A 57,671-nucleotide genomic window follows, 5' to 3' on the forward strand; every position below is an offset into this window, starting at 1 on the left:
AATTAGGGTTATTGCATAGCAAATACGAAAAAAACCGCCTTTGTGGCGGTTTTTTTATAACAACTAAATGTTATTGAAAATTAACGTCTGGTAAGCACTCAAACCCAGGTTTTGCAAACAAGTAGCCTTGCATTAAATCAATACCGGCATTTTTTAACCATTGATATTCTTCAACTGTTTCAATACCCTCAGCTAACGCCATTATGTTTAGCTCTTTAAACATATTTAAACAGTTACGCACAATAGTTTGGCGTTTTGTATCTTTGTCGATATCGCGTATAAGTGCCATATCGAGTTTAATAATATCTGTTTGAAAGTCAGCTAGTAAGTTTAATCCAGAATAGCCTGAGCCAAAGTCATCGGTAGCTGTTTTAAAGCCTAATTCTTGGTAGTAGCTTACAACCCGCTCAACGTGGCTGCTGTCTTCTATTTTTTCGACTTCTGTAAATTCAAACATAATATTTGTTGTAGGGAAGTTATACTTTTTAGCGGCTTCTAGGGTGGTACGAATACAACGCTCTGGCTTGTAGATAGCGTTTGGTAAAAAGTTAATACTAAGCATCGAATCTACACCTAGCTTTGATGCAAGTGCAATCGCTTTAATTCTGCATAACTGATCAAACGTATAGCGGTTAGTATCGTTAACGCGAGAAATGATAGAGTAGGCAGATTCATTATTTAAACCACGGACAAGTGCTTCATATCCAAAAATAGTATTATTTTGACAATTTACAATAGGCTGAAATGCCATGGTAAAGTCAAAATCTAGTTCATTCGAATCAGCGCAATTGCTACAAGATACTTTTTCGCAATTTAGTGATTTATCATTCATTCATCGTACCCTTTGTTTTAACCTACAAAATAAGGTGTGGTTAAGCCTGCCCTTAATCCTAACAAAGTATTGATATTTTACATAATCTATTTAACTGTTTTTGTTTAACCTTTTTGTAACTCACTGCGATTAAATAGTGCCTTTATTTCTATGATTAATGAAAAAGTAGCAATAAGGTTATGGCTTTTTTACATGCGCATAACCTTACTTTTCATGAGCTTTAAGCGCTTTGCGCCTAGCTTAATACACTCGGTATTTACTTAAGTGTGGCGTTAAGCGAAATCTCAGTATTTAATAATTTTGAGATAGGGCAGCCTTTTTTGGTTTGTTCGCACAATGCTTGAAATTGCTCATTTGAAATATCTGCAATGGTTGCATTTACTTCAAGGGCAATGTGCGTCACGGCAAAGCCATCATCCACTTCATTTAAACTAACCACTGCTTCGGTGTTCATGTTCTCAGCGGTAAAGCCCGCTTCACCAAGTGCCAGCGATAAAGCCATACCAAAACAGGCACTATGTGCTGCACCCACTAACTCCTCTGGGTTTGAGCCTGGCTTATCTTCAAAGCGAGTATTAAACCCATACGGCTGGTTATCGAGAGCACCACTTTGAGTTGATATAGTGCCTTTACCACTTTTAATATCGCCAGACCAATTTGAGCTTGCCGTTTTTTTAATTGTCATCATGTTCTCCTTGTTGCGATTAATGTAAATTTTTCAGCATTGATATCAGTTGTATGTAAAATAATCCGATAATTGCTTAAAAATGCACGTAGTAACATGGAGGCTGCAAGATAAACGCCAATCTCTATTTGCTACGTTTACATCGCTCAGAACAATAAATAACGTTATCCCAGTCTCGTTGCCATTTTTTACGCCACGCAAACGGTTTATTACACACAGGGCATATTTTTTCAGGTAGGGTTAGTTTTTTATGTGCCATAGTTATTTGCCTGACTGCTTTTTGGATTTACGTACCGAGGGAGTGATGGCTACATGTTTTTTTAGTATGGCATGAATAGCACGTTTTACATCGGGCCGCTCTCGGTATTGCCATAGCCGTTCGCGGGCTTCTTTTGAGGCGGTGGTTAAATCAAGCATCGGCTCAGGGTAGTCTTCACCTAGTTTAAAGTCGTTAAATAGCGCTTCCATGGGCGTTTGCTCCCAAGGTTGATGTAAATATTCAATGGGGAGCTTTTCAAGTTCAGGGCACCATTTTTTTATAAACGCACCGGTTGGGTCTTTATCCTCCGATTGCTTAATTGGGTTGTAATGACGAATAGTATTAATACCGGTGACAGAGGCTTGCATTTGAATTTGTGGGTAATGAATCCCCGGTTCAAAGTCTAAAAAGTAATTAGCCAGCGGAAAACTTGCCTGTTGCCAGCTGATGTTTAAATGATGCGTTACAAAACTAACCAGCATAGCGCGCATTCTAAAATTAATATAACCGGTGGCTTTTAAACAGCGCATGCAGGCATCAATAATAGGAATACCAGTTTGCCCCTGTGCCCAGCGTTTAATATCGCTAGTAACCTGGGCGTCATCACGATACGGAAATGCATGGTAACCCGGATTTAGCGCTTTAAATTCCATGGTGCATTCGCTTTCAAACTTTTGCATAAAATGACAATGCCAATGCAAGCGTGATACAAACGCGGCAAGTGGGCGCTTCCACCCTTTTTTATCAGCAGAAGTGCTATGGTATGCGTCAATCGCCATTTGATACACTTGCCTCAGGCTGATATTCCCCCACGCTAAATAGGGCGATAACCTAGAGCAATGTGTACGGCTTAAGCTTGGGCTGGATATTCCTTTTTGATAACTCTTACCGCGTTCAGCAAAAAAGCTTTGCATTACTTCACGGGCAAGTCGAGGGCCCCCGTGCTGAAAATGTTCATTATCTTGCGTGTAGGCGCTCGGCAGTATAGGTGTTTGATAATCAGTAAGAGCAAGTGGTTTTATTTGTTTCCAATTAGGTATAGCAATAGGTGCTTGCATGGTTTGTTGCCAGCGCTCGTTCCAATTACTGCGATTTCTTTTGCCACGTATCACAGCCCCCGTTGGCGACTCTAACCAGTTAATATGATGGTGTTGGCACCAGGCTTTAATTGCTATGTCACGCTCAAAGGTATTGTTTAGCCCTATTTCTTGGTGGCTAAAGAGGTTTGTGATTTCAAACTGCGAGTGAAGCGATTCAAGCAGGGTTTGCATATCTTCATTAAAGATATACACGCGGCTGTTAAAGCGAGCCAACTGGGTGTTTAAGTCGCAAATAGATTGATATACAAAGCGCCAATGCCGCTCGTTGTAATGCGCATCGTCAAGCAGTAAAGGTTCGAAATTATAAATTAAGAGGGTAGGCAGGCCATTACTAAACGCATTTTTTAAAGGCTGATGATCGCTTAGGCGTAAGTCACGTTTAAACCAGACTATGTTTATTTTTTCTTTCATACTAGCAATATTAAAACCGTGGCATTATAAATAATAGGACAAAACCAATACGTATTAAATGTAAAAGAAGACTAGTGTAAAAACGATTTTGATATAGGCAACTCATGTTAAGGTGATACTAAAATGAGTCGCCAATAAAAGAAGTATTATAAATAGGGAGAATTACCGTGATACTTAAGCAATTTTGGCACTTGCAGTCATGTGAGAGTACACCTATTAAAGCTTCACCAATTGCAACTACTACCATTATCTTTTCCTAAAACTTGCGGGGGTATCGCTTTGTATGACGATACCCTCAGTTAGGGTAAAATTAAAAACGCTTACCAATAGTAAAGCTAAAGACACGAGATATGACAACGCGCGCATTAAATATAATTGATTGATCTGCTACCGTTTCACCTGAGTGAAACTTCCCTCTGATAAGTTTCCTGAGTTATTTAGGTTTTTAACATCGACACGAAGATTTAAGGGTACTCGCCGAGATATCATGGTATGTAGGTAGGGCATCAAAGGCTCCAAACGTTGCTACTGTTTTGGCTCCGCATTTAGTAGCAAAGTCGATAGCCTTTGAAACGTTAGTAAAGTTATTTGCCCAGTCAGTAAATTCTGTTTTATTACTCACTAGCGAAGATATTTGATATAAAAAACCACCTACAAACGCATCGCCTGCAGCTGTGGTATCCACAACATATGCCTTAGGGCAAGGATAAGTACCACTAAATGAGCTAGATGAAAAAGTAATAGGCTCGCCACCATCGGTCATTAAAACTAAAGCTACGCCACTATCTACCCAACTTCTAATAGTGGTATCAATATGCTCTATTCCATAAAGCGAGATCAGCTCATCTTTACTCGCTTTAATAATATCAACTGTTTTAGCAACATCCTCAATAACAGATTTAGCTGTGAGTGGTTCATCCCAGAAGGCTGAACGAAAGTTAATGTCAAAGCATGTAACCGAGCCTGATTCTTTAAAGTGTTTTAGCGCATGTAAGGTTGTATTTAATACTAAAGGTTTTGCAAAAGAGCCTGAACAAAAACTCACAATTTTAGGTGTTGAAAATAAAGAGGGCTCTAAATCGGTTATTTGTAAATCGTAATGTGCAGCATCTTTATCGTAAAATTCAAATGTACGTTCACCGTTTTCATCCAACGATACGAACGCGAGTGCCGTCTTCCCTTTTTTTGAAAAGCCAACATAAGATGTGTTTACATTATACATTTTGAGTGCATTTATTAAAAAGCGACCAAATTTATCATTGCCTACTTTACCAAGCAAATAACTTGAACCACCAAGCTTTGCTACGGCTACAGCAACATTAGCGGGTGCGCCTCCGGCAAACTGTGTGAAGTCTAGTTCGCTATTTGATGCCTTATTGTGCATGCAGTCATGTGAGAGTATATCTATTAAAGCTTCACCAATTGCAACTACTTCCATTATATTTTCCTAAAAATTGCGAGGGTATCGCTTTGCATGACGATACCCTAGATTAGAGTAAAATTAAAAACGCTTACCAATAGTAAGGCTAAAGGTACGAGGTAAGACAACGCGCGCATTAAATGTAGTTGCTTGACCTGCTACCGTTTCACCTGCGCGAGGATCCCCCTCTGATAAGCCTTCTGAGTTATTTAGGTTTTTAACATCGGCACGAAGGTAATAACCGTCTTCGTTTTCAAGGGATAAACCAAGGTTTAACATGCCATACATAGGCAGTTCTGCTGTGTTGGCGTCGTCGGCATAACGTTTACCGCTCCAAGAGTAGCTACCATGAATAGCTGCCATACCCCACGAAAAATCTTCAAACTGATAGCTACTAGTTAATTGGCCAAAGTGCTTAGGCACACGTACAGGTAAGTTGCCGTTTATATCAATAGAGGCAGAGCTTCCATTAGCATCCAAGTATTGCGCCGCTGGTGTGTTTACAAACTCGGGTGATTGGTACGTTGCAGATACACCAATGCGCCAGTCTTGGGTGATTTGCAGGTTAAATTCGGCTTCTACACCTAAGGTTTCTGTGTTTCTAAAGGCTTGACGTTGCACTACTTGACCATTTTCAACAGTAGGTACATTAAAGAATAAATCATCCGCAGCGGCGAAGTAACCGGTTACAAATGCTGCGACATCACCTTCGTTATATTTAATGCCCACCTCGGCCATTACCGTTGAAGCTGGTTGTGTTTCGCGTCTCTCAGAGTTATTAAATTGATTAATTTCCTCTTGACTAGTTAGGTTGGTAATCGCCATGTATTTATCTACATCAGGCATACGAAAACCATCTGCATATCGAGTGAATACCGCTAAGTCGTCGTTAAATTTGTAGTTAGCTGCAATTGTCCATGCCATTTCGTTGTATTCAACATCAAAGTTTCGGTAAGTCCCATCACCAAAGGGCAGGGTAATATTCCCATTGACGGTATCAGTATCGCTGGCAAAACTGTCAATTGTGTAATTAGCTTGGTTTTGCGCTTCCCCATCTGCTTTGAGGGTTTCGTACCTTAGGCCCAGATTAAACGACACATCTTCAAGCTCGTATTCAAAGTCAGCAAAGGGCGCAAGGGTATTTTCACTATAAACAATATCGGCAAAACCATGTGATCCAGCCTGAATACCTTTGTAAGTACCGCTGGCAATGTCAAGACCTTGTGCATCTGTAAATACAACATCTAAGCGCTGCGGCAGGGGCTCTACTGATTGCAGTGTATTAATTCGATAGTCGGTAACATGGCCATTAATATTAGAGAAGAATAAGCCAAAATTAGCATAAAGAGTCCCTTCGCCTACATCATCAAAGGTGTAGTTGAATCTGGTTTCGTTTTGAAAGTTATCGCCTTCAAAACGTCTATGCCAAAAGCCTGCGTTTATTCCGTATCCATTGGTGTTGTAGGTATTTACGTTGCTTGAATCAGCCAATACAAAGCCGTTTCCTGCATCGCGTATATCGTAACTTAGGTTACCATCAACCATGGCACCTGCAAGGACATCAGTATTTGCAGCATATATAGCTTGTGCTTTACTAGCTAACGATTCGGCGTTACCTACGTTAATGATGCCGGTAAAGGTTGTTAGCATATCGGTATAACGCATTTGATTTGAAAAGACTAAGTTTTCGTTGATTTCAATTTCGGTTGTATTGCCAAAGTAGGTCACATTAGCGTAGTTACCATCTGCAATATCCAAATCAATGTCGCCGCTTGGGGTGTTATTAAGAGTTAATAAACGCGCACCTGCTGAGTTACCGGTGGTGCCATCTCTGATATCCATTCCGCCTGGGATTGTTTTAGCATTGGTGGTTGAGCCTATTAATGGCTGAGGAATAAAAAAGAATGATCTATCGTTTTGTTTATTAAACTCAAAGCGGGTAAAGCCGCTGCCATCTTTAAAAAAGTGCTTAATATTGCCATTAAGCTCACCACCTTGGTTAGCTGTATACCCCGGATCGCGTGCGGAGTCATCCTTGCGATACCAAGCGCCAACAGCATAGGTTGTCTGATCGTCTATTGATCCGCTAACCCAACCTTGTCCACCTAGGCGGTTGTTGCTGTTGGTTTCAAAAAACACATCACCTTGGGTATCATCGGAGCCTTCACGAGAAATAAAATTAATAAACCCAGCTGGCGCGCTACCAACAAAAATTGACGAGGCACCACCACGAATAGCTTCAACGCTGCCAACAAAATTAGACAAACGGGTAAAGCGATCATTTTGAGTAAATAAAATATCTTGATTATAAAACACGGTCATACCATCACGAAGTAGTGCTGTAAACTCTGTTTGCGTTGATAACGGAAAGCCTCGTGGGGCTACGTTGTTACCGGTTTCTCCACCGGTGTCTTCGGCATGAAAACCAGGAATACTTCGCACTAATTCAGCAACACTGTGCGGAGCCAATTGCTCTAACTTTGCTTCGTTAAAGGTAGTTATTGCATTAGTTGATTCGATTTTCTCTTTTGGCCGAGATGTTCCCGTTACAATAATGCGCTCAAACCCTAAATCACTTTTTGCTTCTTGTTGCTCTTGTGACAAGACGCTAGGGGATATGGATAGACCTACAGCGACTGCAATTAGAGTCATTTTTGCTGATACTTTCATTTTTCTGTTCTCTCTTTGTTGTGTGTGTATACAAATTTGCGGTTTTATTAATCAAACATGTCAGTGTTATCAAATTTGTAAATAGAATGTAGAGAACTTAAAATAATAAATCAACTATTATTGCTTATTATTTTTTGTACAGCTTTTTGATTGTTTAAGTGAATTTTTTACCTCTGATAAAAAATAAATAAGCAGCCAACGTTACCGATGGCTGCTTTTTAACTTTAAAGTATATTAGTGGTGTGAAAGGCTTGCGTGATCTTGAGAAAAGTTGATAAGTAACGGAAGGTTAGCGCAGCCTACTGATTGAGCCTTGGCGCCAATAGAGCCACTTTGTACTTCACAGCGATTAATACCGCGATGATCAGCCTGGCTCAATTTTAACTTTGTTGCCAAAACTATTTTTTCTCTGACATTGATAGGAATGGCGCCATCAATGACAATTGCCTCAAAATCAAAAATAGCTAAAGAACACAATGCCGCGTAGGCGAGGCCATCTGCAACTTGGTCTATCCACTTATCGAGTACGGGGCCTAAGTCTCCCCAATACTCTTTTGAACTCCATAGTATGTCAGTATTGTAGCCATCACCTTTGAGCATTTTTTCGAGAATATACAGTGATGATTGCATAATAAGTTGTTGGGAGGTTAGTTGTCCTTCACTATTAAGCATAGGCCTAGGTAATGAACCTATAGCGCCGGCATTACCTTTTTTACCAGTAAATAAGGTTTCGTTTATAACAACTCCACCACCAATAAAAGTACCAATAAAAATATATAAAAAATCGCTAAAACGAGCAGGATTACCAAAGCTTAATTCAGCTGAACAAGCCGCAGTATCATCATTACATACATACACGGGAAGGTGTACAATTTGATTTATTTTTTCTTTAAAATCAAAAGACTTCCATTCATTCAATACTGTTTTTGGAGCGCCGGCTTCTTCTGTCCAGTTCCAAATTTCGTAAGGGGTTGCAACACCCACACCTAAGATACGCTTGGCTAATTCGTCACTTAAGCTCATTTTAAGTACGCTGATCCCTTTCTCTAAAAAGGTTAGCAAGCTCTGTACTGTGGGGTAAGCGCAGTTTTCGTGCAAAGTTGCGCGTATATTTCCTACTAAGTCAATCAAGGTTAAATCAAAACTGCGACGACCTACTTTTAAGCCAATTCCAAATGCACCATCTGGATTTAACGCAAATGGGATGGTTGGTTGGCCAACCTTACCACGCTGAGGGTCTTTCCGTATTAATAACGATTCGGCTTCTAAACTATTGATAATTACTGTGACGGCCTGTGCTGAAAGCCCTGTTTTTTGTGCAATTTCAGCTTTTGGAGCACTACCGTGTTGGCGAATTAATGACATAATTCGGCGTTCATTATGAGCACGCAGGCCAGATTGGCTTCGGCCTTCTTGTAAAGAGAGTCGAGGGTTTTTAGATTTGATAATTATTCCTACCTAGTTGTTATTATCTTGAATAACCTGATTAATTGTACACCGAGTGTGTGTAATTGGCGACTATATTAGCTTTATTGCCGGGTTCATTTCTTATTATTAAATTTACGACAGAGTATAAATAAGTCACAGGAGGTCAATAAATAACTATAGTTGATTTATTGACGGAATGATATTTAACTGGTTAAATGCTTTACTTAACATTAACAACTGAGACACGGCAATGACCACACACACACACACACAAACACCTCTTGTCTCCAAGGAGATGGTGGTTCCCTTTATTTTACTTGTTCTGTGCTTTGCTGCATGGGGAGCTGCGGCAAACATGACTGATCCGCTAGTAAAAGTGTTTAGTAAAATTTTTACTATGTCGTCAGTGCAGTCTGCATTGGTACAATTTAGCTACTATGGAGCTTACTTTTGCCTAGCTATTCCGGCGGCATATATCAATAAACGCTTTTCGTATAAAACAGGTGTGTTAACCGGTTTAGGGATGGCTGCAATCGGAGCATTTTTGTTTTATCCCGCCAGCCAAGCAATGACTTATGGTTTTTTTTTAGTGGCTTTGTTTGTGCTAGCTGGAGGCTTATCTATTTTAGAGACATCAGCAAACCCTTATGTAATGGGAATGGGCACCCAACAAGGTGCAACTCGCAGGTTGAATTTGGCGCAATCATTTAACCCTGTCGGTACTAACATTGGTGTTTTTTTAGCCGCTACCCTTATTTTACCAAAGCTCAATACCGCAACCTCTGGTGAGCGCACAAATATGAATAGTGAGCAATTAACTAGCATTATAAGCGCAGAACTTGATGCAGTTATGGTGCCTTATGTTGGTATGGCTTGTGTGTTGGTTTTTATTTGGTTGGCAATTGCGTTTACTAAAACACCTAATTTTTGTAAGCAAAAAAAAGTCTCTAAGCATGTAGAATTTAGTGCAACGTTTAAGCGCTTGTTTAAAAATACCCATTACCGCTTTGGTGTTATCGCCCAGTTTTTTAATGTTGCGGCGCAAACTTGTGTATGGACATTTACCATCCAGTACGTAATGGAGGCACTCGATACAAATGAAGTTACTGGGGGAAGTATTTTACAATACAGTATGATCACCTTTTTAGTTTCTCGATTTGTAATGACCTGGCTTATGGGATTTATTCGTCCTGCCAAACTGTTAATGGCAACCTCTATTATTGCAATGCTGCTGTGTTTTTATATGGTGAAAATGCCAAATATAAGTGGCGTATGGGCGCTGGTAAGTATATCGGCTTGCTTGTCGTTAATGTTTCCAACTATTTACGCGATTTCACTACATGGGTTAGGCGATGATGCAAAACTAGGTGCTGCTGGTTTAGTAATGGCTATTTTAGGTGGAGCGATAATTCCTGTATTCCAAGCTGTGTTTATTGATACATACAGTGTCGCGTTTTCTTATGTTGTGCCTGCGGGGTGTTTTATTATTGTTGCAGCTTATGCTGCATTTGATTTAAAAACAAAAGTCAGAGTATTCAATAATGTAGCGCCTTGCTAAATGGATTGAAAACCGAGCCTGAAGGCTCGGTTTTACTTTTTAACTTTTCTCATTTGTAAATCTTCTTTAACCCCAACCTTCATCGGATTAAGATATTAGGCATGTTGATATTCTTATTTAGTTGAAAAAATATGTTTTTAGATCTCACCGAAAATACCAACCAAAATGTTTACTCTTACTTAGTAGGCGGTATCAGCCCAAGGCCTATCGCATGGATAAGTACATTAAATAGCGAAGGTAGTGCAAATATTGCGCCTTATTCATTTTTTACTGTGGCTAGTTGCAAGCCAGCTGTTTTAAGTGTTACGCAAGTAAACCCTAGTGATAAAACGAATAAAGATACGCTTAGTAATCTAATGGCAACTAAAGAATGTGTGGTTAATATTGTCAGCCAAGAGCTAGTTGAAAAAATGAACCAAAGTTGTGCAAATTATCCTAGTGATATAAGCGAGTTTGATGCAGCTAACATTGCCCAAGCTCCAAGTAAGTTAGTTAACGCGCCAAGCGTTGCCGATTCAAAAGTACGGTTTGAATGTAAGTTACGCGAAGTTATTAGTATTTCAAATGAGCCTGGCGGTGGAAAAATGATGTTGCTGGATGTAGTGGGTATTTGTATAGACGATGAAGTGATGAGTGGTGGCTATATTGACCCTGAATTATTAAATGCAGTGGGCAAAATGGGCGGCGATTACTTTAGCACCACTAAAGATAAGTTTGTATTAAAACGCCCACAACTTTAAAGGTGAGCGTTTTAATTACATTAGGTTAAACAGCGCGCTATTTACTCTGTTTTTGGTAAAAACAGTGCACTCATTGCCCCCAAAAAACCTAATCCGCTGTAAAGCAAAATAAGCTCTGCGGTTGATAAAAACGATTCTAATAAGCCTATGCTGCCCAACATCAGTAATAAAACCCCAATAACGGTATTACTAACCGACACATAATCGGTGCGTTTGTTACCCTCTGCCATATCGACGAGGTACGTTTTTCGCCCTAAGCGCACTCCTTGATGCGCAACTGAGAGTAAAAAGTACAAAATAGGCATAGCCCACCAATTTAGTAGCAGCTCGTTATACCAAGTTGCAATAACAAATACAGCCAGCCCATTAATGGTAACCAAAGTGGCACTAAGTACCAGCACTCGCTGGCTAGATAAGTCACTTAAGCGCCCCCAAATCGGCGCTGAGACTAGGCTTGCAAAGCCGGAAACGGCAATAAAGGTGGCAAGTAAAGAAAATTCAAACGACTGTTTACTGGCTAAAATAATATAAAAAGGGGCACTCAATGCTGAACAAAGCAGTAAGGCACGTGTAATAACAAAATGCGCAAACTGTTTGTCTTGGTATAAAATTTTTAACTTTGAAAACGCGTGCAATAGGCCATTATTAGCTCCTTCGGTAGCGCCACTATATTCGTTAATTTGTGCATAAGAAAACGCGGCAATCAGCCACATTAATGCACCCAGTAGTAAAGCGATGATCACAATGTCTTGATCTTTTTGCTGTGAAAAAAACCACATCATGAGACCAAACGTTAAGGTGGCAAAACCGGCAATGCTCGCAGCAAGCCCGCTAATATTACCGCGTTGCTGTTTAGGAATAACTTTGCCCAGCACATCTTTTGCAGCGACAGAGTTAAACCCTCTGGCAAGGCTAAATAAAATTAATAAGCCAATAATAGCGTAGCCTGCTTGTGCGCCCTTGAGGGTAAACGCCACCGCAACCATGGCTAAAATGCATCCTGCTTGTATCACTGCACCTATTACCCATACCCATTTACGAACGGGGAGTTTGCGAATAACGTTAGCAATAGCAAGTTGGGGCAGCAATGAACCCGATTCTCTGATTGGTACTAACCAAGCAATAAAACTCGCTGGTACATTTAAGCTTTGCATTAACCATGGCAGCGTTATTTTTGGATTAAGCAGTGCATCGGCAAATTTACTAAACAGCTGGCTAATGAGTAAAATAATAAAATTACCGGGTACTTCCTGACAGGCATTGTCGTCGATGGCCTTGCAAGCTCGGGCGTCTTCTTCATTGTTTAAGCGTTTATAGATTTGTTCTTTTGTCAGTTTTTTCACTCTATTTTACCGCTGTATAAGTACAAATATTTATATATATTAAGATGGTATGCTTAACTTTTCTACTGTTGGGATTACAAAGTCATTTTACCAGCTAAGAATAAAGGAACCCCAAATAAACACAAAAAAATCAGCTAAGCGCTGATTTTTTGTTTGTACTAAAGCAGCGTCTTATTCAAAATCACGAGCACTGTGGCGCTCTGCCATTTGTTCTTCTTCTGCTCCCCACGTACGGTTAACGCGACGACCTCGTTTTACACCTGGACGCGCTGCTATTTGCTTAGCCCAACGAACCACATGGGTATAAGATGCAACATCTAGAAACTCGGCGGCGTCGTATAAGTCGCCTAATACCAGTGAGCCATACCAAGGCCATATGGCAATGTCGGCAATTGAATATTCACTGCCTGCCATGTATTCGTTGTCACTTAAATGGCGGTTTAGTACATCAAGCTGGCGCTTAGTTTCCATGGTAAAGCGGTCAATCGGGTATTGCATTTTACTCGGTGCATAACTGTAAAAGTGGCCAAACCCACCGCCTAAGTAAGGTGCTGAGCCCATTTGCCAAAATAGCCAGTTACGACACTCTGTTTTGGCTTTGAGATCGTTAGGAATAAAGGCATCAAATTTTTCGCCTAAGTATTGTAAAATAGCACCTGACTCAAATATGCGTGTTGGCGGTGTGGTTGAATGATCCATCAGCGCGGGTATTTTTGAGTTCGGGTTTATATCAACAAAGTCAGAGCCAAACTGATCGCCTTCACCAATATTAATTAAATAAGCATCGTACTCAGCCTCAGTAATACCAAGCTCTAATAGCTCTTCAAACATAATACTGACTTTTTGCCCGTTGGGGGTCGCTAATGAGTAAAGCTGAAATGTATGTTTGCCAATAGGCAGTGTTTTATCGTGAGTTGCACCTGCAATTGGGCGGTTAATGTTTGCAAATTTACCGCCACTTTCATTGTCCCATGTCCATACTTTTGCTGGGGTGTAGTCGTTGTTATCACTCATAAATAGCCTCTAATAGTTTAAACGTGCGTATTTGCTTTGCCCGTTGTTGCTTTTAATTTATCTGCTTTTGCTAATTTATACCCTAAAAAGAATCCACTAAGTGCGCCAAACAGATGGCTTTCAAACGAGATGTGAAACCGCTGTGGTAACACGCCCCAAATAAAGCCACTGTATAAAAAGGCCACCACCACGGCTATAAAAATAGATTTAAAAGAACGTCTTACAATGCCATAGCATAAAATAAATCCCCATAACCCATAAATAACGCCACTTAAGCCGACATGAATATTGCCACGAGCAAACATCCATACCAGTAATCCACCGACTAATGCGGTGAATATAAATACACTATAAAAACGCTTTACGCTGTATTGGCAAATTAACCAGCTTAAAACAATGAAGGGCAGCATATTACTAGCAAAATGCCACCAGCTACCGTGTAAAAAGGGAGCGCAAAGAATACCAACCAACCCTTGAATACTTCTGGGATAAATACCTAAACCATTTAAACTAATGCCTGGCAGGCTATTAATTAGTTGCAACACAAAACAAATAGTCACAATGCTTATAATGGCAAAACGGGTGCTGCTAAGTAACGACAAGGTGGATGGTTTATTTTGCATACGGTGCCCTTATTTATATTAAGAGTGGCCAGTATAGGAATAGTGGTGAGTAATGAAAAGCAAATTAAAAAGCACAGCGATTAAACTGTGCTTTTTATACTGATTAATTGTAATTAACCAAGCTTGGTAAGTAATTTTTTAGCTGCTAGCTCAGAGCTTGCTGGGTTTTGACCGGTGATTAATAAACCATCTTCTAGAGCAAGTACGCCCCAATCATCGGTTTTTTGGTAATCGCCACCTTTTTTGATAAGTTCGTCTTCAACTAAAAATGGAACAATGTCAGTAAGTTGTACAGCAGCTTCTTCGCTGTTAGTAAAGCCCGTTACTTTTTTACCGGCGACTAATGCATTGCCATCAGCGTCTTTAACATTTAAAAATACCGCACTTGCATGACACACGCCAGCGACTGGCTTTTGCTCTTTAATAAAGCTTTCAATGAGCGATACAGAATCGGTGTTATCGACTAAATCCCATAAAGGGCCGTGACCACCAGGGTAGAATACGGCGTCGTAATCAGAAGAGTTTACTTCGCTTAAAACTTTGGTATTTGCCATCAGTGTTTGTGCACCACTGTCTGCATCGTAACGTTTGGTTGCCTCAGTTTGAAAATCAGCAAGTATACTAGTTGGGTCAATCGGTGGCTGACCGCCGTTTGGAGAAGCCAATGTTACTTCAATACCTGCATCAACAAATGCGTAATAAGGGGCTGCAAATTCTTCTACCCAAAAACCAGTTTTTTCGCCTGTGTTACCAAGCTCTGCATGTGATGTAAGAACCATTAGTATTTTTTTAGCCATGTAAGGTATTCCTTATGATGATTTAAATTAATTAATCTTGCTTGGTAAATACTATATGCACTAAGAGAGCTTTAAACAACGATGATAAATTTAACTTAATTGATTCAATAATTGATACAATAAGAGGGTTGAAGTTAAAACCGCATTGGAGCACCTATGAAAGTCTCGTTTGAACAGTTAAAAAGTATGGTGGTATTTGCACAAATTGTAGAGCAGGGCAGCTTAACTGCAGCGGCAAAACAATTAGGGCTGACCCGTGCCGTAGCGAGTTATCACTTAAAAAAATTAGAAACACAGCTCGAAGTGACGCTACTTAACCGTTCTACCCGCACCATGGCGTTAACCGAAGCCGGAATGGCCTATTATGAGCGTTGCCGTGTTATTACAGAGCAAGCTAATGCCGCTAATCAGCAAATAGAAAATATAAAAAGTGAACCTCAAGGGCTATTAAAAATAAGTTGCCCAGTAAATGTAGGGATGCAGTTAATTGTACCGGCAATAAATACCTTTAAACGTCAGTACCCTAAAATTGATATAGATTTACAGCTAACTGATGATGTGGTGGATATTATTAAGCACGGGTTTGATTTTGCAATTAGAGGGGTTGCACTGCGCGATTCGAACTTACAAGCCACTAAGCTCACTACTATGAGTACCTGTATTTGTGGTGCGCCCGATTATTTTGCGCATTTTGGTAAACCCACCACACCCGATGAGTTGGCAAAGCATCAATGGGTGGTTTATCAATTAGGCAGTAAAACGCTGACCTTACAAAAAGAAGGCAAAAAGGTCGATATTACAATGCAAGGTAGTTTAAGCACCAATAACGCTGCTGCACGCACTGCGTTTGTAGAGGCGGGGCATGGTATTGGCCGTATTCCACTTTATGATGCATGGCCAAAAGTACAAGCGGGTTTGCTGCAAATTATACTTGATGATTATAAAAGCAAAGACATTGAGCTTTATGGGGTGTTCCCGCCTGGGGCGGCGGGCTCTAAAAAACTGCGTTTGTTTATTGATTATTTAAAAGCGTATTTTGTAAAGCAACATACCGCATTAGGTATGCTTAAATAATAGCGCTTAAAGCACTCGGTTAAACAAAGCAACGGCTTGCTGATACATGGTGATAGCAAGTGCTGCGTCGTACCGCTCGCCTTCATCACGCATAAAGGCATGTTGCGCGTTCACTTCTTGCCATTGGTAATTAATACCCGTACTAACCGCTTGTTGATAAATTTTGTCGCGACCTTGTTGTGGCACATGGGGGTCTTGTTTTCCCCAAATAAAGTGGATTTCACCTTGTATATCGGCCATACGTTCAAATGAATTATTCCCTTTTTGTGCGGGAAGAGTATCGCTATGAATATCAGTGGGATATAAGCAAAAAGCAGCTTTTATTGCGGGGTTTAATGCGGCCCTATACGCTAAATGCCCACCAATACAAACACCCATTGCACCCACAGAGCCAGTACAATAATCGTGTGTTTGTACAAAGTCGATTAACGCTTGGGTATCGCTGTCGTGAGATTCAAGCGGTTTTGCCCATTTATCGTTATTGCCTTTATCTTTACCTTCGTCATCATAAGCAAGCACTGTCCCGATAGGGTTAAGCTCATGAAATACTTCTGGCACAAGTACCACAAAACCATGACTTGCCAAAATAGCGGCGCTGCGAGCAATAGGCGCGGTTTGCTGAAAAATCTCAGAGTAAAAAATAATGGCTGGGAATTGCCCGTGAGCGTGTGGGCGATAAACCGTAGTGCGCATTAACCCCGTTGGGGTAGGCAAGTCAGCATGGTGGTGTTGGATGATCATAAAAGTGCTCAGTTAAATCATATATAAAATATATGGTAACTGAGCGCGATAAAATAAACACGCCTTAAAGTTTAAATACTTGCAGGCATGTTATTACAACTAGCATAGTAACTTACGGTTGCTGGCCAATCGGAAAAGATACCCATTACACCTACGTCTTGCGCTAACACATCAACCACAGTGAACATATCGCCATCGTTATCTATAACATCACTAATTGACTGATAATAATAACCGCCACCTTGATTTAGAGGGCCTGAGCGCTCAAGACTCCATGCAATGATATTAAGCCCCGCGGCTTTAGCGTCAATGGCATACTGTGAGGGAACAATATTACTGTTGTTATCTATGCTTAATAGCATCCATATGGGTGGCGCAATAATTTTAACGCCGTCGTTTACGAGCTCTGCCATAGATGGCTGCCATGTTACAGCGTTGTTTGGATCAAACCCTGCATTGCTGTCGCGCCCATCTAAATAGACACTCTGCGCTGCAAATTCAGGATTAGTATTAATCCAATATTCTACGTCGGCTAAATTAAATGATTGCGGATACACTCGCGAAGCGGGTACATCCATTTGCGTGTATTCATCCAGCATTTTTTGTGCGTATTGCGTTTGGGTCATACCGTTAAAAGGCATACTTACTTGAGGGGATTTAAGCTCTGGGGTCATTTTTACTCCCAGCTCTTTAAAGAGTGCAATACTTTGTTTGTGGGTCATGAGTGTACCAGAGGTGGCGTATAAGTCAGTGCGCCAACGGGGTGTACTTTTCATGTAATCGCTAACATTGGTGGCACTGGTGTTCGCGCCATCCATCTTGCCCTCAAGAGTTAAAAATTCTGTCAAACTAATATCACTGGTACAACATTTAGCTGAAGCAGGCGTGCCACTGTTAGAGTTTGCTGGGGTAAATGGCTCACTACATTTAGCAGCCAATGTTGGAATGGCTAAAATATTGGTGGTGGTGTGCAAGTCGCACTGAGAATGACGACATACTAGCTCTTTATCATTGGTAAAGGTTACATCGCATTCGACAACACCTGCTCCCATGCGAGCGGCTGCAATATAAGATTCTTTAGTGTGTTCTGGGTATTGCATTGGAGCACCGCGGTGACCAATTGAAAAATCAGTACGATAAAAAGGACCTTCCTTGCACGATTCTAATTTTGTTTTTAGTGCGCTGCTAGCCATATCGTCAACTAGGTAGTCTGGGCGAGTACCTAGTTGAATATTAGTGCCTTGTGCTACTTCAACAATAACCGGGGTAGATACTTCAACAATTTCAACGTCAGTGTTGGTAACAACCACTTCTTTTTCGACTATTTTTACATCGTCATCACAGCCAGTAAGTGAGCTTAATAATAAAAAAGTTGTTAGAAAAGGTATGCGCTTCATTATTTGTCCTTAAAAATAAAAGTGGACGCTACCTTACTAATTATTAATGACAATTTCACTACAGAGTGATTAATTTGCTGATTTAGCCATTATTTGGTTTACTACTAAGGCAACCAACATCACTCCCGCGCCAATGCTTAATCTAAGTAGGTCAGCGTCTCGATTCCAAATAAGCACATTAACAATTATACCGGCAGGAATAAGCAAGTTGTTCATCACCGCCAGCGCGCCAACATTGACAAGCGTCGCGCCTTTATTCCACATAAAGTAGCCTAAACCAGAGGCCACAATACCTAAATAAATCAGTATGCCCCATTGAGTTGAGGTACTTGGTAATTTGTTAAGATCACCAAATAAGGCGTAACAGGCGCTTGCAACAATTAGTGCGCCAATAAAAAACCAACCAAATACGGTTTTATCATCGAGTTGTTTATTAAGCATTAATCGTTTGTAGGTTACTTGGCCGATGGCAAAACTAATATTAGCGCCTTGAACCAGTAATAATCCGACTAAAAAGTTACTGTCTAAGTTTTCATAACGAATGGTAATAGCACCTAGTACGGCAATAAATGCAACGATAAAAAACTGCGGATTAAACTGTTTATTTAGCGCATCGTTTAAAAGCGTAATGTAAAGCGGGGTCATTACAGTAAATAACAGCACCTCAGGCACACTTAAAAACAAAAATGAGTGGTAATAAAAGCCATACATAACCCCCAGTTGCAGTGCGCCTATCAGCATGAGTTTACATGCAAGCGGGGTGGGGATTTTCTTTAAAAAAGGCAAAAATACTAACGCTGCTAAAGCAACACGAATTAACACACTAAACCATGCATCAACTTGGCCTGCTAAATACACACCAATTAAACTAAACGAAAACGCCCAAAGAAGGGTAACTGCAAATAAATAGCCCATAACACTCATCTTGTCTTAAGTAATGGTGTCAGTTTATCTGTTATATATTGTTCTATAAACAATAAAAGCCCGCAAGCGGGCTTTTATATCAGCTGATTAAAAATATTAATTAATCAACTAAACCACGGCGCTTAAGCAGGGCGTCAGTGGTTGGTTTTTGGCCTCTAAACTCAATGTAGCTTTGCATTAAGTCACGGCTATTACCTTTTGATAGGATCTCTTTACGGAACTTATCGCCATTTTCGCGCGTTAAGCCACCGTTGTTTTCCATGTGAGCAAACGCATCGGCTGCAAATACTTCAGTCCACAGGTAAGCGTAGTAACCTGCTGAGTAACCACCTGCAAACGTATGGCTAAAGTAGTTTGATTTATAACGCGGCGGAACAGGGTAGTAATCAATACCATGTGCCTTTAATGCGTCACTTTCAAACTGCTGTACGTCAGTTATTTTCTTATCAGAACCAAATGAATGCCATTCCATATCCAGTAGTGCTGCTGCTAAATATTCAGTGGTACCAAAACCTTGGTTGAACTTTTGCGACTCAAGTACTTTATCAAGTAGTGCTTGAGGAATTGGCTCTCCAGTTTTGTAATGTTTAGCGTAGTTAGCAAGTACCGTTGGTTCAATCATCCAATCTTCGTGTGCTTGTGATGGAAATTCAACAAAGTCACGTGCTGTTGCAGTACCTGCTAGACTTGGGTATTTAACGTCAGAGAATAAACCGTGTGCCGCATGACCAAACTCGTGGAACATAGTTGATACTTCGTCAAACGTCATGAGCGTTGGCTCGCCTTCAGCCGGCTTTGGAATGTTTTGTGCGTTGTAAATAACAGGTTTAGTGCCTTTTAAGCCGCTTTGGCTTACGTATGCACTCATCCATGCACCGCCACGCTTACCTTCACGTGCATATGGGTCCATGTAAAATAAACCAATTGCGCTGCCATCGGCGTTAAATACTTCAAATGCCATTACATCGTCGTGGTAAACCGGCAGGTCTTTACGCTCTTTAAAGGTAATACCGTAAAGTTTTTCCATAGCGAAGAACAGGCCGTTATGGATAACCGACTGCATTTCAAAATAAGGCTTAACTAAGGCTGGATCTAGGTCGTATTTTTCAGCGCGTACTTTTTCTGCGTAGAAAGACCAATCCCATGGTTTAAGTTCAAAGTTTTCACCCGAATCATTAATTACTTTTTGAATTGCTTGTGCTTCTGCTTTCGCTTTTTCAACGGCTTTTGGCGCTAAGTCATCTAAAATGCCGTACACGTTATCAGTAGTTTGCGCCATGCGTGAAGTCATTACATAAGAAGCCCAATCTTTAAAGCCTAACAGTTCTGCTTTTTGTGCGCGCAGGTTAGTTTCTTTAATAATGATAGGGCCATTTGTTTTAGCAGCACGATTGGTTGATGCTTTAAAAATCTGCTCACGTAGTTCACGATTTTCAAGGCTTGCTAAAATAGGCTGTTGCGTGGTGTTCACTAAGGTGATCATGTAGCCATCTTTGCCTGCTTTTTTAGCAGCGGCTGCAAGACCGGCAATTTCACCTTCAGATAATCCCGCTAATTTACTTTTATCTGTTACTAAAATTACATCTTCTTTAAACGATTTTAATACGTTTTGAGAAAACTCAGTTGATAGTTTTGCAAGCTCAGCGTTGATTTCACGCATTTTTGCTTTTTCAGCATCGTTTAATTTTGCACCGGCTTTTACAAACTGTTTGTAGTAAAAATCGACTAGGCGTTGATCTTCAGCGCTTAACTTATCTTTATTGTCGTATACCGTTTGTACACGTTTAAACAATGCACCATTTAAATAAATGTCATCAGAGTGAGCCGAGAAAACTGGCGCCATTTTTTTATCAATACGTTGGTATTCATCGTTTGAAATAAGACCTGATAGGTTATAAAACGCAGCTGATGCGCGGTTTAGTAGCTCGCCTGCCAGCTCCATTTCAACTAAGGTGTTTTCAAAAGTGGCTGGCGCTGGGTTGTTGGCAATTGCCAATATTTCTGCATTGTGCTGTGCAATACCTGCATCAAATGCGGCTTCGTATTCAGTCGTACCAAACTTATCAAACTCAGGTGCCATGTATTGAAGTGGACTTGGTTTGAACAATACATTGCTTGCGTTAATGTCTTGAACTTGCGCTGCGGTTTCTTGTGTTGTTTCTTTAGTGCTCTCAGAAGAGCAGGCAGATAATAAAAGTGCACTAGCAATCGTAGTGGCAATCAGTGTTTTACGCATAATAACTCCATAGAAAAAATAGCCGAAATAGGCTTAGTGAGTCGAAAACACAGTTAACTTACCAAATTTTGACTTATATACAACAAAGTTTATCTATTTAAAGCAGGATTTAAACGCAAATTAGATTGCAAAAACAGCTTTAGTAGATAAAAGCAGCAGTACACAGCCCAAATTACCCCAAGGTCAATGCAAGCATGTCGACACGAGGCAATTACGGTTGTTTTACCGTCATTATTTTAAACAGACTGTTACTTATTTAATTTAACCACATGCTAGACTCACTCAATTATTAGCATTTACTGATTTACTAACTGCTAGCTTATTTTTATATGGAATAATCATGAATATAGAACAAATTAACGACATACTAGGTTTTGTGCTGTTTAGTTATAACGACGTACATATTACGGTTGCTAAAGTCATTCAAGTCCCACTGATTTTATTTACTATGTGGTTTGTGGTTACACGTATTGGTAAATTGATTAAGAAGTCATTACTTGCTCGAAAAATGAGCCCAGATGCAGTGCATTTATTCACGCGTTTTTATTTTATTTTAAGTATTGCGATTTTACTTTTTACTTCCCTTGAGGTGCTCAACATTCCACTAACCGCATTTGCCTTTGTATCGGGTGCGATTGCCATTGGTGTGGGGTTCGGTGCACAAAATATTATTAATAACTTTATTAGCGGCTGGATATTAATGTGGGAGCGGCCAATCCGTATTGGCGATTTTCTAGAAGTTGGCACTGCAAAAGGGGTGGTTGAAACTATTAACACTCGCTCTACCCGCATTCGCAGAAACGACGGGGTGCATATGTTGATCCCTAATAGCCATTTATTAGAAAATACGGTTACAAACTGGACGCTTATTGATGGCAATGCGCGCTCATCCGTGAGCGTAGGCGTAGCTTATGGCTCTGATGTATTACTGGTTAAAAAGTTAATTCAGCAAGTATTAGATGAACATGAAGCAATATTAACAACGCCCCAATCAACGGTGTTGTTTGATGACTTTGCCGACAGCTCGCTGGTCTTTAATGCTATTTTTTGGGTGTGCGCTGAATCTGAAACTCGCTTAAGACAAGTGCGCAGTGATATTCGCTTTAGTATTTATGAAGTGTTTGAACAACACGATGTGGTTATTGCGTTCCCGCAGCGAGATATTCATATTGATGGTGAAATTGCACTCACACGTTCATTAGTGAAAAAGTAGTATTTAAAAAAGTGCCGCGTTATTTTGCCACATTTTTTAACAATTCATTGTAAGGACATATGTCCGCTTTTTGGTTGTTTAGTTGCTAAAAGTACACTAAAAGTCGGGATAGTGCGCTTAAGTGTTAAAAATAAGTTTATATTTTTAACACTCAGCATGCGGTAAATTAATTACAGCATGGTATAATCTCGCGTATTCAGTCAGCCTTATTTATGCCGTTTTTGTACTCTCGGTAATAAGGTCCGCGCCGCATAGAGCAAGTCGCGAAAAATTGACTGAATCCGTAATTATTTAATTGCGCAACACATCAACCGTTGAACAAGAGTGCACTAAAAAGGTTAACCCCGACATGAAAGCAATGAAAAGATCTACGTTAGCAACCCTTATCAATGCAACGTTGTTCTCTGCCGTAGCAGGTACTTCAATTTCAGCCCTAGCTGCTGAGCAAGAAACTACTGCTAAGAAGAACCAACTAGAAGTTATTCAAGTAACTGCTCGTAAACGAGTAGAAAACGCTCAAGAAGTACCTGTTGCTGTTTCAGCCCTGCAAGGCGACAGTTTAGATGCTTACAGCTCAGCTGGTATGGATATTCGTTTTATGAATGCGAAAATCCCAAGTTTATCTATTGAATCTTCATTTGGTCGTTCATTCCCACGCTTTTATGTACGTGGTTTAGGTAACACTGATTTCGATTTGAATGCTTCACAGCCTGTGTCACTTGTGGTTGATGAAATTGTACAAGAAAATGCTATTTTAAAAGGTTTCCCTGTATTTGACGTAGCCCGTGTTGAAGTGCTTCGTGGCCCACAAGGTACGTTGTTCGGCCGTAATACGCCTGCTGGTCTAGTTAAATTTGATACTGTTAAACCAAGTCAAGAATTTGAAGGTTATGGCTCTGTATCATATGGTAGCCGTGGCGCAGTTGATTTTGAAGGCGCTGTTGGTGGTTCATTAACAGACCGTTTATCAACGCGTGTTTCAGTACTTTGGCAAGACAAAGACGATTATATTGATAATCGTGCACCGGGCTTTGAACAAAAAGATGCCTTAGGTGGTTACACTGAACAAGCTGCACGTATTCAATTTTTATATGAAGGTGACGATTTCACTGGATTATTTAACTACCATGTCCGTGATTTAGATGGCTCTCCAATTGCCTTTCGTGCCAATACTATCAAGCCTGGCACTAACGACTTAGTTGATGATTTTGAAAATGATGTGGTTTACCACGATGCCGCATCGCGTGCGACGCAACAAGTGGAATCACAAGGTGCAAGCCTTAAACTTGAGTGGGACTTAGCTAACCACACAGTAACGTCAATCTCTGGTTGGGAAAGTGCAGAAATTTACTCTCGTGCTGACATTGATGGTGGTTACGGTGGATTCTCTATCAATGATGTTCCAGTAGCTATGGGTCCTGGTTTTATTCCTTTTTCTTCAGAAAGTGCTGATGGTATTCCAGACCAAGACCAATACACGCAAGAGTTACGTTTATCAAGCAACTTTGCTGGCGATGTAAATTACCAGGTGGGTGTTTTTTACTTCGACGAAGCATTAACGATTGAAAACTTTAGCTATGATACGGCTAATAATGGCGTATTAAATGGGTTTGTTAGCCAACAGCAAGACACTAAAGCATGGGCTGTGTTTGGCTCAGTTGATTACACCATTACTGATGATTTAAAAGTAACAGCAGGCCTGCGTTACTCTGACGATGAGAAAGAGTTCTCAGCAAATCGTACGCTTAGCCCTGTAGGTGGTGCTGCGACTTACATTGAAAAAAATGTAAGCGATGATCACGTAAGCTGGGATTTATCGGCTAACTACAAAGTCAATGATGACGTAAACTGGTATGGCCGCATTGCTAACAGTTTCCGTGCACCGAGTCTTCAAGGTCGTATCTTATTTGGTGATGAAGTAACCGTTGCTGATTCAGAGACTGTTACTTCGTTTGAAACAGGTATTAAATCTGATGTGTTAGATGGCCAAGGCCGTGTTAACGCAACGGTATTTTATTACACCATGGACGACCAACAGCTAACGGCTGTAGGTGGTGGTGCTAACTTTAACCGCTTATTAAATGCTGATAAAACAACTGGCTACGGTTTCGAAATTGATTCTGAGTGGGTGTTAACGGATGAGCTAAATGCCACGTTTAACTTAAGCTACAACAAAACCGAGCTTAAAGACAAAGATTTAGCCGTTGCTGTGTGTGCACAATGTACTGTTACTGATCCTACGTTCCAAGTACCAGGTGCATTTGGTCCTGAAGACCGTGCTATTTTAGATGGTAACAGCTTACCGCATGCTCCAGAGTGGATCTCTAACATCACACTTCGTTACACTAAAGAACTCGCTGAAGGTGAATTCTTCACTTACGCTGATGTGTCTTACCGTAGTGAAATTGACTTTTTCTTATATGAATCAGTTGAGTTTGAAGGTAAGCCACTAACAGAAGTAGGCCTACGTGCTGGTTATGCATGGGCACAAGGCGACTACGAATATGAAGTATCAGCATTCGTGCGTAACCTATTTGACGAGCAACAAGCGATTGGTGGTGTTGATTTCAACAACAACACAGCAATGGTTAACGAAGAGCGTTACATTGGTGCTGAATTTAAAGTTAACTTTTTCTAATCGAAAAATTTAACGTTAAATTGTAATTATTGATAAAAGCCTGCCTAGTGCAGGCTTTTTTATTTTTGTAGAGCTGCTAAAGTAGCGCTCATATGTTTATTAAAGAGAAAAAGTAATGGCTGGATTTTGGAATTACCGTGTAATTTTTTGTGAAGCAACCAAAGATGAAGCGGCGCAATATCAAATACATGAAGTCGAATATAACCTAAATGGTAAAGTAACTAACTGGTCAGAAACGGGGGCAGCGCCGTTTGGTACTTCGTTAGATGAACTAAAAGATGATGCTGAGCGCTTAAAAACAGCATTTGAAAAACCCGTACTTAAAGTGATGCGCAAAGCCCGTGGTTACGAGTTAGTTGATGTAAATACCGGTGAAGACGCTTATGCTGAGCCGCCAGCAGGCTTGACTGAGTAACACACATTAATGAAAGGTGCTTAGGCACCTTTTTTAATATTCAGGGCATAGGCTAAACAGCTAAACAGCTAAACAGCTAAACAGCTAAACAACAAGGAGAAAGTATGTCTATTGAAGCGGTATTATTTGATATGGATGGCACGTTAGTTGATTCTGAAAGTGTGCATTATATCTGTTGGAGCCAATTACTTGCGCCTTTTGGTGTGCGTTATGACGAAGATGATTTTTGCCAGCGCTTTTCTGGGCGCCCCACGATTGACGCTGCAAAGGAAATAAAACAAACCCATAACTTGTCTGTGAGTAGTCGCTATTTAGCGGATGAAAAATACCGTTTGTTTAGCAAATTCGTTAAAACCAATTTACCGCCTTTAATGCCTTATGCTGCAGATATTTTATTCGCGGTTAAAGAGCAAGGCTTAAAAATGGCGTTAGTAACAGGCAGCGCACGCCATGAAGCTGAGCCAATACTAAAAGGATTAGGGTTTTATGATTTATTTGATACGGTGGTTACAAAAGACGATGTAACCAATCCAAAGCCTGCCGGTGATCCCTATTTATTAGCACTTAAAAATATGCAGGTCGCTGCAAAAAATGCGATTGCCGTTGAAGATACCTTCACTGGCGTAACAGCAGCAAATAATGCAGCCTTAGCCGTTGTAGCGATTGCTAATAAGCACACCGAGCAGCACGACTTCAGTAAAGCAACACAGCAAATGGATAACCTTGAAGAATTTTGGCAATGGCTTCAATCTCAACTATAGTTTAAGCCATATTTAAATTTGCAAGGATGCAGTTATGGTTACTATTCAAAGATACCTATTTATTTTTTTAACGCTTTTTAGTGCGAGTTTATTAGCGCAATTGCCGCAGGTGCAACTCGCTGATGTTTATGATGAAACTAAGCATAACGATATTCGCCAATATTTGGTGAGTGAAAAGTTTGACGGCGTTAGAGCAATATGGACGGGGAAACAATTTGTTACCCGCCAAGGTAATCCAATTAATCCTCCTAAGTGGTTTACCGCCCCTTTGCCTGATGTTTGGTTAGACGGTGAGTTATGGACCAAGCGGGGGCAATTTTCTGTTCTCAGTGGTATTGTTAGAACAAAAATACCCAACGACTTACTCTGGCAAACAGTGACTTATCAAGTATTTGATATGCCAGATACAAGCACGCCTTTTCATCGTCGCTATCAAAATTACCTGTCACTCATTACTAAGTTAAATAGCCCCCATATTAAGGCGGTTAAGCAATATCAATTTAGCGACAATCAGCAACTAAGTGATTACTTTAATGAGGTCACCAAACAAGGCGGGGAGGGCGTTATGCTTCATTTAGCAGAGGCTAAGCATTCGAGTGGTCGCTCTAGTGCATTGTTAAAACTCAAACCTTATTTGGATGCTGAAGCGCTAGTTATTGAACATTTACCAGGTAAAGGTAAATACACAGGTATGCTCGGGGCATTGCGAGTGCAAACCAAGCAAGGCGTAACCTTTTCTATTGGCACGGGCTTTAGTGATGAAGAACGCAGGCGTCCGCCAGCCATTGGTTCAATAATCACTTATCGATACCACGGGTACACTAAAAATGGTTTACCGCGTTTTGCTAGCTTTTTGCGAGAAAGACCCGAAAAATAAAGAGTGTAGGCCAATTCAGTATATATTTTTTAGCAATTATGCTAAATTGCGCGGCCTTTTTGGTAATGTTTGGTGATCTATGTTTGTTGGTTTTGATTATGGTAGTTCTAATTGTGCTATGGGTGTTTTAAACGAAGAGCGTGTTCAGCTTATCCCTTTAGAGCAAGGCAAACATTATCTTCCATCAACTTTATACACTCATCATAGCGCCTTAGTCGTTGATTTTGTTGCGCAGCATTTGCATGGCTCAGAGCATGAGCATGCCTATAAAACCGCGCGCCAACCCTTGCTTAATACGCTCCCGCGAATTAAATCAGACCTAGACTTACAAGCCGGCGACGACACTCTATTTATTGGCCGTGAGGCAATTAGTGAATATGTACAATTTCCTGAAGAGGGTTATTTTGTAAAATCCCCTAAATCATTTTTTGGCGCAACGGGCTTAAAGCAAGGGCAAATCAATTTTTTTGAAGATATTGCTACAGCAATGATTTTAAAAATAAAACAACGTGCTGAATTATCGTTAGGGTATACGCTGAGCCAAACTGTTATTGGGCGCCCAGTGAATTTTCAAGCGGTCGGTGGTGAGCAGTCAAACCAACAAGCCGTGGGTATTTTAACACGCGCAGCAAACCGGGCGGGCTTTAAAGATGTTGAGTTTTTATATGAGCCACTCGCGGCTGGGATTGATTATGAAAGTGATTTAACGCAAGACCAAAAAGTATTGGTGATTGATATTGGCGGTGGTACCAGTGACTGCTCATTTGTACAAATGGGGCCAAGTTTTAGGAATAAGCAACAACGAGATGCAGACTTTTTAGCGCATAGCGGAAAGCGAGTAGGCGGAAACGATTTAGATATTGCTTTGAGCTACCATGGTTTAATGCCGTTACTCGGGCTTGGCAGTACGTTTAAGTCAGGTTTACCACTACCTAATCAACCATTTTGGCAAGCTTGTAAAATTAACGATGTGAATTTACAGAGCCAGTTTTATAGTGCCCAGCATTATCGTGAACTCAGTGCGCAGTTACGCGATGTCAGCGCTCCTGAACTTTATAAACGACTTATTCACTTACAGCAAAATAAGCAAGGTCACCAATTAGTTCAACAAGCTGAAGCGGCTAAAATTGCATTAACATCCGCAAATAGTTTTAATTGTGATTTAGCCTTTTTAGATAACTCATTAAGCAAAGATATTTCAGTCGCTGATTTAGCGCTTGCTGTTGACGATAGCATTAGTCAGATTGTTACCTTGGCTAAACAGGCAATTACTGATGCGAATACCACTCCCGATGTGATTTACTTAACGGGAGGAAGTGCACAGTCTCCATTAATTAAAGCGGCGTTGAGTGAGCATTTAGGCAACATAAAAATGGTGAACGGTGATCACTTTGGTAGTGTAACTGCTGGCCTTACTAAATGGGCCAGCATGCTTTATAAGTAAGCTGCTATAGAGATATTTGTCGGGTTGCGAGGTATTTTTCGTAATCTGGCAATGTTCGCTCAAGCTCTATATCCATTAATGGTGAGCTAAGTAGCATATCGGCACTCACTTCATTACACGCCACAGGAATATTCCACACAGCAGCTAAACGTAGCAGAGCTTTAACATCAGGATCATGAGGTTGCGAGGCTAAAGGGTCCCAAAAAAAGACTAATACATGTATTTCATGCTCCGCTATTTTCGCCCCGAGTTGTTGATCGCCGCCCATAGGGCCACTTAATAATTGAATAACATCAAGCCCTGTTGTTTTCTCAATTAAATGCCCAGTAGTCCCTGTGCCATATAAAGTGTGTTTACTTAGAGTGGCCTTATGTTTTTCACACCATAACTTAAGCGCGGCTTTTTTGCCGTCATGTGCTACTAAGGCTATATTTTTTTGCGCAGGTAGAGATTGTATTTTTTGATCCATGCTGATTCTTATTAGTTAGAGTAATAAATTGATAGCCAAGGCAATAAATACAATGCCTGTGAACCTATCAATCCAGAGCTGGCTATTTGGGTGATTTCTAAAAAATTGAGCTATTTTATCGCCGAAATAAATATACGTGCAGTCAATCGGAAAAGCAAAGATTGGATAAAGTAGCCCAAAAAATGCCAGCTGAAAGGTTGCAGATGACAAGCTAGGGTCAACAAATTGTGGGATAAAAGCAATAAAAAACAAAGCCACCTTAGGATTAAGCACTTCTGTCATCATGGCTTGAAACATGACATTTTTGTTTTTATTGGTTGTAACATGCGGTTTATCGCTTTGCTCACAAGATGGTGGCATAAACGTGCCTTTAAGCATCATAAAACCTAAGTAACATAAATAGGCTGCACCTGCATATTGTACGCTGGCATAGGCTGTTTCAGAGGCTTTTAAAATAGCACTTAAACCAATAACTGCAAAAAATGTATGTACTACGCCACCTAAGGCAAAGCCAAAAGCACTTTGCATACCTGCTTTTCGCCCGTTAGCAAATGTTTGTGCCATTAAAAACGCGTTTGATGGCCCAGGCGCAACGGCCATTAAAAAGCTGGCGAGTAAAAATGAGAGCAAAAAGTCAGGGTTGATCATTAAATAGTACGAAAAAGAAGTGGTAAGTGATTTTATCAAGCAATGAGAAAAATAAAAAGCGGGCATATTGCCCGCTAAGTTGAGGATACTAAGTTGTTATAAAACTAGCCGTTATACTTTTAAACATAACGAAGTGCTAAATTTATTAAAAACTAACGGTGATATTATTTGAACACACCGTAGTGCTCAGCGCTTCACATACTTGATATGTATACGTACCACCCCCTTTAGTATTTATACTGTCGGTGTAGGCATTATTATTTGCAGTGGTAATGACTTTGCTACCATTGCGGTAGATATCAACTTGGCTTGTTGCTGCGCCATTCCAACTTAAATCAACAAATTTAGTGCCTTTTGATTTGTAACCTGAAGCGCTAAGAGAGATATCATCTACGCCTGGCTCTGGATCAACACCACCAGTATCGCCACCCGCACAGCCGTTTGCTGTAAGGTAAGCATCAGCGTCTGCCGCTTTTACAATACCATAGCCAAAGTAATCATCACGACCAGCAGCCCCTTGATCTTGCGCAGTTGCTTTTAACGCATCGCGAATTTCTGTGCCTGTACAGTCGCTATGGTTAGACCATACTAGCGCAGCAATACCTGAAACTGCAGGCGTTGCCATTGACGTTCCACTCATAAAACCATAATCAGTTGCGCCAATATTAATTGTCACGTTTGTACTAGCAACTAATGCGCTACGATCTTCAAATGCAGCGCCTACAGCAGGAATTGAAGTATCGTTGGTATCACCTAGTGTTGCGTATAACATGCCGGCTTCATTGTTGATAATAACCGCACCTAAACCGCCTGAGTTTTCACAGTTAGCAACTTTGTCATAAAATGAAACAACGCCGCGGTCAATCATACATACTTTACCAGCCGCTGCTGGATCAACTGTTTCGCCGGTCCCCATAAAGTAGGCACTCGCCGTGACTTGACCTGCATTTTCCATTGCTGATGAATTATATGCTGTGCCATCGGCTGACATACTCGCTGCTGTAGCCATACCTGCAGGGTAGGTTGATAGCGTATCAACACCACCGGCTGTTACTTCTACACAAATGGTTTCATCGTTTGTTGCACGTTTACCACGACCTGATGAACAACTTGGGAATTGTGAAAAATCAGCAATTTGATTATTGGCATCATTAGCACCAACCATCATAACTGACGGGTAGCCTGCAGGATAAGAACGTACGTTATTACCATCATTACCCGCGGCAGCAACAACAAGGCCGCCTGCATTGGTAAAGTTAGCAAACGCATTTGATTCTGTACTGTTTGAGCCGCCGCCCCCTAAGCTCATACTAATAATGTTCGCACCTGCTTGAGAACATAAATCTGCTGCTTGAGCCAAGTCAGATGAGTAACCCCAGCCTGATTCGTTAAATACTTTAATAATGTGCATTGCCACACCCGGTGCCATACCTACCACACCAAGGTTGTTGTCTGCAGCACCAATTGTACCGGCTACGTGAGTACCATGTGGGCCGCCATTATCAAACCAATTACCGGTGCCACTGTCGTTATCACCGGTGATGTTGCCCCAAATAAAGTCAGGGTTTGAGCTATCTAAGCCGGAATCGATAACACAGACTTTCATGCCTGCATTGGCATCAAAAGTTACTTGATCAACCTGTGATTGATAAACGGCATAAGGCGTAATTTGCTGCTGCATTGCATCGCCTACATCATCGTTAAATAATGACATAGGTACACGCTTATGATCTTCTTCAATGAGTTTAATATGTGGGTTGTTGAGTAGGCCTTTTAAGCTACTTAAATCTTGACCAGTAAATTTTGCGGCAATAAATCCATTACCATCTACTTTAATCTCACCACCTAGTTTTTTAGTAAGCGCTTTAACAACACCTTTTTTATTATTATCAACTTGAATGATGAAGCGATCGTTTGCAGCATGGGCAGTTCCGGCTGCAAAAATACCAGTAAGAACTAATGCTAAGGCGAGTTTATTCTTTTTCATATTATAATATCCTAGAATTAATTGGTTAACCTTTTGTTAACTTAAACCGACATTAAAATAATAAAAAGCAAAAAACAAGGTGTTTTATCTACAAAAACGAAATTATTTAACTAAAAATTAATTATTTTTAAACAAAAAATATATGTTTTGTTTGGGTTAGGGGCGGCTAATCAAGTAGCACCTGAATTAGCCAAAATGAGAGAAGTATTGAAAATGCGTTAGTGGCTAAGCATATTTAGCATAACGAAACAGTAAATAACAAAAAGGAATTAATAATAGAAAGTGCGTACCAATAAGCTCTGGGGTTGATAAGTTTAAGTATTGAGTAATAAAAACCAATAAGCTTGCTCCACTCATTTGCATTGCTCCCAAAAGAGCAGAGGCGGTGCCTGCTTGTTTAGGAAATAAACTCAAAGCACGCCCAGCGGCAGATCCAAGTGTCAAGGCAAAACCAAATGCTGCAATGAACATAGGGATCATTAATGCCAATGGCGTTTTATATTGGCTTAATAACAACATAAGTAAGCCGGCACTCACTAGCACTAAAAGGCCTATTTTTAAGGCTCTTTTAGGTTGACGTTTAATGTAAATAGGCATAATAAAACTAGCAAGAATACTAAGCACTGCATTGAGCGAGAACCAAAAGGTAAAGTCGGCTACGCTGCCACCTAATTCAGTAATGAGCCAACCGGGAGCCAGTGTTACAAACACCAATATAGCTGACATAGTGACCATACATAACAAGCTATTAAATAAAAATAATGGAGTTGAAATGATGGGGAAAAAGCGTCTTAAATCTAAAATATGCCCCTGGTAATGACTGTCTGCTGGTCGTGTTTCCCTAAACAAGAACAAAGTGACAATAAACCCCAGTAATGCAAAACCGGTTAAAAATAGAAAGTTCATTTGCCAACCAAACTGTACGGTTAGCCAAGCACCTAAAATGGGCGCTAATGCTGGAATAAAGCAAACTATACCGTTTAGATAGGTAATTATTTGGCCACTGCGTTCACTACCAAACTTATCTCTTACTATTGCAAAAGCGACAACAAAGGTAGCGCACGCGCCTAACCCTTGAATAGCACGAGCAAACATCAGTACTAAAAAGCTAGGAGCATAATATGCACCCAATGCCGCCAGTCCATACAAAGCGACCCCAGTTAAGGCGACGGGCTTTCTGCCAAAACGATCAGCGAGTGGACCTGCAATTAACTGCCCCAAACCAACAGTAAGCATAAAAATAGCCACCGTTTGCTGTACTTGCTTTTCGCTCACTGAGAATTGCTCTGCGATAGTGGGAAAGGCAGGCAGGTAAATATCAATGCCCATCGGACAAAAAATGACGAGTAACGCTAAGATAAGTAATAAAGTAAAATTGGGTTTAGCGGGCTGTGTATGCATCAGGTCTCCTTTTGTCGGTATTTTAAGTGGCGACTGATGAAAAAGAAAGGGCTTATGGCCGATGTATCAGCCAACTTACCTACTTTTAACCTTATTATGATTATTTTTGTTTAAGTATCACACTTCTTTAAACTGATCCGATGTGTTAATTTGCTTTTTAAGCAAAGACAATGGAAAAATAATAATGAGTAATGAGTCTGCATTAATAAAAACATGGCATAAATTTAAAAAATGGCCATACGGTAACTGGCTTTTCAGCAAAGCCGTGTGTTTCAAGGCACCTTATTTTGGCTCTATGAAACCCACTATTTTAGATTTAAAAGCAGGGCACTGTAGTGCTGTGGTTAAAAACACACGTCGTGTACATAATCACATTGGGACAATTCATGCGATTGCTCAATGTAATTTGGCTGAGCTGTGTGCTGGAGTGATGGTGGATGCGACGGTACCGCATAAAACACACCGCTGGATACCTAAGGGTATGACAGTACAATATTTAGCTAAGGTAGACACAGACGTTACTGCGATTGCTGAAATTGAGTTGCCTCATCAATGGATTGATAAAGAAGATTTAGTGGTGCCGGTAAAGCTTTATAATACCCGAAATGAGTTGGTGTTTACTGCAGATATAACCATGTACATCACAAAGAAGAAGTAATTGCTAAATTATATTTTTATATAAAGTATTAAAAACAATGGTTTAGTTTATTGACTAAACCATTTTTTGTTCAGGTTTAACTTTTTGCAGTAGACGACTTGTTTACAAACGAAAGGCCACTGTCTTCATTATCAACAATGGCTTTTACATCGTTAACCGGTTTTGGTTTATCTTTAGCATGCTCAATGACTTCTTTTTCAAAGCGCTGCTTTAAACTACCTTCAATAATCGCACCGGCTTCTATGCTTAGTGTGTCATGAAAAATATCGCCAAGGACATGGGCATTATTTTCGATCTTCACTTCGCTTGCATTTAAAGAGCCTATGATTTTACCTTTAACAACAACGCTGCTAGCCTCAACAACGCCTTCAACAACACCGGAGGAGCCGATAACTAAATGCTCAGCTTTAATATCACCGTCAATGCGTCCATCGAGTTGCACTTCACCTTGGCTAACTAAAGAGCCCGTAATACGCACATCGTTAGAAATAATTGAGGGAGTATGACTCACTCGCTTGATTGATGAGTCCGTTTTTGCTTGTTTATTTTTACCAAACACGAGAAAGCGCCTTTGTTATTTTTAGTGGATTGACATGCTTGTCGTCTATTAATACTTCATAGTGTAAATGAGTACTTGTACTTCTTCCGGTACTGCCCATTAAACCAATGACATCGTGCTTTGCAACAACTTGGCCTTTTTTAACATTAACTTTGTTTAAGTGACCAAAGCGCGTTACAACGCCATTTTTATGTTCTAATTCAATAAAGTTACCATAACCACCATTGCGGCCAGCTCGACGTACCGTTGCATCGGCAGGGGCAAAAATTTCTGTTTTATGCCAGCCAGCTAAATCAACGCCTTTATGAAATGCGCGTCTTTTATTCATGGGATCTTTTCGAAGCCCAAAGTTGCTCGAAATATAATATTTTGCGGCAGGTAAGGGTAATGTGTTCGGCAAGGCGGTTAAAAAGTTTTCTAGCTGATTTAAAACAAGCAACTTATCGGCAATTGCTAAAAATGTATTGGGTATTTTACTTTCATCAAGTATGTCCAGCGGGCCACCTTGCGCCGTTGTTTGTGCCGCTAATGCGAGGTGCTGTGCGAGTGCATTTTCGAGACCTGTGTCTTGCAATATTTCTAAAATAGCGTCGTGGCGTTGATTAATTTGCGCAGCTAATAAGGTAAAATTAGTATCGTATTGTTCATTTAGTAAAGTATAGCGCTGCTCAAAACTGGTGGCGTTATTGTGGGCCTGTTTGTTTTGTGACTTGTCATCTTCGAGCGGTTCATGGAATTCGCTCTCGCTCTCATTTATAGGGGAGGAGTCAAGCTCACCCTCTAATTTAATGGCGTCTTTGCTAATAGAAGCAGGCAATGATTCAATCATACCTTGTAATAAAGCTTGTTTTTGTTCTAGTTCAGCTAACTGTTCTTGTTGTAATGCATAGCGTTGCTGCTGCTGCTTTACTTTTTGTTGCCACTGCGCTTGCTTATCAAGTTGAGTTTGTTCGATATGAGATATTTGGTGTGTTTGCATATACACACGAATACTAGAGAGACTCATCCACACAATAGCGGTGATAATAATAGCGAGTACAGAAACTTGTAACCATGGTGCCAAAACCACATGCTTTACTTCGCCATTTTGGCGAATAAGCAGCTGGCGAGCTGGGAAGTTTTTATGAAAAAAAGATTTTATGAATACAGACATGTCACATATTTACTGGCTATTAACGGATTCAAGATAGCAATTTCAACTAAAAAAGCCAGAAAAAAATTGTAACTATGGCTTAATTAATAAAAAAGGGCGGCTTATTCGGCCACCCTTTTTTACTAGTTTATTGATTTTAAAATTATTTTGCTGGCAATACCGTACTCTCCACGCAGCCGAAGCCAATACGTGCAAAACCTTCTTTTTCACACCAGCCACGCATTATCACGTTGTCGCCGTCTTCCAAGAAGCTACGCTGTTCGCCGTTGCTTAAGGTGATTTTTTCTTTACCACCACGAGAAAGCTCAAGTAATGAACCTGCTTCTTCATGAGTTGGGCCTGATTGCGTTCCAGAGCCCAGCATGTCGCCTGGCATAAAGTTACAACCGTTTACCGTATGGTGAGTCACCATTTGTGCCACAGTCCAGTATGAATGCTTAAAGCTAGATTTAGACACTTGTGTTGGGTTGTAGCCTTCATCACGCATTTTTTGCGTTTGAATTTTAACATCCATTTGAATATCAAATGCGCCTTGATCACGGTTAGCCGTTGATTCTAAATATTCCAATGGTTGCGGATCATTTTCATCACGCGTCCAGCTTGTTCTAAATGGTGCAAGTGCTTCGGTAGTTACAATCCATGGTGACACGGTTGATGCAAAGTTTTTTGCTAAAAATGGACCAAGCGGTTGGTATTCCCATGCTTGTAAATCACGTGCTGACCAATCGTTGAAAACACAAAAGCCAAACACATGTTTTTCAGCATTTTCAATGGCAATAGCATCACCCAGCTCATTACCCTTACCCAAGTAAATACCCAGTTCAAGCTCGTAATCAAGACGCTTACACGGACCAAATGAAGGTACTTCTGCGTCTGGCGCTTTAGTTTGTCCTTTAGGGCGATGGAACTGCTGACCAGATACGCCAATAGATGACGAACGACCGTGATAACCAATCGGTACCCACTTGTAATTCGGTAGCAGTGGGTTATCAGGGCGGAATAAACTACCTACGGCCGTAGCATGATAAATCGAGGTGTAAAAGTCGGTGTAATCGCCAATGCGACACGGCAGAGCAAATTCAATCTCGCTTTGCGCAATAAGTGCGTGTGTAAGTTGTTCTTGATGCTCAGAACCTTCACGTAATGCTTTCGATAATGCTAAACGTAGGGCTGACCAATATTGCTCACCCAGACCCATAAACTCATTTAGTGTAGGTTTACTTGCTGCAGCAATGGCGACTTGAGCATCGCCACTAAAAATAGCGAGTTCATTTACTTTTGCTAAATCAATAACCTGATCGCCAATGGCAACCGCGCCTCGGAAAGCTTCGTTGCTATTTTTGCGACGTACTTCGGCAAAAGGTAGATTTTGGATAGGGAAGTCACATTGTGCATCATTCGCTGATGCAACCCAGCTAGTTAAATTTATATCATGGGTTTCGTTAATTAAACTCATTACATTTCCTTTGGTTTAGTTGGTCGCGCATATCAATTTATTAAATAAGAACATAGCACCAGCAAGTTTTAAATATCTACTAGTTATATGGTGATGAAAAGCGCGATTTAAACACGCAAAGAGAGATAAGCTCTCTTAGCTACGATTAAACGACAAAAAGCAGCGAAATACGCTGCTTTTTAGAGTCATAATTTTAATTATAAAACGCCGCGGCGTTCTTGATCTCGTTCGATTGATTCGAACAGCGCTTGGAAGTTACCTTCACCAAAGCCACCATCGTCAACACGTTGAATCATCTCAATGAAGATAGGGCCAAATAAGTTTTTAGAGAAAATTTGCAATAAGTAGCAATCTTCGCTTTGGCTATCAACCAGGATTTGATGCTCACGAATCTTTTCTTTGTCTTCTTTAACCCATGGTACACGGTCAAAAATAGTATCGTAGTACTCAGGGATAATATCTAAAGTTGCGATAGTTGATTTATCTAACTTATCAAGTGAGCTCACTAAGTCATCAGTTAAAAAGGCTAAATGCTGTACACCTGGGCCATTGTATTCGCCTAGGTATTCATCAATTTGGTTATTGTCGTTACCTTTACCTTCATTGATTGGAATAGAGAAAGTGCCACAAGGTGATTTTAATGCATAAGAGAGTAAGGCTGTTTTTTGGCCTTTAATATCAAAGTAGCGCACTTCGGTAAAACCAAACACGTCTTTATAAAAGTTAGCCCATGTTTCCATTGTGCCTTTATAAACGTTGTTAGTTAAGTGGTCGATACGTAAGAACCCTTTATCATTAACGACGTTTTGCTCAGCTAAATCTTCAAAGTCGTTTGCGTAGATAGAGCCTTTATCGCCAAACTGTTCAATAAAGTATATTAAGCTGTCGCCAATGCCGTAAATGGCAGGGTACGGTAAGTCTTTATTTGCTGCATCAGTAGCAGGCTTAGCGCCACGCTCAACCGCTGCTTCAAAAGCCGCTTGAGCGTTCTCTACGCGCCAACCCATAGAACAAATTGCTGGGCCATGATTTTTAGCAAATTCAGCTGAAAAACCATCGCGTTCATTATTTAGTAAAAAATGAATATCGTTTTGGTTGTAATAAACAATGTCTTTACCTTTGAATTTTTTTAACTTTGAAAAACCAAAATCGGTAAACACTTTATCCATGTAATCGGCATCGGGTGTTGCGTACTCGGTAAATTCAATACCAACCAAACCTAAAGGGTTATTTACTTCACTCATTATAATTACTCCCGCAATTAAGCACTGCGATTATTAGTTATCGTATTGCCTGCATGATTAACCAGATTAGTGTTTTGGGGAAGAGGGTGTTGTTATTTAGTAAATAGCGCGTGTGTAAATTTTACGAGACGGTTATCAAAGTATGTTGTTTATTTACATACGAGCAGGTGAAAGTAAAAATTAGGTAGCGAGATAAAAGTGCATATTTTCTTGTTAAGTTATTGATTATTAATAGTTTAATTTAATTTATTTATATGTGTTTTTAGTTTTTTTGCGCTAAAAAAAGTGCGGTTTTTGTATTTTATTATTTACACTTTTAATGAGTTTGGTTAGCTGCGATATATATAAAAACAAAGAGTATTGATGGTTTGCTGCTATGAACTCGTTTTGCACAGTGATGAGGTATAAATAATAAACGGCTGAATGTAAAAATTGTGTGGTTTAATCTAGCGGCCATAAAAATACCCCCTGCAGTTAACTACAGGAGGTATTTGATATCATTTATCAAAGCTCATAATTATGCGTGTGATAAATCTAAATTATTGTGTTGGTGCGGTTTGTTCTAAACCTTGTTTTTCCCATATTTTAGCTTTAAAACTCATCAGTACTAAGATGATACCTACACCGATACTAAATAAGGCAATTTGTAGGTAAAGGTTCGGGATTTCTTCAACATTGTTAGGATCAAAGTTACCAGCAAGTAATCCTGAAATAACGTTACCTATAGAGTATGTAAGTACGAATACCCCCATCATTTGACCAGTAAAGCGGCGAGGCGATAACTTACTTACAGCGCTCAATGCAACTGGGCTTAAACAAAGCTCACCCACTGTGTGTAAGAAATACGTAGTAACAAGCCAATAAGGTGCTACTTTTAAGCCTTCAGCGGCATAGTGTGCTGCCATAAACATTACTAAAAAGCCTGAAGCCATAATAACGAGGCCCAACGCACATTTTACGCTGTAAGTAGGCGAGACCATTTTTTTAGATAAATTAATCCAAAAAGCGGCAAAGAATGGTGATAGCGCAATAATGAACAATGAATTTAGAGATTGGAACCAGGTCGTTGGAATTTCAAATGTGCCAACCAGACGGTCTGTGTAGTCACGAGCAAACAGATTTAATGAAGAACCGGCTTGTTCAAAGCCAGACCAAAAACAGGCTGAAGCGACACAGACTAAAAATAGCGCCCACATTCTTTGTTTTTCAGCATCGGTTAGTTTGCCTTTGAAGTATATAAGGCCAAAGTAAACGAAAAAGATAACAGTAAATATAACTGCGGTGTATCCTGCAACAATCGATGGGTTAATGACAATAGCACCCGTCATCGCAGCAGCGGTAACACCGGCGGTCGCGATAACAAATGCAGCAATACCACCCCATGCGCGCGAAGTACCTTTAGGACTTAATGGGTTAGCAGGTAAGGCGCTGTGATCTGGTAAGTTTTTAAGTGTACGCTTGTATTGAATTAAACCAATACCCATACCGACAGCCGCGGCACCAAATGCCCAGTGCCAACCTACGTTTTCCATAAAGTAACCACACACGTAGTAACCAATTAAAGAACCTAAGTTAATACCCATGTAGTAAATAGCGAAACCACCATCACGGCGCTCATCTTCGTCAGTATAAAGCTGACCAACCATGGCACTTATATTAGGTTTAAGTAAACCAGTACCTGTTGCAACAAAGATCAAACCAATGAAAAATGAATATTCATGTGGCACGGCTAAGATAATATGGCCACACATGATAATAATACCGCCATACCATACTGCTTTTTGGCCACCAAACAATCTATCTGCTAACCAACCACCAGGTAAACCTAAAAAGTATACTGAACCTGTGTATAAGCCATAAATTGCAGCAGCAGAAGCAACGGTAAATCCTAGGCCTTCTTGTTGTAAACTTGCTGTCATAAATAATACGAGCATCGCTCGCATACCGTAGTAACTCATTCGTTCCCACATTTCTGTGAAAAACAGGGTTGAAAGTCCTTTAGGGTGACCAAACCAGCCACTGTCAGAATTTGAACTCATATTTACTTCCTAATTCATTATTGTTTTGATGACCTTGTGGTTTTTTATTTAGCTAAATTTTTACTCATAAAAAGTATAATAAATGCTCGATCATCAGTGTTTTTATGCAGCTAAGGTAATGGTTTGCTAAACGCAGCTATACGTTTAGGTAAGCGTCACACCCTTATCCTAGTTACAATTGCGCCTAAGTATACATAGACCTTTGTGCGAGGGGAAGCGTTGAGCGCGCTATCATACATCGGTTATGTAATTGTTAAATACCAGTGTGTGAACCCCTATTTGCTGCAGTAAACACCTAAACTTATCAAAAAATATCTTTAACATCATAGGTAACATTGTCATTGCAAAGTTACCTTTTATATTGTTTGAACACGCCTTAAAAAACAAATAAAAGCTTTGTTTTACGGGTAGTTACAGCTACTAAATTTTTAATAATAGTTAACCTTTACTACTTTAATTTAATAATCACCGCTTAGATTAAACATGAGCGAATATTGGCGTATGGACAGTAATGATTCGCTCATTGCAGTATATAATTTATACAAGGCCAGCTTGACTAAATTGAGTTGCAATAACCCCGACTTTTAGTGAACAGCCAAGCTTGAATTCGTTAAGTGCTTGAAAAAGCCCTCTAGTTAGTAAAAAAACATTTTTTCGTCCAAATTTCTTTACAATAAACTATGCTCGTAAACAGAGTTAGCGTATTATTCACGCCAACTAGTTTTTCCTTACCTGAGGGTGTATGCGTTTAGATATTCACTGTGCAGACCGAGTTGGTATTGCTCAAGAGATTCTTAATATTTTAGTTAGCTACAATGTTGACTTAAAAGGGATTGAAGTCGACTCAGTAAATTGTCGTATGTATGTGAGTTTTCCTGAGATTGAATTTGAACAATTTCAAAAAATCATGCCGTCTATTCGCTTAATCGATGGTGTACATGATGTACGCACAACCGCGTTTTTACCGTCTGAACGTGAGCACAACGAACTTAACACCTTATTAAGAGCACTTCCTGATGGCGTTATATCTATTGATGCTAAAGGGTGGGTGCGCCTGTGTAACGACGCAGCCTGCAAAGATTTACAACTCACAGAAAAAGAAGTCACCGGTGCTAATATTAATAATTTGCTCAAAGGCTTTAACTTTACCCGTTGGTTAGAGGGCAAAGAAGTACTGGGGCAAACCACGCGTGTTGAAGTAGCAGGTGAAGATTTTATTGCTGATATTCTGCCTATTGCGGTCCCTCAAGGCAGCGAAGGCGATGTGTTAGCGGGCGCGGTAATTAATATAAAATCGCAAAGCCGTTTAGGTCAGCAAGTGAGTGCTTTTAGGCGTTATGGCCAAGAAAGCTTCGCGACTATTCATAACTTTAGCACGGCGATGCGCCGTGTGGTTCGCGAAGCGCGAAAAATGGCGCAACTTGAAGCTCCCATTCTTATTACGGGTGAAACGGGGACGGGTAAAGAGTTGCTAGCACGAGCTTGTCACTATGCATCTAACCGCTCAGTAAAACCATTTATTGCTTTATCGTGTGCCTCGTTACCAGATGATGTTGCTGAGTCCGAACTATTCGGTTATGCCGGGTATGAAGAAAACGCAGCGCCTAAACGTGGTGTACTCGAACAAGCGGATGGTGGAACGGTATTTTTAGATGAAGTAGGTGAAATGTCGACGCAGCTACAAACTAAATTGCTACGTTTTTTACAAGACGGTACATTTAGAAAAGTTGGCGACGAAAACGAAGTTAAAGTGAACGTGCGTATTATTGCTGCCACGCAAAAAGATTTACCAGCAATGGTTCAAGAGGGCGTATTTAGAGAAGATTTATACTACCGAATTAATGTATTAACACTGGAAATTGCGCCGCTTAGAGATCGTAAAGCGGATGTTGGGCCACTTGCTGAACACTTTATTCAAAAATATGCGCAGCAAAATGGCCATACAGTCCCCGAGTTATCTGAAGAATGTTTAACGTTTTTACAAGATTACCCATGGCCTGGCAATGTACGCCAATTAGAAAACGCGATTTACCGTGCGGTATCGTTGTTAGAAGACAGTGAACTGCGCGTTGAACATTTACAGTTACCTACGTTTACCCATGATTTAGGCTATTTAGAGTCTGATTTTGAGGGCTCGCTTGATCAAGCGGTTAAGCGTTTTGAAGCCACCTTACTGCGTAAGCTTTATCCTGCATATCCTAGCTCTCGTCAGTTAGCTAAACGCTTGGGACTAAGTCATACTGCTGTGGCTAATAAATTGCGTGATTACGGCATTAACCGCAAAACGGTTAAAGTTTAAAAATAGATACCCAAACATCCTCATTTAGTGATTGATTCCTTGGTTTAAAAACAACCAAAGGAGTCAATCGCTATGATACACTGATAAAAACTCAACTGGTAAGACCTCTACTGTGAACTTATATTTTAGACTGCTGCTGTTATTTTTTAAAATTAAACGTAATCGTGACTATCAATCGTTGTTAGATACGGTTGATATAGACTACAAAGCATTACCAAGTGACTGCGATATTAATTTGCATTTAACCAATTCGCGCTATTTAGCGATGATGGACTTGTCGCGTACCTGGATGACTGAACGGGTTGGTTTGCTTAAGCAAATAATGAAACGTCGTTGGTTCCCTATTGTTAATGCGACAGCCATTACCTACATCCGCGATATTAAGCCAATGCAACGTTTTACCATTAGTACGCGTTTGGTTGGCTGGGATCATAAATACTTTTACATTGAACAAAAGTTTCATTCAGAGCGTGGCTTACATGCCATTGCTTATGTGCGCGGCGTGTTTAAAAGTAAGAAAGGGGTGGTCAGTGTTGAGCATATGCTCGAGGTTGCAGGCTTTGACGGGGTTGCACCCATTTTACCGGCTGAAATAATTCACTGGAAAGAAATGCTTGAGCAAAAAAAAGTAAATAACTTACCTCGCTAAACACAGGCAAAAAAAAGGCCTAACGGCCTTTTTAACACACACATAAACGTTATTAAAACGAGTATTTAAGACCAAACATGGCAACAACAGGGTCAAGTGATACGGTTGATGTTAATGCTTTTGCGCCATTAGCATAAACAGTCGCATCAGTATCAATATCCATGATAGATACCATAGCGTGTAGGCCCCATTTTTCATCAATCTTGTAGTTAGCACCTACTTGAGCAACAAAACCAAATGAATCATCTAGTTTTACTTCTACATCGTTAGTTCCTAACGTTGCTTTAAGTGCTGCAGAAGGCTGTTCGTCAAAGAACGTCGTATAGTTAATTCCCACACCTACAAACGGACGAAGTGCATAGCTGCTATCTAAAAAGTGGTATTGTGCAACCAGTGATGGTGGTAAATGTTTAATATCAGCAATTTTATTACCAGCTAAACCACCAGTACCTTCTACATCATGAGAAAACGGCGTTGCTGCAATAAGCTCTAATACCCATTGGTCGTTAAATGCGTAATCTACAGTAATACCTAACTGAGTATCTGAGTCGCCTTTTAAGCCTAGAGTAGGTGCTTCGTTAATTTTTGAACCATCGTTATCTGGATTAACATTAATTGCGCCAACATTAACACTAAAGTTAGCGTGTGCTGCAGGAGAAAGAGCCAGTAAAGAAGTAAGTATTGCAATGCTTAGTTTAGTTTTCATGTTGTTCTCCGTGAACTACTGTGTGACTATTTGTTGATTGAGGCTATTATTGCTCGAGGTTAAAAATAAAAACCTGTTCTAGATCAAAGTTTCAAAAGCGGATGAGTAAAGAGCCTCTATTTATTGATTTAGATTAAACTTTTACTTAATTAGTGCTTAAAAATTATTGACTGATCACTTAAATACAAGCCGCAAACGAAGTATTCATAATATAATCAGCTAGTTTTGTTAAACTAAGGCTATGTTCACGGTTTAATAAAAGTAAGCGACCTCATGACTCCCTCTGGTCAACTATTTCTTCAAGGCTCCATTGCTAAAGCGCTGTTGAAATTAGGTATTCCTATTATCCTCATTAATATATTGCAGTCGGCTTATCAGCTTACGGATGCATTTTGGGTTGGGCGATTAGGAGCAACCCAAGTCGCTGCAGTGTCTATTAGTACCCCGATCACTTTTTTAGTCATTGCTATAGGCTCTGGGCTTGCAATGGCCGGTGCTATATTATCGGCGCAATACATGGGCGCAGGTCAGCAAGATAAAGTGAACCATGTTGCAGCGCAAACGGTGTTAATGGTTGCATTTACCGCCTTAGTGTTAGGGCTTCTAGGTTATGTACTTTCCCCATACTTTTTAAAACTGCTAGGCGTTGAGCAGGCGGTTTACAGTGATGCACTTAAGTTTATGCATGTGTCCTTTATTGGCGTTATTTTTGTGTTTATTTACGCTATGTTCCAATCGCTAATGCGGGGTATAGGGCAAACTAAAGTACCTTTAATCATAGTTAGCACCACCGTGTTACTTAATTTTATTCTCGATCCGCTATTTATTTTTGGTTATGGCCGTTTTGAAGGGCTTGGCGTTATGGGCGCTGCGCTGGCGACTTTAGTTACACAAAGTTTAGCGGCGCTGGCGGGCATTATTATATTTTTACGCGGTCGCCATGGGATTCAATTACAGCTAAAAAGTTTCTATCCCGATTGGCAATATATGAAACGGGCTTTTTTCTTAGGAGCGCCTGGCTCTATTGAATTATCAACACGTGCTTTTGGCTTGATTATCATGTCATTTTTAGTGGCAAGCTTTGGAACCGTTACCATTGCGGCTTATGGCGTGGGCTCTAATATTTTGCAAATGGTGATGATCCCTGCCATGGGTTTATCAATGGCGGTATCAACCTTGGTGGGGCAAAATATGGGCGCCGGCAATATTAAACGGGCTGAGCAAATAACGAAGCTTGCCAGTATGTGGGGATTAATAGGCCTTTCTTTTGTTGGGGGCATTGCTTACTTGTATGCTGATACGCTGGTGGCATTTTTTATTCCCGAAGATAACAGTGTAATAAATAAAGGCGCGCAGTTTGTTCAAGTGATGTGTTTAAGCTGGGGGGGAATTGGTGTTCAGCTTTGTATTGTTGCTGCTTTTCGTGCCTCTGGGAATATGCTTAATGCCATGATTATCGCGTTATTATCACAATGCGTGGTGCAGTTTCCTGCCGCTTATATTCTTTCTAATCACACTTTGCTTGGCGATCAGGGAATATGGTATTCGTTTGCAATTACGAACATAACCATCGCACTGATAGCGTTCGCTTGGTTTATGCGTGGCGCATGGAAAAAAACCAGATTAACCAAAGAAGATAAACACATTGTGCAGGTGACACGAGAAACATTAATAGAAGAGGGCACACGTTAGCCTGTATTTTCATAATGCGGTCATAAAAAGTCGTTGTAATAAATACACTGCTAAAACGAGGTGTGTTTATTATGACAAAAGCTATCAACAAAAAAGTACCCGCGCCGTACTTAACTATTCCACAGTTAAAAACGCTCAGTCACTTACAAACGCTGATCCGTTTTAAGTCAATTACGCCTAATTCCGCAGGTGGTGTTGAGTGGCTGGCACATCAGCTAACTGATTTAGGTTTTAGCATTGAGCAGTTTAGTGCCCATAATGTCACTAATTTAATTGCTAAAATATCTTTTGGAGCAGGCCCTGTGGTGGCATTTTCTGGTCATATTGATGTGGTCCCTGCTGCGCAAGGTGGCTGGTTAGCTGATCCGTTTGACGGAAAAATAATTAATGATGCGATTTATGGGCGTGGTGCCGCTGATATGAAAGGGGGCATTGCAGCCATGCTCAGTGCAACGCAGTCGCTAATACATAGTGCGCAGCAAAAGCAGGGCTCCTTGTATTGGTTGATCACCTCTGATGAAGAAGGTGAAGCAGAGCATGGCTCAGTGTTGATTGCGAAACGCCTAGCACAACAAGGTGTTGTGCTTGATGGCTGTATTGTTGGTGAGCCAACAAGTCATTTGCAAGTGGGCGACACCATAAAAAATGGCCGACGTGGCGCGCTGTCAGCGCGTTTAACTATTCAAGGAAAAGCAGGACACGTGGCCTATCCTGAAAATACCATCAATGCTGCGCATATCAGCGCTGAAGTAGTGAATAGATTAATCCAAATTGATTGGCTTTTAGATGAGCCAAGCTCAAAAACAAGCTTGCAAGTTACCGGTATTAATATTGATAACGTGCTTGATAATTTAGTGCCTGCTCAATGTGATATTACGTTTAATATTCGCTACAGCCATGGGTATAAAAGTACAGATGTGAAACAGCTGGTACTTACTGCACTGAATGATTTAAACGAATATTTAACGGTGCAATGGGAGCGTCCATGTGAACCTTATTATACAAGCCATAGGGCAGAGCGCTGCTTACTCGCCCAGCTAGAGCAGGCAATATTTAACGTGACCGGAAGCTATCCGGTACTTAGTACCAGCGGCGGGACTTCAGATGGGCGGTTTTTTGCAAGTAAAAACACGCAAGTGATAGAGTGCGGGGTTTTAAATCAGACCATTCATCAAGTTAATGAACATGTACCCATTAGCGACTTGTTACAAATAGAGAAAATATACACCCAACTATTAGTACATATATTTAGCCAATCTAATAATGAGGAGATTAGATAAATATTAAATTGCCTAAGTTTAAGTATTTAAGTTTAAGCGCCCAAGCTTAGGCGCTTAAGTTAATATTTTAACGGCAAAGCTTAGTTTATTGAGGCAGTGTCTTGCGCTCCCAAATAGCGTTTTGCTTTACTCGGTTTTACTTTCTCAAGGTCGACCAATACCAATCCATCAATACAATTATTAAATTGCGGATCAATACTAAAACTTAAAAACGTTACCCCATTTGGCTCACATAGCTCGGTGTATTGTTTAAATAGTGTGGGTACATGGGTGCCCATATTAGCCAGTATGTGTTTAAGTTCTACAAAGTCTTCTTTGATGTTGTTACCCATAAACAAATTAGTGCATTGAATCTGCTGCTCACGGGTATGACGAAAAGCATTGTTAGGCGTTGCGAGTGACTTTTCAGAGCCATAATAGTGCTGATAATAATGTACCAGTAAGGATTTTGCTTGCTCTGGCAGTGCGTTTGACACACTCACGGCACCAAATAAGTAACGATACTGAGGGTAGCGGTTAATAAAGGCACCAATGCCATACCATAAATAGTCGAGGCTTTTTCTTCCCCAGTATTTGGGTTGTACAAAACTACGGCCTAATTCTATGCCTTGCTTGAAGTATGGCGTCATCTCTTGGGTATAATTAAATAAGCTATCGGTATAAAGCCCACGTTGAGAGTGCTGTTCAATCACATCCTGCGCGCAGGCTAATCTGTAAGCGCCAACTAGTTCGAGTGATTGTGCATCCCATAAGACTAAGTGTTGATAATGCATGTCGTATTTGTCTATATCACGGCGATTGCCACTGCCTTCACCTACTGCACGAAAGGCAATTTCCCGTAAGCGGCCAAGTTCACGAAATAACGGTGAGCTGCCTTGGTATTGGTATAAATAAATAACCATGCCATCACTGGTTTTACCTAAATGTTCACAGCTTTCGATGGCTTTTTTTAATTCTTTTTTACACTCTGGTGAGGCAATAGGGGCATGAGTTTTTAGTGGCAGTGTTTTTTTAGTGGTTAAACGGTACAGCTGTTTTCGTATAAGCTCGACCACTTCCTTGTCTTTTAAATCGGGTATTAAATAAGATTCAGGAGCAATGGAGGCGCCTATTTCAAATTCGAGCGATTTTTGGCGCTGTTTAAACATTTCTTTGACTAGTAATAAACTGGCAAGCGGTTTATATAGCATAGAGGCACCGTAAAAAAGCGGGCTGTTTCTGGCTTTTATATGTATGGGTAAAATTGGGCTATTGGCTTTTTTAGCGATACGTAAAAACCCGCTGTTCCATTTACAGTCTTTGATCCCTGTTGGTCGAAGTCGAGAAACTTCACCCGCAGGGAAAATAAGTAATGCTCCTTCATTTTTTAAATGCTGGTGGATATTACTAAGCTCTTGTTTTTTACTTTGCCCCGACAAATTATCAACGGGTAGTAATAATGAATGCATTGCATCAACGGTCATTAGCATTCGGTTAGCCACGACTTTTAAATCGGCACGCACCGTCGATAACACATTAATTAATGCAAGCGCATCTAAGGATCCAATTGGATGATTAGCAATAATGACAATTTTCCCTTCACTGGGAATATTTTCTATTTGTTTTGCTTTGTATCGAGTGTCAAAATCAAGTTCATCAAGTACTTGCTCGACAAATTCTATTCCTTGAAGATGAGGATAAGTTGTTGCAAAGTTTGTAAACTCTTGTTCATGTAATAAGTAGCTAAGGCTCTTTTTTACCAGTTTTTTTATTTTAAATGAGTTAGTTAACTGTGGTAAGTTAGTCGCAATTACTTTATCTACACTGATCATACGCACCTCTTTTTTATACTAGGCTAAAGCCAATATGTTTAGCTTAGAGTGCGGATATGACAATACGCGGTCAGTTGTGTGACTTTTTAAAACCGTTTACATACTATTGAATTGAACCATACCAGTACTATTATTTAGGGTTACTTTTTAAGGAATCATCATGTCAGTTTTGGTGGCTATAACAGGTCGAGACAACACAAAATTAATAGCAAAAATGAAATCACGATTGCCTAGTATTCGAATTGAAGAACTTGATGATTGCCAAAATTTAGAGAGTGTAGAGTTCGTTTTAGCGTGGAATGCGCCTGCATCACTGTGGCCCTCGTTACCAAATTTAAAGGCTGTGTCATCGTTTGGCGCTGGCGTTGATAGCATTGATTTAAGTTTATTACCTGCGGATGTAGAGGTCGTGCGTATTGTTGATAAACAGTTAGCCAACGATATGGCTGAATACGTACTTACCCATGTATTAGCACAAAAGTTGCGATTAAAAGAATATGCAATAAAGCAACAGCAAAGTATATGGAAACCTAAAAGAGCGCATAAACATAATCAAGTAAGCATTTTAGGGTTTGGCGAACTAGGTCAAGCATGTGCACATAGGCTGGTTAATAACGGTTTTAACGTAAATGCTTGGAGCCGAAGCCCTAAAACATCAAACATTGCGACACTCTATCATGGTGATGACGGCTTAACACAGATGCTTGCGCAAACCGATTATTTAGTATGTTTATTACCGCTTACCAGCAGTACCCAAGGCATTATTAATAAACAGTTACTTGAGCAACTGCCTGAACATGCTGTGGTGATTAATGTGGCCAGAGGTGGGCATATAGTAGAAGCTGATTTACTTGATGCACTTAACAATACACGTATACGCGCAGCAACGCTTGATGTGTTTGCCTGTGAACCACTGCCAAGCGAACACCCTTATTGGTTGCATCCAGGTATTACTTTAACACCGCACTGTGCTGCGTTGTCAGATCTGGATAGTGTTATTGAACAAATAGCAGAAAACATTTTGCGTTTAAAAGCGAAACAGCCATTAATAAATTGCATTGATAAGCAGCAAGGTTATTAATTAGCAGTTGTTGGCCTTCAAGGATTAAGATTTGTTTAATTTTTAATAGAAACAGCTTGTTAACATTTGTAATTTTTATTATTGTTAAAAACAGTTCTAACAATAATAAAAAAATAGGATGAATTATGAAACCCAATCAAGGGGGCGCAAAAATTAGCATCGTGGTTGTATCTATCATTATATTAGGAATATCAGCCTGGTTTAATCAAGCCAATGCGGCAGCGCTGCTGATCTGACCCTTATTTTCACAGCAAGATTTAGCTACGCTTGCTGTGTATTTCTCTGTTTTGATGCTTTTTATCATCACTTTTCTTCAATAAAACATACGTCGCACCACTTCCTCCATGCTGCCTAAGTGCAGTATGAAACGCTAAAACGCATGGAATTGTTTGTAACCACTGATTTACGTAACTTTTTAATATCCCTGGCTTGGTTTTATTTTTAATACCTATGCCATGGCGAACGAGTACCATTCTTATATTTCGCTGATGGCAGTCTTGAACAAAGGCTAATAATGATGCGTGTGCATTTTTTAAAAGTTGCCCATGTAAATCAAGCGTCGCATCAAGCTGATATTTCGCTAATCTTACATTTTTAAAAACCGCGCTTTGTACGCCCTCTTTTTTAAAGCTTAATATGGCAAGTGGATCGAGTAATTCAAGTGGTTCATCCAACGGATTGAACTGTTCAGAGACTAAATCTGATTGTGCTGCTTTATTTTTTTCTTGCTGGGCGATGACCGCTTTATGGCTTTTAGGTGGTAAGGTCACAGTGTCATGCGTTATGGGGGTAACATCTTCCATAGAAGATAAGAATAAATCGAAATCTGACAATGGCATGGGCTTATCTCAAATTAGGCAAGGGTCTGTTGACCTTTGCGGATTAAAATTTGTTCAAACTAGGGGCGGTTTAATCGCGGCGCGAGGTTTGTAACCTAGTGGGCTAAGTAAAAACCGAGCAACAAAGAGTAAATCGCCCTTAGGTAGAACCCAAAGGGCAGCGCCTGTTTGGCATTGATGCTGCGTTATCACTTATCTATGGGGAATAACCACACCACATAGGCTCTGCCTTGCCTAAATACCAAACAGACTGCTGAAAATTTAACCTTGAAAGGTCAACAGACCCTATTACGAGATAAATTTTAGCTTAGTTCAAACCCAGACCCAAGATTTTTAACAGTGAGATATAAAAAAGCCCAGAAAAACTGGGCTATAAAATATTCTAAGGGGAAGTAATTAATGCTGAGATACGCTAAATTGCCCAAACGTATAAACTTTGAACAAGTAAAATGTGTTGATCAACACTAAACTCATATTTGAAATAATACTCGACGACATAAGATCTAAGCTAAATGATAGGAATAACAAACCACACGCACTAATCGCAGCAACGCGAAGCAGTGTCAGTTGGTTGATAAAGAATGCACCTAAACCTAGTGCAAGTAGTAATGTATTTAAAAGCCAATCTAGCTCGTTTAGCATGGTCGTTTCAATAGTTCAGTTGTTGAAAAAAGGAGCGCCATTATGTTGATCTTTTGCACAGCTTTCAACCAAGTAATTTTAAATTTTCAGATTAGTTTTTTTAATGCTAAAAGTAGGTAATTAATACCGAAAATAATCCCTCTTCAGCAATAACATGATATTTTTGGCAGCTTTGTGGTTGCTGAAGATCTACACAGAGGTATAGTGTTCTGCGATGCTTATCTAGTCTAGGGTGCAGCGTTGAATCCAGTAGCTTTGGTTTATTGGCAAATAGCCCTGGCCAATAAATACTTTTGCTAACTATGGCTGATTTTTTATAGGTGAGTAAACTAGGCTTTGGCGCTAAAACAAATATAAGTAATAATATCGTGAAAATAAAAAATGCGGTTAGTTTGGCGCCACGTTTTACACTTACTGCGCGCGGGTTTAATTGTGAGCCAAGGTTTGCAGGCTTGTTACTAGGTATTGGTTTAACATAGGCCGCTTTATTTTTTTTGCGACGACTCTTTTTTGTGTTTTTCGACATAAAGCAAATCTGGCCTTTTTGGCTTAGCTCTCTATAATAAAGTAAATATTTGTATTTTAAGCAAATCACCAATTTCGCAGACACGGCTTTTAGCCTATAAGGATTATATATGAATACGCAGCTATCTATTTTAATAGTTGATGATGTTAGCACGGTGCGTAGCTTTCTAAGTCAAACATTGATGCATTTAGGGATAGAGAATGTAAAAGAAGCGTCTACGGCCGCGCAGTGCATAAGTGAATGCCGTGCAGCAAACTTTAACATTATATTTTTAGATATAGAGCTACCTGACGGCGATGGTAAAGAGCTTATTGCGCAGATAAATGAGTTATCACCAGAGACAAACGTGGTGATGGTGTCGGCGCATTCAGGCGTTGAAAATGTGAAGGATGCAATAGATAGAGGGGCAAAAGGATTTGTGGTTAAGCCATTTTCTCCGAAGAAAATTGCGGCGATGCTGAAAAAGTTTTATCCAGAGCTCGATAACGTTTAAAAAGCGTATTTATTTTGGGCAAAAAAAAACCGGCAAAAGCCGGTTTTTTTAATCTTGCAAAAACAAATTATAGCGCTTTAATTTTAGCAGCTAAACGGCTCTTATGACGAGCAGCTTTGTTTTTGTGGATTAGACCCTTAGTTGCGTAACGGTCTAGGATAGGTGTAGCAACAGAAAAAGCTTGCTGTGCAGCTTCTTTATCGCCAGCTTCAATAGCTACGATTACTTTTTTGAAGTAAGTACGCATCATTGAACGACGGCTTGCGTTGTGCTGACGGTTTTTTTCGCTTGTGATAGCGCGTTTTTTTGCAGACTTGATGTTAGCCAAGGTTTGCTCCTAACAATCTTAAATAAAGCTTAAATTAAAGGCCGTGGAATATGCCTGTTTTTATCATGAATGTCAATTTAATTTTAACAATCCAAGAAAAACTGCTCCTTATAACGAACATCAATTTGCCGCTTTAGCAGTTAATGCCGCTATTGTAACAAAGCAAGGGGTTCGAGCCTAGTGCTTTAAAGCGATTTATAAAAAAGACTATGGCATAATTAACTTAATTGCTGATTTTTAATATGGATTTATAGTGTCAAAAGGTTTGTTTCGTTCCGGGATGATTGTAAGTGCAATGACAATGATCTCGCGTATTTTAGGGCTAGTGCGTGATGCTGTTGTTGCTAACTTGTTGGGGGCAGGGACTGCTGCCGATGTGTTTTTATTTGCAAACCGTATTCCTAATTTTTTACGCCGTTTATTTGCTGAAGGGGCTTTTGCACAGGCGTTTGTACCTGTATTAAGTGAAATCAAAGAACAACAAGGCGATGATAAAGTCAGAATATTTGTTGCGCAGGCGGCAGGTACACTCGGCACAATTTTACTACTCGTTACGCTTTTTGGTGTTGTGGCATCCCCCGTTATCGCCGCTTTATTTGGTACTGGTTGGTTTATTGATTGGTGGCAAGGTGGCCCTGACGCAGAAAAGTTTGAGCTTGCCAGTTCACTATTAAAGCTGACCTTTCCTTATTTATTTTTTGTAAGCTTAGTGGCGCTTAGTGGCGCAGTAATGAATGTGTACAACCGTTTTGCAGTTGCCGCATTTACTCCTGTATTACTTAATGTTTCTATTATTGGTTGTGCCATTTTATTGCATGACCAATTTTCTGTTGGTGCATATGCATTAGCAATAGGCGTATTTTTAGGGGGCGTGGTACAGCTATTATTTCAACTGCCGTTTTTATATAAAGCAAAAATGTTGGCGCGGCCGCGATGGGGTTGGCAAGACGAAAATGTTAAAAAAGTGCGTAAATTAATGCTCCCAGCGTTATTTGGTGTATCAATTAGTCAAATTAACTTATTACTCGATACGGTAATAGCTTCATTATTGATGACAGGCTCTATCGCTTGGCTGTATTACTCAGATAGACTGATTGAATTCCCACTTGGTTTATTTGGTATCGGTATTGCGACGGTTATTTTACCTGCGCTATCAAAATTACACAGCAGTAAAAAAAGTAGCGACTTTCAACATACCCTAGATTGGGGAGTGCGATTTGTGATTTTTTTAGGGCTCCCTGCAATGGTAGGCCTGATGATTATAAGCCCGTTGATTATTACTGTGCTGTTTGATCACGGCGCGTTTAAAGAGGCTGGCATTGATCACGTTAAGGCAGTGAGCTTAGGGGTGGTTGCCTACTCGGTGGGATTAGTCAGCTTTATGTTAATTAAAGTGTTGGCGCCTGGGTTTTATTCTCGCCAAGATACGAAAACACCGGTGCGCATTGGTATTGTCACTTTGGTGCTTAACATGGTGTTTAATATTATGCTGGCGCCCTTTATTGGCTATTTAGGCTTAGCACTGGCAACCTCTATGTCGGCTAGTTGTAATGCCTACTTACTGTACCGACAGCTTAAAAAAGAGAATGTTTACCAGTTCTCCAGCATGAGTGGCTACTTCACTTTGAAATGTTTGCTGGCGAGTGTGACGATGGGCGCACTAGTGTGGTTTACCAGTAGACACTATGATTGGCCTAGCTGGCACTTTAGTGAACAAGTTATGTTGTTGGTTGTGTTATTAATTATTGCGGTTGTTAGTTACTTTTTTATGTTGTTTTTGATGGGCGTTAGACTAAATACGATAAAAAGTGTAGCAATTACTGAATCAAATTAAAAAAAAGATTATAATCGGACACTCTGCGACCCAAGGTCGCATTTTATCGCTCGCTGAAAAAGGCATTAGGTGGCATGGAGTTAATTAGAGGTATACACAATATACGCCCACAACACTTTGGTTGTGTGCTAACCATTGGTAATTTTGATGGTGTTCATTTGGGTCATGCTGCCGTATTAAAAGGGCTGTTAGCGGATGCCAAAGAAAATAATTTACCTAGCACTGTAATGTTATTTGAGCCTCAGCCACAAGAGTTTTTTGCAAAAAACAATGCCCCGGCTAGGCTTACTCGACTGCGTGATAAACTTCGTCTATTGAGTAACTTGGGGATTGAGCGCGTTATTTGTATTAGCTTTAATCAAGCGTTTGCAAATATGCATGCAGAGCAGTTTGTGAGCGATATTTTAATTAAAAAGCTGGGCGTTAAAGCATTAACGGTTGGCGATGATTTTAGATTTGGTAGACAGCGCCAAGGAAATTTTAGCCTATTGGCTAATATGGGTACTCAAGCGGGAATGAGTGTTAAAAGCACTGCCAGCTTTAGGCAATTAAATGCTAGAGTAAGCAGTACCTTAATACGAGAAGCGCTTGCTGAGGGTGACTTGGTTAGTGCCAAAGTCATGCTTGGGCATAATTATGCGATATCTGGGCGTGTTATTCACGGCTGGAAAAAAGGCCGAGAACTAGGTTTTAGAACGGCAAATATTGCCCTAAAGCGTCAAGTTTGTCCGGTTAATGGCGTATTTGCGGTTCAAGTAATGATCGCAGGAAAACACGTTTTTGGGGTGGCTAACATTGGAAACAAACCCACATTTAATGGAACTCGTGCCTTATTAGAAGTACACCTTTTTGATTTTGCACAAGATATTTATGGACAATTTATGCATGTGGAGTTGATTGAAAAACTCCGCAACGAGAAAAAATTCGAGACATTAACACAACTGACGGCACAAATAGCAACCGATGTTGCCGCCGCTAAGCAGTGTTTTGGTTTAAATTAGGTAGCCGATAGAGACGGAAAGTAGGATTAATGAGCGACTACAAACATACTTTGAATTTACCGGAAACAATGTTTCCAATGCGTGGCAATTTGGCACAACGTGAACCAAAAATGCTTAAAGCATGGTATGAAGACGACCTGTATGGTCAAATTCGCAGCGCAAAGAAAGGTAAAAAAACTTTCATTTTGCATGACGGCCCTCCGTATGCAAACGGCGATATCCATTTAGGCCATTCAGTAAATAAAATATTAAAAGATATTATTGTTAAGTCTAAAACCTTATCAGACTTCGATGCGCCATACGTACCGGGTTGGGACTGTCATGGTTTACCAATTGAGTTAATGGTTGAGAAAAAAGTCGGTAAACCCGGTGTTAAGGTAACTGCTGCAGAATTTCGCGAAAAATGTCGTGCCTATGCTAAAAAGCAAGTGGAAGGCCAAAAAGTAGACTTTAAACGTTTAGGCGTTTTTGGTGATTGGGATAAGCCTTACCTAACCATGAACTTTGACTTTGAAGCCAATGCAATTCGTGTACTAGGTCGCATTATAAAAAATGGCCATCTGCATAAAGGCGCAAAACCTGTGCATTGGTGTACAGATTGTGGCTCTGCATTAGCAGAAGCAGAAGTTGAATACCAAGATAAACAATCGCCAGCTATCGATGTACGTTTTACTTTTGCTGATCAAGACGCAGTAGTAAATGCGTTTAACTTAGCTGATGGTCATCAAGGCACTGGCAGTGTAGGGACTGTTATTTGGACTACGACACCGTGGACTTTGCCAGCTAACCGTGCGGTTGCTGTGCATGCTGATTTAGAATACGCGCTAGTACAAGTAGACGATGAAGGTGCTCAGCAGCGTCTGATTTTAGGTTCTGAGCTTGTTAAAGATGCGATGGATCGTTTTGGCTTTAACCACTTCCATATCCTTGGCTATGTTAAAGGTGCAGCACTTGAAAACTTAAACGTTGCACACCCATTTTATGACTTTAACGTACCGGTTATTGTAGCTGAACACGTAACCACAGATTCTGGTACGGGTGTTGTACATACTGCACCTGGTCATGGTCAAGAAGATTTCGTGGCAGGCCTTGAGTATAATCTTGAAGTAGCTAACCCAGTTGGCGCAAACGGAGTGTACTTACCTGACACTGAATTATTTGCCGGTCAACATGTGTTTAAAGCCAATGCGAGTGTAATTGAGGTATTAAAAGAAAATAATGCCTTAATGCATCATCATGCATTAACTCATAGCTACCCACATTGTTGGCGCCATAAAACGCCTATTATCTTCCGTGCCACACCACAATGGTTTGTTAGCATGGATCAGGCTAACTTACGCAAAGATTCACTGGCTGAAATTAAAAATACTCAATGGTTACCTGAATGGGGCGAAAGCCGTATTGCCAACATGGTTGAAGGCCGCCCTGATTGGTGTATTTCGCGTCAACGTACGTGGGGTGTACCTATTGCATTGTTTGTTGATAAAGACACGGGTGCATTACACCCAAATACTCAAGAGCTGATTGAACAAGCTGCAGTACTTGTCGAAAAATCAGGTATTCAAGCATGGTATGACCTAGAGCCTGCTACTTTGCTAGGTGAAGAAGACGCTAAACAGTACATGAAAGTACAAGACACGCTAGATGTGTGGTTTGACTCAGGTGTGACTCATGCCTGTGTTGTTGATGCGCGTGAAGATTTAGTTGGTCCTGCAGATTTATACCTTGAAGGTTCTGATCAACACCGTGGTTGGTTTATGTCATCAATGATGACTTCAGTGGCAATTAATGGTCATGCACCATACAAGCAAGTGCTTACGCATGGCTTTACGGTTGATGAAAACGGCCGCAAAATGTCTAAGTCATTAGGCAATGTTATTTCGCCACAAAATGTGATGAATAAACTGGGCGCTGATATTTTACGTTTATGGGTAGCATCAACTGATTACACAGCAGAAATGACCGTATCCGATGAAATATTCAAACGTTCGGCAGATCGTTACCGTCGTATTCGTAACACCAGCCGTTACTTACTTGCTAACCTAAGTGGTTTTGATCCAAAAACGGATCAAGTTGCTGTTGATGATATGGTTGAGCTTGATAAGTGGATTGTAGGGCGCGCAGCACAGTTACAAGATGATATTTTAGCGGCTTACGATAGCTACCAAATGCTATTAGTAACGCAAAAGCTAATGAACTTCTGTACCGGTGAGCTTGGTTCGTTCTACTTAGACGTTATAAAAGACCGTCAGTACACGGCAAAAAGCGACAGCCAT

At 40.3% G+C, this 57,671-nt stretch carries 49 protein-coding genes (1 of these 49 running past the window's edge); 19 read left to right on the plus strand and 30 right to left on the minus strand.

Annotated features, from left to right (window positions below):
* Positions 1-70 precede the first annotated feature (70 nt).
* The 7 genes from ACTRWE_RS04535 to ACTRWE_RS04565 form a co-directional block, all read right to left on the minus strand.
* Complete coding sequence (locus ACTRWE_RS04535; RefSeq protein ID WP_033103825.1) at positions 71-832, minus strand: EAL domain-containing protein; 762 nt, start codon at positions 830-832, stop codon at positions 71-73.
* A 256-nt stretch (positions 833-1,088) separates the two neighbouring features.
* Positions 1,089-1,517 (minus strand): OsmC family protein, encoded by a 429-nt coding sequence (locus tag ACTRWE_RS04540; protein WP_033103826.1) that lies wholly within the window; start codon positions 1,515-1,517, stop codon positions 1,089-1,091.
* 124 nt (positions 1,518-1,641) lie between these two features.
* Positions 1,642-1,776 carry a DUF2256 domain-containing protein gene (locus ACTRWE_RS04545; RefSeq protein ID WP_076921450.1) on the minus strand — a complete coding sequence of 45 codons (135 nt, stop codon included), beginning with the start codon at positions 1,774-1,776 and terminating at the stop codon, positions 1,642-1,644.
* 2 nt (positions 1,777-1,778) lie between these two features.
* Positions 1,779-3,287: a cryptochrome/deoxyribodipyrimidine photo-lyase family protein gene (locus tag ACTRWE_RS04550; protein WP_033103827.1), complete on the minus strand. Its 1,509-nt coding sequence runs from the start codon at positions 3,285-3,287 to the stop codon at positions 1,779-1,781.
* A gap of 445 nt (positions 3,288-3,732) precedes the next feature.
* Positions 3,733-4,725 (minus strand): carbohydrate kinase family protein, encoded by a 993-nt coding sequence (locus ACTRWE_RS04555; protein WP_033103828.1) that lies wholly within the window; start codon positions 4,723-4,725, stop codon positions 3,733-3,735.
* Between the two features lie 63 nt (positions 4,726-4,788).
* The gene (locus tag ACTRWE_RS04560) at positions 4,789-7,377 is read right to left on the minus strand and encodes a TonB-dependent receptor (protein ID WP_024597027.1); all 2,589 of its coding nucleotides are present in this window, start codon (positions 7,375-7,377) and stop codon (positions 4,789-4,791) included.
* A gap of 234 nt (positions 7,378-7,611) precedes the next feature.
* Positions 7,612-8,829 (minus strand): ROK family transcriptional regulator, encoded by a 1,218-nt coding sequence (locus ACTRWE_RS04565; RefSeq protein ID WP_100218334.1) that lies wholly within the window; start codon positions 8,827-8,829, stop codon positions 7,612-7,614.
* A gap of 226 nt (positions 8,830-9,055) precedes the next feature.
* Between ACTRWE_RS04565 and fucP the strand changes: the two genes are divergently transcribed.
* Both fucP and ACTRWE_RS04575 read left to right on the plus strand, forming a co-directional pair.
* Positions 9,056-10,363, plus strand: coding sequence for an L-fucose:H+ symporter permease (fucP, locus tag ACTRWE_RS04570; protein ID WP_033103829.1), 1,308 nt, complete (start codon positions 9,056-9,058; stop codon positions 10,361-10,363).
* A 131-nt stretch (positions 10,364-10,494) separates the two neighbouring features.
* Positions 10,495-11,103: a flavin reductase family protein gene (locus ACTRWE_RS04575; RefSeq protein ID WP_033103830.1), complete on the plus strand. Its 609-nt coding sequence runs from the start codon at positions 10,495-10,497 to the stop codon at positions 11,101-11,103.
* A gap of 41 nt (positions 11,104-11,144) precedes the next feature.
* Here ACTRWE_RS04575 and ACTRWE_RS04580 read toward each other — a convergent pair whose 3' ends face one another.
* The 4 genes from ACTRWE_RS04580 to ACTRWE_RS04595 all read right to left on the minus strand — a co-directional run bounded on the left by ACTRWE_RS04580 (position 11,145) and on the right by ACTRWE_RS04595 (position 14,880).
* Entirely contained in the window at positions 11,145-12,446 is a 1,302-nt protein-coding gene (locus tag ACTRWE_RS04580) for an MFS transporter (protein WP_033103831.1), read from the minus strand.
* 171 nt (positions 12,447-12,617) lie between these two features.
* Entirely contained in the window at positions 12,618-13,460 is an 843-nt protein-coding gene (gene yghU, locus ACTRWE_RS04585) for a glutathione-dependent disulfide-bond oxidoreductase (protein WP_462879561.1), read from the minus strand.
* Positions 13,461-13,477: 17 nt separating this feature from the next.
* Positions 13,478-14,083: a rhomboid family intramembrane serine protease gene (locus ACTRWE_RS04590; RefSeq protein WP_008464672.1), complete on the minus strand. Its 606-nt coding sequence runs from the start codon at positions 14,081-14,083 to the stop codon at positions 13,478-13,480.
* Between the two features lie 113 nt (positions 14,084-14,196).
* On the minus strand, positions 14,197-14,880 hold the full coding sequence (locus ACTRWE_RS04595; RefSeq protein WP_033103834.1) for a type 1 glutamine amidotransferase domain-containing protein: 684 nt from the start codon (positions 14,878-14,880) through the stop codon (positions 14,197-14,199).
* Between the two features lie 156 nt (positions 14,881-15,036).
* On the opposite strand from ACTRWE_RS04595, the gene ACTRWE_RS04600 reads away from it, so the two are divergent.
* Positions 15,037-15,954 (plus strand): LysR family transcriptional regulator, encoded by a 918-nt coding sequence (locus ACTRWE_RS04600; RefSeq protein WP_033103835.1) that lies wholly within the window; start codon positions 15,037-15,039, stop codon positions 15,952-15,954.
* Between the two features lie 6 nt (positions 15,955-15,960).
* Here ACTRWE_RS04600 and ACTRWE_RS04605 read toward each other — a convergent pair whose 3' ends face one another.
* The 4 genes from ACTRWE_RS04605 to ACTRWE_RS04620 all read right to left on the minus strand — a co-directional run bounded on the left by ACTRWE_RS04605 (position 15,961) and on the right by ACTRWE_RS04620 (position 21,252).
* A complete protein-coding gene (locus ACTRWE_RS04605) occupies positions 15,961-16,695 on the minus strand; it encodes a dienelactone hydrolase family protein (protein WP_033103836.1) in 735 nt (244 codons plus the stop codon).
* 71 nt (positions 16,696-16,766) lie between these two features.
* Positions 16,767-18,092 carry a glycerophosphodiester phosphodiesterase family protein gene (locus tag ACTRWE_RS04610; protein WP_033103837.1) on the minus strand — a complete coding sequence of 442 codons (1,326 nt, stop codon included), beginning with the start codon at positions 18,090-18,092 and terminating at the stop codon, positions 16,767-16,769.
* Positions 18,093-18,161: 69 nt separating this feature from the next.
* Positions 18,162-19,007: a carboxylate/amino acid/amine transporter gene (locus ACTRWE_RS04615; RefSeq protein ID WP_200882089.1), complete on the minus strand. Its 846-nt coding sequence runs from the start codon at positions 19,005-19,007 to the stop codon at positions 18,162-18,164.
* A gap of 109 nt (positions 19,008-19,116) precedes the next feature.
* Positions 19,117-21,252 carry a M3 family metallopeptidase gene (locus ACTRWE_RS04620; RefSeq protein WP_033103839.1) on the minus strand — a complete coding sequence of 712 codons (2,136 nt, stop codon included), beginning with the start codon at positions 21,250-21,252 and terminating at the stop codon, positions 19,117-19,119.
* A 340-nt stretch (positions 21,253-21,592) separates the two neighbouring features.
* Here ACTRWE_RS04620 and ACTRWE_RS04625 point away from each other — a divergent pair, with 340 nt between their 5' ends.
* The 6 genes from ACTRWE_RS04625 (at position 21,593) to yegD (ending at position 28,600) form a co-directional block, all read left to right on the plus strand.
* Positions 21,593-22,465 (plus strand): mechanosensitive ion channel family protein, encoded by an 873-nt coding sequence (locus tag ACTRWE_RS04625; protein WP_033103840.1) that lies wholly within the window; start codon positions 21,593-21,595, stop codon positions 22,463-22,465.
* A 349-nt stretch (positions 22,466-22,814) separates the two neighbouring features.
* Complete coding sequence (locus ACTRWE_RS04630; protein WP_028835403.1) at positions 22,815-25,103, plus strand: TonB-dependent receptor; 2,289 nt, start codon at positions 22,815-22,817, stop codon at positions 25,101-25,103.
* 115 nt (positions 25,104-25,218) lie between these two features.
* Positions 25,219-25,518 (plus strand): hypothetical protein, encoded by a 300-nt coding sequence (locus tag ACTRWE_RS04635; RefSeq protein ID WP_016899420.1) that lies wholly within the window; start codon positions 25,219-25,221, stop codon positions 25,516-25,518.
* A gap of 104 nt (positions 25,519-25,622) precedes the next feature.
* Positions 25,623-26,279, plus strand: a complete 657-nt coding sequence (locus tag ACTRWE_RS04640; protein ID WP_462879563.1) for an HAD family hydrolase — start codon at positions 25,623-25,625, stop codon at positions 26,277-26,279.
* Between the two features lie 34 nt (positions 26,280-26,313).
* Entirely contained in the window at positions 26,314-27,156 is an 843-nt protein-coding gene (locus ACTRWE_RS04645) for a DNA ligase (protein WP_033103841.1), read from the plus strand.
* A gap of 79 nt (positions 27,157-27,235) precedes the next feature.
* Positions 27,236-28,600 carry a molecular chaperone gene (gene yegD / locus ACTRWE_RS04650; RefSeq protein ID WP_033103842.1) on the plus strand — a complete coding sequence of 455 codons (1,365 nt, stop codon included), beginning with the start codon at positions 27,236-27,238 and terminating at the stop codon, positions 28,598-28,600.
* Positions 28,601-28,604: 4 nt separating this feature from the next.
* Here yegD and ACTRWE_RS04655 read toward each other — a convergent pair whose 3' ends face one another.
* The 4 genes from ACTRWE_RS04655 to ACTRWE_RS04670 all read right to left on the minus strand — a co-directional run bounded on the left by ACTRWE_RS04655 (position 28,605) and on the right by ACTRWE_RS04670 (position 33,105).
* Complete coding sequence (locus tag ACTRWE_RS04655) at positions 28,605-29,069, minus strand: methylglyoxal synthase (RefSeq protein ID WP_013464445.1); 465 nt, start codon at positions 29,067-29,069, stop codon at positions 28,605-28,607.
* 15 nt (positions 29,070-29,084) lie between these two features.
* Entirely contained in the window at positions 29,085-29,717 is a 633-nt protein-coding gene (locus tag ACTRWE_RS04660) for a LysE family translocator (RefSeq protein ID WP_033103913.1), read from the minus strand.
* Between the two features lie 145 nt (positions 29,718-29,862).
* Complete coding sequence (locus ACTRWE_RS04665) at positions 29,863-31,704, minus strand: S8 family serine peptidase (protein WP_033103843.1); 1,842 nt, start codon at positions 31,702-31,704, stop codon at positions 29,863-29,865.
* Between the two features lie 225 nt (positions 31,705-31,929).
* Positions 31,930-33,105, minus strand: a complete 1,176-nt coding sequence (locus ACTRWE_RS04670; protein WP_013464448.1) for a multidrug effflux MFS transporter — start codon at positions 33,103-33,105, stop codon at positions 31,930-31,932.
* 184 nt (positions 33,106-33,289) lie between these two features.
* Here ACTRWE_RS04670 and ACTRWE_RS04675 point away from each other — a divergent pair, with 184 nt between their 5' ends.
* Complete coding sequence (locus ACTRWE_RS04675) at positions 33,290-33,763, plus strand: hotdog fold domain-containing protein (RefSeq protein WP_033103844.1); 474 nt, start codon at positions 33,290-33,292, stop codon at positions 33,761-33,763.
* Positions 33,764-33,839: 76 nt separating this feature from the next.
* Here the strand turns inward: ACTRWE_RS04675 and ACTRWE_RS04680 are convergent, their stop codons facing one another.
* The 5 genes from ACTRWE_RS04680 to ACTRWE_RS04700 all read right to left on the minus strand — a co-directional run bounded on the left by ACTRWE_RS04680 (position 33,840) and on the right by ACTRWE_RS04700 (position 40,214).
* Positions 33,840-34,322 carry a bactofilin family protein gene (locus ACTRWE_RS04680; protein ID WP_013464451.1) on the minus strand — a complete coding sequence of 161 codons (483 nt, stop codon included), beginning with the start codon at positions 34,320-34,322 and terminating at the stop codon, positions 33,840-33,842.
* Entirely contained in the window at positions 34,312-35,475 is a 1,164-nt protein-coding gene (locus ACTRWE_RS04685) for a M23 family metallopeptidase (protein WP_033103845.1), read from the minus strand. Before ACTRWE_RS04685 ends, ACTRWE_RS04680 begins: the two co-directional genes overlap by 11 nt.
* Positions 35,476-35,617: 142 nt before the next feature.
* Complete coding sequence (gene fahA, locus ACTRWE_RS04690) at positions 35,618-36,931, minus strand: fumarylacetoacetase (RefSeq protein WP_028835398.1); 1,314 nt, start codon at positions 36,929-36,931, stop codon at positions 35,618-35,620.
* A gap of 197 nt (positions 36,932-37,128) precedes the next feature.
* Complete coding sequence (gene hppD, locus ACTRWE_RS04695) at positions 37,129-38,175, minus strand: 4-hydroxyphenylpyruvate dioxygenase (protein WP_016899429.1); 1,047 nt, start codon at positions 38,173-38,175, stop codon at positions 37,129-37,131.
* Between the two features lie 539 nt (positions 38,176-38,714).
* On the minus strand, positions 38,715-40,214 hold the full coding sequence (locus ACTRWE_RS04700) for a peptide MFS transporter (RefSeq protein WP_013464455.1): 1,500 nt from the start codon (positions 40,212-40,214) through the stop codon (positions 38,715-38,717).
* Between the two features lie 742 nt (positions 40,215-40,956).
* Here ACTRWE_RS04700 and tyrR point away from each other — a divergent pair.
* Together tyrR and ACTRWE_RS04710 are read left to right on the plus strand one after the other, a co-directional pair.
* Positions 40,957-42,513: a transcriptional regulator TyrR gene (gene tyrR, locus ACTRWE_RS04705; protein WP_013464456.1), complete on the plus strand. Its 1,557-nt coding sequence runs from the start codon at positions 40,957-40,959 to the stop codon at positions 42,511-42,513.
* 112 nt (positions 42,514-42,625) lie between these two features.
* Positions 42,626-43,162, plus strand: coding sequence for a thioesterase family protein (locus ACTRWE_RS04710; protein ID WP_016899430.1), 537 nt, complete (start codon positions 42,626-42,628; stop codon positions 43,160-43,162).
* Positions 43,163-43,214: 52 nt separating this feature from the next.
* Here ACTRWE_RS04710 and ACTRWE_RS04715 read toward each other — a convergent pair whose 3' ends face one another.
* Positions 43,215-43,868: an OmpW/AlkL family protein gene (locus ACTRWE_RS04715; RefSeq protein ID WP_013464458.1), complete on the minus strand. Its 654-nt coding sequence runs from the start codon at positions 43,866-43,868 to the stop codon at positions 43,215-43,217.
* 273 nt (positions 43,869-44,141) lie between these two features.
* Here ACTRWE_RS04715 and ACTRWE_RS04720 point away from each other — a divergent pair, with 273 nt between their 5' ends.
* Both ACTRWE_RS04720 and dapE read left to right on the plus strand, forming a co-directional pair.
* On the plus strand, positions 44,142-45,560 hold the full coding sequence (locus ACTRWE_RS04720) for an MATE family efflux transporter (RefSeq protein ID WP_028835397.1): 1,419 nt from the start codon (positions 44,142-44,144) through the stop codon (positions 45,558-45,560).
* A gap of 71 nt (positions 45,561-45,631) precedes the next feature.
* Positions 45,632-46,840: a succinyl-diaminopimelate desuccinylase gene (gene dapE, locus ACTRWE_RS04725; RefSeq protein WP_462879564.1), complete on the plus strand. Its 1,209-nt coding sequence runs from the start codon at positions 45,632-45,634 to the stop codon at positions 46,838-46,840.
* An 80-nt stretch (positions 46,841-46,920) separates the two neighbouring features.
* Here the strand turns inward: dapE and olsF are convergent, their stop codons facing one another.
* Positions 46,921-48,651, minus strand: coding sequence for a bifunctional ornithine lipid synthase OlsF (olsF, locus tag ACTRWE_RS04730; protein WP_024602838.1), 1,731 nt, complete (start codon positions 48,649-48,651; stop codon positions 46,921-46,923).
* Positions 48,652-48,811: 160 nt separating this feature from the next.
* Here olsF and ACTRWE_RS04735 point away from each other — a divergent pair, with 160 nt between their 5' ends.
* Positions 48,812-49,732 (plus strand): 2-hydroxyacid dehydrogenase, encoded by a 921-nt coding sequence (locus ACTRWE_RS04735; protein WP_036956842.1) that lies wholly within the window; start codon positions 48,812-48,814, stop codon positions 49,730-49,732.
* Between the two features lie 257 nt (positions 49,733-49,989).
* Here the strand turns inward: ACTRWE_RS04735 and smrA are convergent, their stop codons facing one another.
* The 3 genes from smrA to ACTRWE_RS04750 form a co-directional block, all read right to left on the minus strand.
* Positions 49,990-50,571 (minus strand): DNA endonuclease SmrA, encoded by a 582-nt coding sequence (gene smrA / locus ACTRWE_RS04740; protein ID WP_036956844.1) that lies wholly within the window; start codon positions 50,569-50,571, stop codon positions 49,990-49,992.
* 396 nt (positions 50,572-50,967) lie between these two features.
* A complete protein-coding gene (locus ACTRWE_RS04745) occupies positions 50,968-51,213 on the minus strand; it encodes a hypothetical protein (RefSeq protein WP_013464466.1) in 246 nt (81 codons plus the stop codon).
* A gap of 106 nt (positions 51,214-51,319) precedes the next feature.
* Complete coding sequence (locus ACTRWE_RS04750; protein ID WP_036956889.1) at positions 51,320-51,739, minus strand: hypothetical protein; 420 nt, start codon at positions 51,737-51,739, stop codon at positions 51,320-51,322.
* 109 nt (positions 51,740-51,848) lie between these two features.
* Between ACTRWE_RS04750 and ACTRWE_RS04755 the strand changes: the two genes are divergently transcribed.
* Entirely contained in the window at positions 51,849-52,232 is a 384-nt protein-coding gene (locus ACTRWE_RS04755) for a response regulator (RefSeq protein ID WP_008114419.1), read from the plus strand.
* A gap of 67 nt (positions 52,233-52,299) precedes the next feature.
* Here the strand turns inward: ACTRWE_RS04755 and rpsT are convergent, their stop codons facing one another.
* A complete protein-coding gene (rpsT, locus tag ACTRWE_RS04760; RefSeq protein WP_008114420.1) occupies positions 52,300-52,560 on the minus strand; it encodes a 30S ribosomal protein S20 in 261 nt (86 codons plus the stop codon).
* 295 nt (positions 52,561-52,855) lie between these two features.
* On the opposite strand from rpsT, the gene murJ reads away from it, so the two are divergent.
* From murJ to ileS, 3 genes are all read left to right on the plus strand, one after another.
* Entirely contained in the window at positions 52,856-54,394 is a 1,539-nt protein-coding gene (gene murJ, locus ACTRWE_RS04765) for a murein biosynthesis integral membrane protein MurJ (protein ID WP_036956891.1), read from the plus strand.
* A gap of 74 nt (positions 54,395-54,468) precedes the next feature.
* The gene (ribF, locus tag ACTRWE_RS04770; protein ID WP_036956845.1) at positions 54,469-55,395 is read left to right on the plus strand and encodes a bifunctional riboflavin kinase/FAD synthetase; all 927 of its coding nucleotides are present in this window, start codon (positions 54,469-54,471) and stop codon (positions 55,393-55,395) included.
* 29 nt (positions 55,396-55,424) lie between these two features.
* On the plus strand, positions 55,425-57,671 hold the 5' portion of the coding sequence (gene ileS / locus ACTRWE_RS04775; RefSeq protein ID WP_013464470.1) for an isoleucine--tRNA ligase. The gene runs 582 nt beyond the window's last position; only the first 2,247 of its 2,829 coding nucleotides appear in the window; it begins with the start codon at positions 55,425-55,427; its stop codon lies beyond the right edge, outside the window.

The sequence above is a fragment of the Pseudoalteromonas sp. G5_S1_54_S4 genome (assembly GCF_054968565.1).

Excerpts from the sequence above, each read along its gene's own strand:
- ACTRWE_RS04535 (WP_033103825.1), bottom strand. The coding sequence starts at position 832 with ATGAATGATAAATCACTAAATTGCGAAAAAGTATCTTGTAGCAATTGC.
- ACTRWE_RS04540 (WP_033103826.1), bottom strand. The coding sequence starts at position 1,517 with ATGACAATTAAAAAAACGGCAAGCTCAAATTGGTCTGGCGATATTAAA.
- ACTRWE_RS04545 (WP_076921450.1), bottom strand. The coding sequence starts at position 1,776 with ATGGCACATAAAAAACTAACCCTACCTGAAAAAATATGCCCTGTGTGT.
- ACTRWE_RS04550 (WP_033103827.1), bottom strand. The coding sequence starts at position 3,287 with ATGAAAGAAAAAATAAACATAGTCTGGTTTAAACGTGACTTACGCCTA.
- ACTRWE_RS04555 (WP_033103828.1), bottom strand. The coding sequence starts at position 4,725 with ATGGAAGTAGTTGCAATTGGTGAAGCTTTAATAGATATACTCTCACAT.
- ACTRWE_RS04560 (WP_024597027.1), bottom strand. The coding sequence starts at position 7,377 with ATGAAAGTATCAGCAAAAATGACTCTAATTGCAGTCGCTGTAGGTCTA.
- fucP (WP_033103829.1), top strand. The coding sequence starts at position 9,056 with ATGACCACACACACACACACACAAACACCTCTTGTCTCCAAGGAGATG.
- ACTRWE_RS04575 (WP_033103830.1), top strand. The coding sequence starts at position 10,495 with ATGTTTTTAGATCTCACCGAAAATACCAACCAAAATGTTTACTCTTAC.
- yghU (WP_462879561.1), bottom strand. The coding sequence starts at position 13,460 with ATGAGTGATAACAACGACTACACCCCAGCAAAAGTATGGACATGGGAC.
- ACTRWE_RS04590 (WP_008464672.1), bottom strand. The coding sequence starts at position 14,083 with ATGCAAAATAAACCATCCACCTTGTCGTTACTTAGCAGCACCCGTTTT.
- ACTRWE_RS04595 (WP_033103834.1), bottom strand. The coding sequence starts at position 14,880 with ATGGCTAAAAAAATACTAATGGTTCTTACATCACATGCAGAGCTTGGT.
- ACTRWE_RS04600 (WP_033103835.1), top strand. The coding sequence starts at position 15,037 with ATGAAAGTCTCGTTTGAACAGTTAAAAAGTATGGTGGTATTTGCACAA.
- ACTRWE_RS04605 (WP_033103836.1), bottom strand. The coding sequence starts at position 16,695 with ATGATCATCCAACACCACCATGCTGACTTGCCTACCCCAACGGGGTTA.
- ACTRWE_RS04610 (WP_033103837.1), bottom strand. The coding sequence starts at position 18,092 with ATGAAGCGCATACCTTTTCTAACAACTTTTTTATTATTAAGCTCACTT.
- ACTRWE_RS04615 (WP_200882089.1), bottom strand. The coding sequence starts at position 19,007 with ATGGGCTATTTATTTGCAGTTACCCTTCTTTGGGCGTTTTCGTTTAGT.
- ACTRWE_RS04620 (WP_033103839.1), bottom strand. The coding sequence starts at position 21,252 with ATGCGTAAAACACTGATTGCCACTACGATTGCTAGTGCACTTTTATTA.
- ACTRWE_RS04625 (WP_033103840.1), top strand. The coding sequence starts at position 21,593 with ATGAATATAGAACAAATTAACGACATACTAGGTTTTGTGCTGTTTAGT.
- ACTRWE_RS04630 (WP_028835403.1), top strand. The coding sequence starts at position 22,815 with ATGAAAGCAATGAAAAGATCTACGTTAGCAACCCTTATCAATGCAACG.
- ACTRWE_RS04635 (WP_016899420.1), top strand. The coding sequence starts at position 25,219 with ATGGCTGGATTTTGGAATTACCGTGTAATTTTTTGTGAAGCAACCAAA.
- ACTRWE_RS04640 (WP_462879563.1), top strand. The coding sequence starts at position 25,623 with ATGTCTATTGAAGCGGTATTATTTGATATGGATGGCACGTTAGTTGAT.
- ACTRWE_RS04645 (WP_033103841.1), top strand. The coding sequence starts at position 26,314 with ATGGTTACTATTCAAAGATACCTATTTATTTTTTTAACGCTTTTTAGT.
- yegD (WP_033103842.1), top strand. The coding sequence starts at position 27,236 with ATGTTTGTTGGTTTTGATTATGGTAGTTCTAATTGTGCTATGGGTGTT.
- ACTRWE_RS04655 (WP_013464445.1), bottom strand. The coding sequence starts at position 29,069 with ATGGATCAAAAAATACAATCTCTACCTGCGCAAAAAAATATAGCCTTA.
- ACTRWE_RS04660 (WP_033103913.1), bottom strand. The coding sequence starts at position 29,717 with ATGATCAACCCTGACTTTTTGCTCTCATTTTTACTCGCCAGCTTTTTA.
- ACTRWE_RS04665 (WP_033103843.1), bottom strand. The coding sequence starts at position 31,704 with ATGAAAAAGAATAAACTCGCCTTAGCATTAGTTCTTACTGGTATTTTT.
- ACTRWE_RS04670 (WP_013464448.1), bottom strand. The coding sequence starts at position 33,105 with ATGCATACACAGCCCGCTAAACCCAATTTTACTTTATTACTTATCTTA.
- ACTRWE_RS04675 (WP_033103844.1), top strand. The coding sequence starts at position 33,290 with ATGAGTAATGAGTCTGCATTAATAAAAACATGGCATAAATTTAAAAAA.
- ACTRWE_RS04685 (WP_033103845.1), bottom strand. The coding sequence starts at position 35,475 with ATGTCTGTATTCATAAAATCTTTTTTTCATAAAAACTTCCCAGCTCGC.
- fahA (WP_028835398.1), bottom strand. The coding sequence starts at position 36,931 with ATGAGTTTAATTAACGAAACCCATGATATAAATTTAACTAGCTGGGTT.
- hppD (WP_016899429.1), bottom strand. The coding sequence starts at position 38,175 with ATGAGTGAAGTAAATAACCCTTTAGGTTTGGTTGGTATTGAATTTACC.
- ACTRWE_RS04700 (WP_013464455.1), bottom strand. The coding sequence starts at position 40,214 with ATGAGTTCAAATTCTGACAGTGGCTGGTTTGGTCACCCTAAAGGACTT.
- tyrR (WP_013464456.1), top strand. The coding sequence starts at position 40,957 with ATGCGTTTAGATATTCACTGTGCAGACCGAGTTGGTATTGCTCAAGAG.
- ACTRWE_RS04715 (WP_013464458.1), bottom strand. The coding sequence starts at position 43,868 with ATGAAAACTAAACTAAGCATTGCAATACTTACTTCTTTACTGGCTCTT.
- ACTRWE_RS04720 (WP_028835397.1), top strand. The coding sequence starts at position 44,142 with ATGACTCCCTCTGGTCAACTATTTCTTCAAGGCTCCATTGCTAAAGCG.
- dapE (WP_462879564.1), top strand. The coding sequence starts at position 45,632 with ATGACAAAAGCTATCAACAAAAAAGTACCCGCGCCGTACTTAACTATT.
- olsF (WP_024602838.1), bottom strand. The coding sequence starts at position 48,651 with ATGATCAGTGTAGATAAAGTAATTGCGACTAACTTACCACAGTTAACT.
- ACTRWE_RS04735 (WP_036956842.1), top strand. The coding sequence starts at position 48,812 with ATGTCAGTTTTGGTGGCTATAACAGGTCGAGACAACACAAAATTAATA.
- smrA (WP_036956844.1), bottom strand. The coding sequence starts at position 50,571 with ATGCCATTGTCAGATTTCGATTTATTCTTATCTTCTATGGAAGATGTT.
- ACTRWE_RS04745 (WP_013464466.1), bottom strand. The coding sequence starts at position 51,213 with ATGCTAAACGAGCTAGATTGGCTTTTAAATACATTACTACTTGCACTA.
- ACTRWE_RS04750 (WP_036956889.1), bottom strand. The coding sequence starts at position 51,739 with ATGTCGAAAAACACAAAAAAGAGTCGTCGCAAAAAAAATAAAGCGGCC.
- ACTRWE_RS04755 (WP_008114419.1), top strand. The coding sequence starts at position 51,849 with ATGAATACGCAGCTATCTATTTTAATAGTTGATGATGTTAGCACGGTG.
- murJ (WP_036956891.1), top strand. The coding sequence starts at position 52,856 with ATGACAATGATCTCGCGTATTTTAGGGCTAGTGCGTGATGCTGTTGTT.
- ribF (WP_036956845.1), top strand. The coding sequence starts at position 54,469 with ATGGAGTTAATTAGAGGTATACACAATATACGCCCACAACACTTTGGT.